This is a genomic window from Paenibacillus ginsengarvi (assembly GCF_003626695.1).
GTDB lineage: Bacteria > Bacillota > Bacilli > Paenibacillales > NBRC-103111 > Paenibacillus_AB > Paenibacillus_AB ginsengarvi.
On record NZ_RBAH01000027.1, the window covers coordinates 1 to 57,671 of the forward strand.

At 55.6% G+C, this 57,671-nt stretch carries 46 protein-coding genes (1 of these 46 running past the window's edge); 8 read left to right on the forward strand and 38 right to left on the reverse strand.

Going from position 1 to position 57,671, the window contains the following annotated elements; genetic code table 11:
* The coding region (locus tag D7M11_RS28200; RefSeq protein WP_120750615.1) for an IS30 family transposase at window positions 1-248 on the forward strand (248 nt) is incomplete at its 5' end.
* A 322-nt stretch (window positions 249-570) separates the two neighbouring features.
* Window positions 571-2,007 (forward strand): MocR-like pyridoxine biosynthesis transcription factor PdxR, encoded by a 1,437-nt coding sequence (gene pdxR, locus D7M11_RS28205; RefSeq protein ID WP_120750616.1) that lies wholly within the window; start codon window positions 571-573, stop codon window positions 2,005-2,007.
* A 27-nt stretch (window positions 2,008-2,034) separates the two neighbouring features.
* Here the strand turns inward: pdxR and D7M11_RS28210 are convergent, their stop codons facing one another.
* From D7M11_RS28210 to D7M11_RS28225, 4 genes are all read right to left on the reverse strand, one after another.
* Entirely contained in the window at window positions 2,035-2,997 is a 963-nt protein-coding gene (locus D7M11_RS28210) for a carbon-nitrogen hydrolase family protein (protein WP_120750617.1), read from the reverse strand.
* 156 nt (window positions 2,998-3,153) lie between these two features.
* Window positions 3,154-3,519 (reverse strand): hypothetical protein, encoded by a 366-nt coding sequence (locus D7M11_RS28215; RefSeq protein WP_120750618.1) that lies wholly within the window; start codon window positions 3,517-3,519, stop codon window positions 3,154-3,156.
* 10 nt (window positions 3,520-3,529) lie between these two features.
* A complete protein-coding gene (locus tag D7M11_RS28220) occupies window positions 3,530-3,871 on the reverse strand; it encodes a DUF3024 domain-containing protein (RefSeq protein WP_240041348.1) in 342 nt (113 codons plus the stop codon).
* A 113-nt stretch (window positions 3,872-3,984) separates the two neighbouring features.
* Window positions 3,985-5,289 (reverse strand): arsenic transporter, encoded by a 1,305-nt coding sequence (locus D7M11_RS28225; protein ID WP_120750620.1) that lies wholly within the window; start codon window positions 5,287-5,289, stop codon window positions 3,985-3,987.
* 197 nt (window positions 5,290-5,486) lie between these two features.
* Between D7M11_RS28225 and yqeK the strand changes: the two genes are divergently transcribed.
* Window positions 5,487-6,140 carry a bis(5'-nucleosyl)-tetraphosphatase (symmetrical) YqeK gene (yqeK, locus tag D7M11_RS28230; RefSeq protein WP_120750621.1) on the forward strand — a complete coding sequence of 218 codons (654 nt, stop codon included), beginning with the start codon at window positions 5,487-5,489 and terminating at the stop codon, window positions 6,138-6,140.
* Here yqeK and D7M11_RS28235 read toward each other — a convergent pair.
* The 5 genes from D7M11_RS28235 to D7M11_RS28255 all read right to left on the reverse strand — a co-directional run bounded on the left by D7M11_RS28235 (window position 6,137) and on the right by D7M11_RS28255 (window position 9,476).
* Window positions 6,137-7,108, reverse strand: a complete 972-nt coding sequence (locus tag D7M11_RS28235) for a stalk domain-containing protein (RefSeq protein WP_120750622.1) — start codon at window positions 7,106-7,108, stop codon at window positions 6,137-6,139. The two genes, yqeK and D7M11_RS28235, sit on opposite strands and share 4 nt — an antisense overlap.
* Before the next feature lie 28 nt (window positions 7,109-7,136).
* Complete coding sequence (gene rsiV / locus D7M11_RS28240) at window positions 7,137-8,021, reverse strand: anti-sigma-V factor RsiV (protein ID WP_120750623.1); 885 nt, start codon at window positions 8,019-8,021, stop codon at window positions 7,137-7,139.
* Window positions 8,022-8,525: an RNA polymerase sigma factor gene (locus D7M11_RS28245; RefSeq protein WP_120750624.1), complete on the reverse strand. Its 504-nt coding sequence runs from the start codon at window positions 8,523-8,525 to the stop codon at window positions 8,022-8,024. It lies immediately after the preceding gene.
* 203 nt (window positions 8,526-8,728) lie between these two features.
* Window positions 8,729-9,064 carry a YolD-like family protein gene (locus D7M11_RS28250; RefSeq protein ID WP_120750625.1) on the reverse strand — a complete coding sequence of 112 codons (336 nt, stop codon included), beginning with the start codon at window positions 9,062-9,064 and terminating at the stop codon, window positions 8,729-8,731.
* Between the two features lie 40 nt (window positions 9,065-9,104).
* A complete protein-coding gene (locus D7M11_RS28255; RefSeq protein WP_120750626.1) occupies window positions 9,105-9,476 on the reverse strand; it encodes a YhjD family protein in 372 nt (123 codons plus the stop codon).
* Window positions 9,477-9,688: 212 nt separating this feature from the next.
* Here D7M11_RS28255 and D7M11_RS28260 point away from each other — a divergent pair, with 212 nt between their 5' ends.
* A complete protein-coding gene (locus D7M11_RS28260; protein WP_120750627.1) occupies window positions 9,689-10,402 on the forward strand; it encodes an SOS response-associated peptidase in 714 nt (237 codons plus the stop codon).
* Window positions 10,403-10,547: 145 nt separating this feature from the next.
* Here D7M11_RS28260 and D7M11_RS28265 read toward each other — a convergent pair whose 3' ends face one another.
* The 5 genes from D7M11_RS28265 to D7M11_RS28285 all read right to left on the reverse strand — a co-directional run bounded on the left by D7M11_RS28265 (window position 10,548) and on the right by D7M11_RS28285 (window position 15,262).
* Complete coding sequence (locus tag D7M11_RS28265) at window positions 10,548-11,366, reverse strand: glycerophosphodiester phosphodiesterase (RefSeq protein WP_120750628.1); 819 nt, start codon at window positions 11,364-11,366, stop codon at window positions 10,548-10,550.
* Window positions 11,363-12,436 carry a zinc-binding dehydrogenase gene (locus tag D7M11_RS28270; protein WP_240041346.1) on the reverse strand — a complete coding sequence of 358 codons (1,074 nt, stop codon included), beginning with the start codon at window positions 12,434-12,436 and terminating at the stop codon, window positions 11,363-11,365. Before D7M11_RS28270 ends, D7M11_RS28265 begins: the two co-directional genes overlap by 4 nt.
* A gap of 405 nt (window positions 12,437-12,841) precedes the next feature.
* On the reverse strand, window positions 12,842-13,633 hold the full coding sequence (locus D7M11_RS28275) for a DUF4184 family protein (RefSeq protein WP_158606875.1): 792 nt from the start codon (window positions 13,631-13,633) through the stop codon (window positions 12,842-12,844).
* 156 nt (window positions 13,634-13,789) lie between these two features.
* On the reverse strand, window positions 13,790-14,542 hold the full coding sequence (map, locus tag D7M11_RS28280) for a type I methionyl aminopeptidase (protein WP_120750631.1): 753 nt from the start codon (window positions 14,540-14,542) through the stop codon (window positions 13,790-13,792).
* 27 nt (window positions 14,543-14,569) lie between these two features.
* A complete protein-coding gene (locus tag D7M11_RS28285; RefSeq protein WP_338042518.1) occupies window positions 14,570-15,262 on the reverse strand; it encodes a serine/threonine-protein kinase in 693 nt (230 codons plus the stop codon).
* A gap of 156 nt (window positions 15,263-15,418) precedes the next feature.
* Between D7M11_RS28285 and D7M11_RS28290 the strand changes: the two genes are divergently transcribed.
* Complete coding sequence (locus D7M11_RS28290) at window positions 15,419-15,937, forward strand: C40 family peptidase (RefSeq protein WP_240041347.1); 519 nt, start codon at window positions 15,419-15,421, stop codon at window positions 15,935-15,937.
* A gap of 129 nt (window positions 15,938-16,066) precedes the next feature.
* Here D7M11_RS28290 and D7M11_RS28295 read toward each other — a convergent pair whose 3' ends face one another.
* From D7M11_RS28295 to D7M11_RS28305, 3 genes are all read right to left on the reverse strand, one after another.
* Window positions 16,067-17,416, reverse strand: a complete 1,350-nt coding sequence (locus D7M11_RS28295) for a sensor histidine kinase (RefSeq protein ID WP_120750633.1) — start codon at window positions 17,414-17,416, stop codon at window positions 16,067-16,069.
* Entirely contained in the window at window positions 17,413-18,120 is a 708-nt protein-coding gene (locus D7M11_RS28300; protein ID WP_120750634.1) for a response regulator transcription factor, read from the reverse strand. The genes D7M11_RS28295 and D7M11_RS28300 overlap by 4 nt, the downstream gene beginning before the upstream one ends.
* Window positions 18,121-18,226: 106 nt before the next feature.
* The gene (locus D7M11_RS28305) at window positions 18,227-18,847 is read right to left on the reverse strand and encodes a phosphatase PAP2 family protein (RefSeq protein WP_158606876.1); all 621 of its coding nucleotides are present in this window, start codon (window positions 18,845-18,847) and stop codon (window positions 18,227-18,229) included.
* Window positions 18,848-18,995: 148 nt separating this feature from the next.
* Here D7M11_RS28305 and D7M11_RS28310 point away from each other — a divergent pair, with 148 nt between their 5' ends.
* The gene (locus D7M11_RS28310; protein ID WP_120750636.1) at window positions 18,996-19,862 is read left to right on the forward strand and encodes a class I SAM-dependent methyltransferase; all 867 of its coding nucleotides are present in this window, start codon (window positions 18,996-18,998) and stop codon (window positions 19,860-19,862) included.
* 86 nt (window positions 19,863-19,948) lie between these two features.
* Here the strand turns inward: D7M11_RS28310 and D7M11_RS28315 are convergent, their stop codons facing one another.
* The 21 genes from D7M11_RS28315 to D7M11_RS28415 all read right to left on the reverse strand — a co-directional run bounded on the left by D7M11_RS28315 (window position 19,949) and on the right by D7M11_RS28415 (window position 55,118).
* A complete protein-coding gene (locus D7M11_RS28315; RefSeq protein WP_120750637.1) occupies window positions 19,949-20,353 on the reverse strand; it encodes a MarR family winged helix-turn-helix transcriptional regulator in 405 nt (134 codons plus the stop codon).
* A 437-nt stretch (window positions 20,354-20,790) separates the two neighbouring features.
* On the reverse strand, window positions 20,791-23,235 hold the full coding sequence (gene gyrA / locus D7M11_RS28320; protein ID WP_120750638.1) for a DNA gyrase subunit A: 2,445 nt from the start codon (window positions 23,233-23,235) through the stop codon (window positions 20,791-20,793).
* A gap of 75 nt (window positions 23,236-23,310) precedes the next feature.
* A complete protein-coding gene (gene parE / locus D7M11_RS28325; RefSeq protein ID WP_120750716.1) occupies window positions 23,311-25,266 on the reverse strand; it encodes a DNA topoisomerase IV subunit B in 1,956 nt (651 codons plus the stop codon).
* 327 nt (window positions 25,267-25,593) lie between these two features.
* Complete coding sequence (locus D7M11_RS28330; RefSeq protein WP_120750639.1) at window positions 25,594-26,592, reverse strand: ABC transporter permease; 999 nt, start codon at window positions 26,590-26,592, stop codon at window positions 25,594-25,596.
* Window positions 26,585-27,550: an ABC transporter ATP-binding protein gene (locus tag D7M11_RS28335; protein ID WP_120750640.1), complete on the reverse strand. Its 966-nt coding sequence runs from the start codon at window positions 27,548-27,550 to the stop codon at window positions 26,585-26,587. The genes D7M11_RS28330 and D7M11_RS28335 overlap by 8 nt, the downstream gene beginning before the upstream one ends.
* A 13-nt stretch (window positions 27,551-27,563) precedes the next feature.
* The gene (locus D7M11_RS28340; RefSeq protein WP_120750717.1) at window positions 27,564-28,367 is read right to left on the reverse strand and encodes a GDSL-type esterase/lipase family protein; all 804 of its coding nucleotides are present in this window, start codon (window positions 28,365-28,367) and stop codon (window positions 27,564-27,566) included.
* A gap of 175 nt (window positions 28,368-28,542) precedes the next feature.
* Window positions 28,543-29,826, reverse strand: a complete 1,284-nt coding sequence (locus D7M11_RS28345; RefSeq protein ID WP_120750641.1) for a glycoside hydrolase family 18 protein — start codon at window positions 29,824-29,826, stop codon at window positions 28,543-28,545.
* Window positions 29,827-29,980: 154 nt separating this feature from the next.
* Window positions 29,981-31,840 (reverse strand): ABC transporter ATP-binding protein, encoded by a 1,860-nt coding sequence (locus tag D7M11_RS28350; RefSeq protein WP_120750642.1) that lies wholly within the window; start codon window positions 31,838-31,840, stop codon window positions 29,981-29,983.
* Window positions 31,837-33,603, reverse strand: coding sequence for an ABC transporter ATP-binding protein (locus D7M11_RS28355; protein ID WP_120750643.1), 1,767 nt, complete (start codon window positions 33,601-33,603; stop codon window positions 31,837-31,839). The genes D7M11_RS28350 and D7M11_RS28355 overlap by 4 nt, the downstream gene beginning before the upstream one ends.
* Before the next feature lie 302 nt (window positions 33,604-33,905).
* Window positions 33,906-34,961, reverse strand: coding sequence for a hypothetical protein (locus D7M11_RS28360; RefSeq protein WP_120750644.1), 1,056 nt, complete (start codon window positions 34,959-34,961; stop codon window positions 33,906-33,908).
* 147 nt (window positions 34,962-35,108) lie between these two features.
* Window positions 35,109-36,848 carry an NHL repeat-containing protein gene (locus D7M11_RS28365; RefSeq protein ID WP_120750645.1) on the reverse strand — a complete coding sequence of 580 codons (1,740 nt, stop codon included), beginning with the start codon at window positions 36,846-36,848 and terminating at the stop codon, window positions 35,109-35,111.
* 202 nt (window positions 36,849-37,050) lie between these two features.
* The gene (locus D7M11_RS28370; protein ID WP_120750646.1) at window positions 37,051-40,707 is read right to left on the reverse strand and encodes a dynamin family protein; all 3,657 of its coding nucleotides are present in this window, start codon (window positions 40,705-40,707) and stop codon (window positions 37,051-37,053) included.
* A 122-nt stretch (window positions 40,708-40,829) separates the two neighbouring features.
* Complete coding sequence (locus D7M11_RS28375; RefSeq protein WP_120750647.1) at window positions 40,830-41,102, reverse strand: NAD/NADP transhydrogenase alpha subunit; 273 nt, start codon at window positions 41,100-41,102, stop codon at window positions 40,830-40,832.
* Between the two features lie 52 nt (window positions 41,103-41,154).
* Window positions 41,155-41,817, reverse strand: a complete 663-nt coding sequence (gene nth, locus D7M11_RS28380) for an endonuclease III (protein WP_120750648.1) — start codon at window positions 41,815-41,817, stop codon at window positions 41,155-41,157.
* Window positions 41,818-41,933: 116 nt separating this feature from the next.
* A complete protein-coding gene (locus tag D7M11_RS28385) occupies window positions 41,934-44,687 on the reverse strand; it encodes an S-layer homology domain-containing protein (RefSeq protein WP_120750649.1) in 2,754 nt (917 codons plus the stop codon).
* 61 nt (window positions 44,688-44,748) lie between these two features.
* A complete protein-coding gene (locus D7M11_RS28390) occupies window positions 44,749-45,282 on the reverse strand; it encodes a GerMN domain-containing protein (protein ID WP_120750650.1) in 534 nt (177 codons plus the stop codon).
* A 100-nt stretch (window positions 45,283-45,382) separates the two neighbouring features.
* A complete protein-coding gene (locus D7M11_RS28395; protein WP_158606877.1) occupies window positions 45,383-47,296 on the reverse strand; it encodes an N-acetylmuramoyl-L-alanine amidase family protein in 1,914 nt (637 codons plus the stop codon).
* A gap of 428 nt (window positions 47,297-47,724) precedes the next feature.
* Window positions 47,725-48,318, reverse strand: a complete 594-nt coding sequence (gene leuD, locus D7M11_RS28400) for a 3-isopropylmalate dehydratase small subunit (protein WP_120750652.1) — start codon at window positions 48,316-48,318, stop codon at window positions 47,725-47,727.
* A 31-nt stretch (window positions 48,319-48,349) separates the two neighbouring features.
* Window positions 48,350-49,771: a 3-isopropylmalate dehydratase large subunit gene (leuC, locus tag D7M11_RS28405; RefSeq protein WP_120750653.1), complete on the reverse strand. Its 1,422-nt coding sequence runs from the start codon at window positions 49,769-49,771 to the stop codon at window positions 48,350-48,352.
* 158 nt (window positions 49,772-49,929) lie between these two features.
* Entirely contained in the window at window positions 49,930-53,727 is a 3,798-nt protein-coding gene (locus tag D7M11_RS28410; protein ID WP_120750654.1) for a heparinase II/III domain-containing protein, read from the reverse strand.
* Between the two features lie 44 nt (window positions 53,728-53,771).
* Window positions 53,772-55,118, reverse strand: coding sequence for an ABC transporter substrate-binding protein (locus tag D7M11_RS28415; protein ID WP_158606878.1), 1,347 nt, complete (start codon window positions 55,116-55,118; stop codon window positions 53,772-53,774).
* Between the two features lie 297 nt (window positions 55,119-55,415).
* Between D7M11_RS28415 and D7M11_RS28420 the strand changes: the two genes are divergently transcribed.
* The gene (locus D7M11_RS28420) at window positions 55,416-57,011 is read left to right on the forward strand and encodes an FAD-dependent oxidoreductase (RefSeq protein ID WP_120750656.1); all 1,596 of its coding nucleotides are present in this window, start codon (window positions 55,416-55,418) and stop codon (window positions 57,009-57,011) included.
* A 160-nt stretch (window positions 57,012-57,171) separates the two neighbouring features.
* Window positions 57,172-57,671: the 5' portion of a TIM-barrel domain-containing protein gene (locus tag D7M11_RS28425; protein ID WP_158606879.1), read on the forward strand. Its footprint extends 2,377 nt past the window's final position; the window shows 500 of its 2,877 coding nt (coding positions 1-500); the start codon lies at window positions 57,172-57,174; the stop codon falls past the right edge of the window.

Sequence of the window (57,671 nt, forward strand, 5' to 3'; positions counted from 1 at the left end):
CGGCATTAGAGAACATCCATGACATCCAGGTGTATTTCGCTGATCCGTATTCATCATGGCAGCGTGGCTCCAATGAGAACGCCAATGGTCTGCTGCGGGAGTTCTTCCCCAAGGGGCACGATTTCGCCATGGTGTCGGATGAGGAGTTGGCGACAGCTCTTCGTCTTATCAACCTTCGCCCTCGTAAATGTCTCGGCTGGAAATCAGCTCACGAAGCATTCATGGACGAATTGTCGCACTTAGCTTGACAATCCGTCTTATGAAAAAATGTCGTTCTATTATGTTTCAGCTGTAAAGGAGCGAATCGTACCCGGTGAAAAAAACAGCTTATCCTTTGCATGACGGGCGGAGTGCGTGCAGGAATATATGGGTCGATATCCAACGGAAAGCTTGTTCTTTGGACTGCCCTTGCGACAGTTCTTTTTTCTGTACTCAGACTCGGATGAAGGCTCAGAATCAAAAAAGCCCGCATTCTATTCGCAGCACAGTACAAATGGTATGATGGAAAATAATAATCGTGTCCTATTGCTTCATGTCCAAAAATCAGCCGTTGAAGAGGGAATCTATCTCATGTGGCAGCCTGATCGTTTAAGCAACCAGCCCTTATATCAGCAAATCGCAGACGATTTCGAAAGACGTATTTCGTACGGCGAATTTCCGCCCGGTACGCAGTTGCCCTCCGAGCGAAAGCTGGCCGAGCAGCTTGGGGTGAACCGAAGCACGGTCATACTCGCCTACGCGGAGCTTCGCGCGCTGGGCATTATCGAGAGCCGGACCGGAAGCGGTACCCGGGTCAGCCAGTATAAATGGGGCGTTACGCCGAAGCATACGCCCAATTGGCACCGATATGTGGAGGGCGGAACGTTTCTGCCTAATCTGCCTTTTCTGCGGCGTATCCGGGAAGCGCTCCAGCAAAACAGCGGCTTGATCGATTTTGCCAGCGGCGAGCTGGGCGCGGACCTGTCTCCGGCGAAGGAAATCGGCGCCCTGATCGCCGAAAACCCATATATAGAATACTTGGGGTACGACAATCCGCAAGGTTTCGTCCCGCTGCGGGAAACGCTTGTCTCCTATTTGAGCAAGTACCGGGACATTCAAACGACCGGGTCGTCGATCCTGATTACTTCCGGCTCCCAGCAGTCGCTTTATTTAATTACGCAGTGTCTGCTCACACCCGGGGATGCGGTTGCCATCGAGGACCCGTCCTACTGTTATTCGCTGCCGATGTTTCAATCCGCCGGGCTGCGGCTGTTCCGCCTCCCTGTCGACCGCAAAGGGGTCCACCCCGACGACGTCCGCGCGCTGTACAAAAAACACCGCATCAAGATGGTGTTCCTGAATCCGAATTATCAAAATCCTACAGGCGTCGTGCTCGACGAAAAACGCCGGGCGGAACTGCTGGACGTCGCCAGCGAGCTTGGTCTCCCGATCGTGGAGGACGATCCGTTCAGCCTGACGGCCTATGACGGCAATCCGCCGCCGCCGCTCAAGTCAATCGATTCGGTCGGCTCCGTCCTGTACATCGGCTCCTTCTCCAAGATGGCCGCATCCGGGCTGCGAGTCGGCTGGATGGTCGCTCCCCATTCCGTTGTCGAGCGGCTGGCCGACGCCAGGCAGCAGATGGATTTCGGGCTCAGCGTCGTACCGCAGAAGGTAGCCGCCGAGTTTTTGGGATCGGCTTATTTCCAGCCTCACCTGGAACGGCTGCGAATGCAGCTGCTATTTAAGCGGGACTTGCTTATCGAGGCGCTGGAGAAAGAACTGCCGAATCTGGTCAGCTTCGCGGTTCCTCAGGGCGGCCTGCATCTGTGGTGCAAAATTATACCGGAAGTAAACGATCATAAGCTGCTGGAAGAGGCGATCCGCCGCGGAGTCATTTTCGCGCCCGGCAGCGTGTACGGTTCGGATTCCGGTTATGTAAGATTTACGTTTGCCAGAGCCAAAGCGGAAGACATCGTTACCGGCATCGCCAAATTCGCCGCCGCGCTGCGGGCCGTTCTGGACTAACGCTAGCGGCCCCCCTCGTTTGCAGGATCAATTGCCGATTTTCGCAGTCGTTGTGATGATCTGCTGGCTCTTGTCATTGACAATCAGCTGAAACAGATCCGGCCTGCTGTAATGGCCCGTTACGTCAAAGTCGAATCGGCTGCGAACGACCTCGGACAAATCGAGCGTCGCTACCAGAATACCTTCCTTATGATAGAGCGGTTCGGCGATATAGTCGCCGAGCGGCCCTACGATGGCGCTCCCCCCGCGGCACAGCACATCCTCGTCCTCCCGGATGTCAGCATAACCGGCCAAATCGGCAGGATACGTTTCTTTGGTCGCGAATTGATTGCAGGAAATGACGAAGCAGCGCCCTTCGCAGGCGATATGGCGCAAAGTCGACTGCCACGTATCGCGCGCATCGGCGGTCGGCGCTATATAAATGTCGATCCCTTGCGCATACATGGCCATCCTTGCGAGCGGCATGTAGTTTTCCCAGCAGATGAGACCGCCGATTCTTCCGAACGGGGTGTCGACGACCGTCAGTGTACTGCCGTCTCCTTGGCCCCACAAGAGGCGTTCCGATCCGGTCGGCACAAGCTTGCGGTGCTTGCCGAGCAGCCGGCCGTCCGGTCCGATATAAACGACGGAGTTGTACAGCGTGCCGCCGCTGTATGCCTGATCGCGCTCCACAACCCCGATAACCAGATAAATGCCCAGTTCCTTCGCCAATTCGCCCCAAAGCTCCGTCTCCGCTCCGGGAATCTCGATGGCTCCCGCCCAGTAACGCTCCCAGTCCTGTCTGCCGCCGGCATTGCGGCTGCCGACCCGCGTGCCGAAGCTTAACCCCCGCGGATAACCCGGCACGAACACTTCGGGAAACACAATCAGCTCGGCCCCTTGCGCCGCCGCCTCTCTCGTCATGCTATCAATCTTGTCCATCGCGGATCGCTTATCGAACAAAAGGGGCGCCGATTGGACGGCGGCCACGGTCACGTATCGTTTTTGCATCCCATTACCACTCCCTGTCAGCGTTATATGTGCAAACGTCCAAACGACGTAGCCCTATGATAGAGGATAACGGATCAAAAAAAACCATCCAAACGGACAGGAAAATCCCCCTCCATTTGAACGGTTGCTACGATCTTGCCCTCTCCGGTCGGCTTTTTAACGGAAAACGCCAACAAAAAGCGAAGCCAGCAGGATAACCGCCAGCACCAGCACAAACGACAGGACCCAGCCTCGTATAAACTGGACGAACCCGGTTTTCCCGTTCGTGAGGACGAATCGCTCTTTCAACCAACCCCCCGCTATGGCGAACAGGGACAGCAGGGCCGAAAACCGGATCAGCTTCATCAGGTAAACCCGCATCGGCTCGTATGTAATTTCCTTAACGCCCGAAGCGAATTTAATCGTTTCTTTATCGGGAAACAGCACGACGCCGATTAACAGACCGATAATGAAACTGTATACGCCGGCTTTAATCAGCTTCCGCTCCACGAGATCACCCTTTCTTTGCAACAATGCGTTCATTCCTTACCGCTTAGCTCCAGAATAAGCCTCTCTGATCTTCATCGACGATCTTCAGCTGCTTCTCGAAATTTTCGTCCGGAACGATATCTTCGACGAAATGCCACTTCCCTTTACTGTCTTTCCAATGAACGCTCCACCTGTTTTGCTCCATCCGAAACTGGGCAACTTCCAATTGCACCCACTGGTCGCTCTTGAAGGCAGGTCTCTCCTGGAACAGCGTTACATGATCGCCGCGAAATTTATAGTTTAATTTCACTTGGTCTCTTACCTGTTTAGGCACTTTTTGTTCTACGTACTCGCTCATGATTTTCTCGACTCTTTTTTTGGTAAACGGATCCAGCAATGGGGTCACCTCCCGAGTATATACCATATACTTCTACTCCCTCCCGCCTATTGCCTGCCTGGGACGAAAAAAAGGCGGCCATCCCCGGGATAACCGCCTGCCTAGCTTCTACTATCTGCCGTTTATTGTCCGTACAGCAGCCTGAGCCAAACGTACAGGCCGCCCAAAGTGACGAGAAGCGTCGGTATCGTCAGCAGCACGCCGATTTTGAAATAGTAGCCCCATGTAATGCGCACGCCTTTGCGGGACAAAATATGCAGCCAAAGCAGCGTCGCGAGCGAGCCGATCGGCGTCATTTTCGGGCCCAGGTCGGTGCCGACGATGTTCGCATAGATGAGCGCTTCGCGCAAGATACCCTCGGTCGTCGTTTCGTCGATCGCCAGCGCCCCGATCATGACCGTCGGCAGATTGTTCATGACGGACGAGAGAACGGCCGCGATCGCCCCCATGCCCATCGTTGCCGCGAATAGCCCGGAGGCGGCGAGATGCTCCAGAGCGGCTCCGAGCAAATCCGTCAGTCCCGCGTTGCGGAGGCCGTACACAACGACATACATGCCGATCGAAAAAATGACGATCGACCATGGGGCCTCCACAATCACTTTTTTCGCCTGGACGACCGGGCTGCCGCGGGCCGCGAGCAAAAACAGGATCGCCACCGCTCCGGCGATGAACGATACCGGCACGACAAGCCATTCGCTCAGCAAGTAGGCCGTAAGCAGGATACCGAGTATGATCCACGAGAGGCGGAACAGCCTCTTGTCGCGGACCGCTTCGTCCGGCCGCTTGAGGCCCGACATGTCGTATCGTTCGGGAACGCTTTTGCGAAACACGAGGTACAGCACCCCGACGCTTGCACCCAGCGAGAACAGGTTGACGACGAGCATCCGCGACGCATACTCCACAAAGCCGATGCCGAAGTAGTCCGCCGAGACGATGTTCGTCAAGTTGCTGATAATGAAAGGCAGCGACGTCGTGTCGGCAATAAAGCCGCTCGCCATGACGAACGGCAGCAGCTTCGCTTCGCCGAGCTTCAGCGCCCTCACTTTGGCCAGCACGATCGGCGTCAGGATGAGCGCCGCCCCGTCGTTGGCGAAGAAGGCCGATACGACCGCCCCGAGCAAAATGATGTACACGAACATCGTCCGGCCGTTGCCGCCGGCGAGCCGGACCATATGCAGCGCGGCCCATTCGAAAAAGCCGATCTCGTCCAAAATGACGGAGATGACGATCAGGGCGACGAACGTCAGCGTCGCATTCCATACGATACCCGCTACCGTTGCCACGTCGTGCCAGCCGACAACGCCGAGCATTAAAGCAAGCAGCGCTCCGCCCGACGCGGACCAGCCGATACCTAGTTTCTTCGGCTGCCAGATGATAAACGTCATCGTAATAAGAAACAAAATAATGGCTAGAACAGTCGTAACCACTCAGCGATTCCCCAACCTTCGGCAGCAAATCTTACGCAGTTTGGCGTGCCGTCCTATCGGCGCGCATCTTCTACTATAGGAGCAAAGGCTGCCGGAGTAAAGAGATTTTCGCCGCTCCCCGCCGCTCTTTAGAAAGCCCGCAATCTGTGCTAGGATAGCCTTACCAGATATGGTTTCGAAAAGGAGATGACGAGATTATGCATCCATTCTTTGCTAGCGAAGCTTCGTTCCGGCCGAGCGGGGACCTGGCGCTGGACGTTCGGCACTTTCTCGAACAGCGCGGATGTCCGAAAACGGCGGAGCACAGCATCGCGGTTGGCGCCGAGGCTCGCTCCCTGGCGATCCGTTTCGGCGCCGATCCGGCGAAAGCCGAGGCGGCCGGCTGGCTGCACGACATCAGCGCAATATACCCGTCACAGGACCGGATTCGCGTAGCCCGGGAGCTTGGCGTCGATGTGCTGCCGGAGGAAGAGACGTTTCCGATGATCGTTCACCAGAAGCTGTCGGTCGAAGTGGCCCGGCATCTGTTCGGTGTCGACGATCAGGACGTGCTGGATGCCATCGGCTGCCATACGACGCTAAAGGCCCCTTCCACGCTGCTCGACCGGGTCGTCTTCGTCGCCGATAAAATCGCGTGGGACCAGGCCGGAACGCCGCCGTACTTGTCCGAATTAAACGCGCGGCTCGAGCTTTCGCTGGAGCACGGCGCAATGGCCTACATCGGCTATTTGTGGGAGCGGAAAGAGACGCTTAAAGTGGTTCATCCCTGGCTTGCGGACGCCTATGCGGATTTGCGCGATGCGATCGCGCGATCGGACGTCACTTTACCGCTTCGATTAGAACCGCACTAATTCATTTTCTTGAACGATTGCTCGGCCATGGTCAGCGAGTCGCCATCCACTTGATAGGTGACCGTATTGATTTGTCCGTCGGATACGATCTTGATATGCGAGGAGTCCAGGATCAAGTAGTTTCCAACTGCAACGCCGGCACGATACAGCACGCCATCGGCGGTCAGCTCCATCAGTGTACCTTTCCTGGATTCCGTCCATTTTCCGATCAGTTGGGAGACGACCGCTTCATCCGCATGAATGGCCGGGAGCAGGGTCAAGCCATATTGGCTTTGCTCCAGCTGATCGGCAATTTGCTGATAGATCGGGAAATCGCCGCTCGAAGCGTCAAATGGATTTTGGCTTACGCCGTGCAAAATATACACGTAATCCCCCTTCGAACCCAGCACCTGATCCTTGTCATCATGCTGATCTTTGGCCCAATCCGTTTGGCGGATCACCTCAATAGTAGCCATTAAGCTCGCTGGCGACGTTGGATTCTGCGGGAGATACAGCACATCGGCGGCGCTGACTGTATGCTGGGACAGCTTGCCCGATCGAATGCCGTTCTCGACAGCCTCCGCAGGCCAAACGGTCGGACGCACTTTTCCTCCCAGCGAGGAAGGAAGCCGCAGCGTGTAGCCGTATTTGTCCAAGATCAATTTCTCATTCTCCCGGAACGTCAGGTAGTCGCTCTTCTGTTCGCCGATTAGCACCGAATGACTTTTATCATCCCAGTACACCTCGTACCCCAGACTTTGAGCAACACCGCGTATCGGGAAATAGAGGGAATTGTCGTATTTCAGAGGCGTAACTTCGTTGCCTTGCTCATCCTTCAGGGCAACTGCTTTGCCTTGTACGTTCACGCGCGCCGCCGGATCCAGATAGGCTCTGATTTCGGTAAGCGAGCTGTCGGCAAATACGCCGGCCCCCACTCCTAGTACAAACGTAGTCAGAACTCCGGCAGCAATCATCGTTTTCTTGTTCATATCCGTTACCTCCAAATTTATTTGTGTTTTATTTCAGGTAAGCATGGCTGACCAGCACATCCGCAAGCGCCTCGGTCGGGATCACAAACTCGACAACACCCATATAACCGGGGGCTACGTCGTACTTGTTGAAGGAGATCACCAGTTTACCGTCGTCACCAATATAAAAGTTTTGATCCTGTGCTATCGCTTTAAAATAGGTATTGACTTGATTCGGCACCCCTTCAACCCAGTAGGACTTCTTGGGATCATCCTTCATCTGCTGCTTCATCTGCATCTTAATATTGTCGCTGATAATACTGATGTATCGATCGTCTTTAAAGAGGCTTGGCAGGGTGATCAGCAGTTGATTGTTCTTATCGATGGTATCGTATTGAAACGTAGTAGAAGACGAATTCACCGTATTGACCACATATCTGCCGATGGCAAGAACTTGATCATTATCCGTTTTTACTACATACCCGCTGTTAACTCCCAACTGCCCTCCGCCGTTTTGCTTTAACCGCTCCATCTCTGCGGTGAAGTCCTCGTACAGCTTCTTGGCTTCCTCCATGTATTTGTCGTTTAATGCAGCTTCCAGCGATTTATTGTCCATATTCGTGATGGAGGGAACTTGCAGCGTGGCTTTGGCAGTCGGTTGTTCAACCTTCCATTCTTTAATCGTGAGCACTTTGACTAGCTGGCCGATAACCGGCACCTCCGACATGGCTTGGGCAAAATTCGGGCTCGTATTAATCCCAGCGATGAATATAACGACGGCAGCGGCAGTTCCTGCAAACCATCTCATGCCAGCCACTTTTCTTCTTCTCGGCTTGATCGCTTGCCTGATCGACTGATTCACTAGGAAATCCAATTGATCTGGAATCGGGATATCCTTGTATTGCCGCTTTAATCGCTCGAATTGGTTATCCATCTACCTCACCTCCTGCGGGGAGTCATCTTTCATTTTGACGCGCAGCTTGTTCAGCGCTTGATATAATCGCGTTTTAACGGTGTTCACATTTTCATTCAGAACTTCTGCCATTTCTTCAATTTTGAGGTCTTCAAAATATCGAAGTACGATGACCGTCCGGTATGCCGTTGGCAGCTCCTCCATCGCCTGCTCCAAATCCACATTTTGATAAACATCTTCTACAATCGGACCATGTAATTCCAGCGTTACATCATCGACTGGCCGGACCCGCTTATGCTTTCGGAGAAAATCGAGTGAAGTGTTGATGACAATCCGGTAAAACCAACTCTTCATCGTACTCTCCGATTTCAAGCCGCTTGCAGAGGTAAAGGCTTTTTGAATGGCGTCCTGTACTATATCAAGCGCATCCTCAGCATTCTTCACATAGCTGTAGGCAAGTCGGTATACGTTCTCTTTATGTTCGGTAATACACTGAATCAGCAACTTTTCCATGTTTTTATTCATGTGGAAAATCCCCTTTGATACGCGCGTATCAATCACTTCGTTCGCTTTACACAGCTAAGACGCACGAGCGGCCAAAATAGTTTGGTGCCTCCAAAAAAATGCAAAAACCATCAAGCTGAGCTTGATGGTCAACGTGTCGGCAAAACCGGCGATGCATGCACCGGAAGGCTTACCAAGTAATGCCGATGCGAACTCGAAGCGCTTCACACCCGCATCACGTTCACGATATCGGCAAACCGGACCGATACCGTCTCTGTCTCGCTCGACAGTTTGATCCGCCGGAGCGTAAAATCGATGTTGACGACTCTCCCCCGGATGGTATCGTCCCGATCCGGGTCAAACACGCTCACGGTCACCTCGCTCCGCTCTTCCATCGATTCCAGCAGCAGCAGCGCAAACTGCTCCAGCGTCTGATCGTCAAGCGCCGGCCGCTTTCTGCGCCCGGCATCTTTGGGCCTGTTCACGAATTGCTTCCTATGCTCCGGCAGCATCATCCGCGACGATTCAAACAGACCGTTTTCTTCCAGCTTTTTGCCCATGCTTGTCTCCTCCGATCTTGTTCCCCCGTACCCTACGACGTTATTCGGCCAAATTCAGCTCCAAATACGAAACAAGCTTCCGCTCCACTTCCGATTTCACCAGCCCCCACAGCATCGAGCATTTGCGATGGTAGCTGCGGCACAGGAAATCCGCTTCGAGACGCTCCTCCGTCCGGCGCTGCTCGTATACCCGGATGCCACGGCTTTTCAGCTTGCCGCGCAGCACCGCCATGTCCGAGGTGGCCCGATCCTGCAGCCGCCGCAAGCTTCTGATGTAGATGAGGGGCATCTTCAGCTTCATCGTATCCATCGCGCGTATATCCCGCTCCAGCACGTCCAGCACAACCGGCAGCAGCATATAGTCCATCACCCACTGCAATTCCTCTTCCGTTTCCACAGGCGTTTGCCTCATCCCGTTCGCCTTCCCGAGACCATTAACATCCTCTCCCGAATAAGAACATTCGTTCCCTTTAGTATATACAATAAGCGAACATACATTCCTATTTCAAGAGGAAAAATTTTGCTGTCCGGTTTTATTACAAAGGATGAGCTGCGGGAGACGCGACCTGTGGAAGTGCGCGCGGGAAAAGCGTACAATGAAGCTGATACAGGAGGGACCTATCCATGTGCGGCAGATATACGATTACGATTTCACTGGAGGAGCTTCTGCTCCGCTTCCATATCGACGGCGAATTTACACTGTATCATCGTCCCCGGTACAACATCGCGCCGGGGCAGCTCGTCCCCGCCATTATTAACGACGGCCGGCACAACCGGATTGGCGACTTGAAATGGGGACTCGTTCCTTCGTGGGCGAAGGATGAATCCGGGGCTTCCAGGATGATCAATGCGCGGGCCGAGACCATTGCGGAGAAGCCCGCCTACCGGCAGCCGCTCGAGCGGAAACGCTGCCTCATTCCTGCGGACGGATTTTACGAGTGGAAAAAGAAAGAAGGCGGCACGGGCAAGCAGCCGATGCGGATTACGCTCCGGGACGAAGCGCCGTTCGCGCTTGCCGGCCTGTACGACATCTGGCTGGCGCCGGACGGCCGCAAAGTCAGCACGTGCACGATCGTTACGACGTCCCCGAACGAGCTGATGACGGACATTCACGACCGGATGCCGGTCATTTTGCGGCCGGAGCACGAGTCCGTTTGGCTCGATCGCGGCGTACGCGACGTTCGTCTGCTCCAGGACATGCTGAAGCCGTATCCGGCCGAAGCGATGCAGGCGTATCCAGTGTCCGCAATCGTAGGCAATGTGAATAACGAAGGACCCGAATGCGCACGCAGGATCGATATCGGCACAGACGCTATGAACGCGAAGCGCAAGGCTTAATATTTCGAGCAAATATGCGCAAACAAGCGCAAAACTCTCGGAAAGAACAAGATGGCCCCGGTCGGAAGCAGACATTCTGCTCCGGCCCGGGGCCAAGGATGCAACAACTATGTACCAGCCGGCTTGGCTGTGCAAACAGCGCCGGTTATTTCAAGGACTGCCATGACCGGACGCAGCTTAGAAAACGCGCAGGCTCATCGGTGGCGAACCAGCGAATGCCGAGATCGAGCAGCAGATGAATGGCATGCTCGTCGACGCGAAACGGCAGCACCTCCAGATCGACGCCGGCGGCGCGCGTCTCGGCAAGCGCCTGCTCCAGAAATTCCCGGTCGACCGCGTACGGCCAATCTCCGTCCGAGTTGTCATGAAGATGAAACTGCACCTGATCGAGCCCGTCAAATCCGAGGTCCCGCGCCTGCTCCGCATACGTCCGCTTGATGCGCTCCGGATTGCCGCCGATCCACAGCATGCTCTTTACGCCAGCGGCAATCTGTTTCATTTGCCGGCAATTCGCCTGCACGTTGTGGGTGAATATACACTGCTCGTTTACGCCGTATCGGTCGATCAGCGCCCCGAGATCGGCCAAGTCGACCTGCTTCAGATCGAGATAAGCGAGCCGCTCCGGTTTCCCCTGCATCTCCGCAAACAACTGCTCCAGCGAAGGGATTCGCTCTCCCGCAAACCTCACGTCAAACTTCACGCCCGCATCCCATTCGGCCGTTTCCGCATAGTCGAATTCGGATATCGCTCGGCCGCTTACGGCTTCGGGAGCGGTCGTCGTTCGCGCAGGCGTGCTGTCGTGCAGACAGACGATAACGCCGTCGCGGGTCGTGCGAATATCGGCTTCGGGAATGCCTCCGAGCTCCCAGGCGTACCGGTTCGCGGCCATCGTGTTATCGGGCGCTTCATAAGCGCCGCCGCCGCGGTGCGCCTGCCAATATACGGTATCGGTTTGCTTGGTCATCTGTGCTCCTCCTCCAATTCCCACTCGAACTCCAGAACCGTCTTCTTCCATCCCCGGTGCTCAGCCGTTTCCTCAAGCGCGGCTTTGTAGTCGCGGGCCGTCCGCACCGGCGTGATGCGCTCCGGCAGCAGACGCCGCAGCGTTTCCTGGCAATCGGGCGACTTCATCGCCTGCAGCACTTCGGCGAAATCGGACCGGGAGCTGCGGCTGCTGCCGAGCATCGCAATGCCTTTTTCCAGCACATCCCTCGTATTGATCGGAACCCGCTCCTCGGTGACGCCCATCAACACCAAGGTGCCTCCCGGCTTCAGCAGATCGATCGCCTGATTCACCGCGCTTTCGCTGAACCGCCCGCCCGTGCATTCGATCGCGATGTCCACTTGATCGGCATGCGCAAAATCGAACTCCTGAACCAAAGCCTGGCTCGCAAAATCGAATTGGCTGATCTTATCCGGAATCGCCCCGAACACGAGCAAACGGTCGCGCCCTACCCCGAATACATGATGCAGCATGGCGGCCGTCAAATACCCGACCGGACCGTCGCCGAATACGGCAACGCTCGCTCCGGAGCCCAGTTTGTCGCGGACGAGGGAAGCGGCGCGGTGAGAAACCGAACACAGCTCCGCCAGCACGGCGATCTCATCCGGCACCTCGTCCGGGATCGGAAGCGCGCATTCCGCGGGAAGAACGAGCCGCTGCTGGGCAATGCCGTCCATGCTGCTGCCGAGAAAACGGCCCTGGTGGCAATAATGCTCCCCGAGCCCGCCGCCACATGCCGGACAACACTGTTCGGGCGATGTCCGGTCGCGCAAAAAACCGGGAATGTTCGGGACGATGACGACCCGCTCTCCTGCGGCGGTTCCCGGCGCCCGACTCGATACGACGCGGCCGATCCCTTCGTGAAGGAGCGTGAGCGGCAGCTTGCGCGCCAGCGCCTCCGGGCGCCGCTGTCCCGTATAATATCTTAAATCCGCATGGCAGATGCTCGCAAGCGTCGGCTCCACCACAACGTCCCCGACGCCGACCGTCCGCTCAAGCGTCACCTCGGTTAATTCGTGCGGCCGTAGCAATCTGAAATTTCTGGAGTCAATCGAATATGTCGTCGTTTCCGCTTCCAATGTAGGAGGCACACCCTTCCCATCGAGTTTCGCAACCTTTGCAGCGAACAACCGTTTGATCGGTTGAATAAATTGCTCACTTTCGCTCATTTGCGTTCATTTAGATTATTAATCACGAAAATAATCTTGTCAATACAAACATTTTATTGATTTATTGCGTCGGTTTGTCCAAATTCAACAACTTCCGCGTGCTCGTTTCTCCGCAGACTGCGGCTGCCTAATCAAATGGAAGGTAAAGCCCGTCAAGCGCCCTTAAAACGCAAAAAAAGGAGCCTGCCGCAGCAGCTCCTCTGTGTTCACCGATATATGTAAGAAAAAAACCAAAGCTTGCGCCTGAGAGGAAGTCGCCGGCCCTCCTCACAGATGCATGCGCTTATTCCATTTTTCAAAAAACAACGCATGAAGCGCCGATGCCGCAATGATTCCAAGCACGGCCCCGGTCAGCGGGGCGATAGGAAGAATATAAAACATATAGCGAAAATGGTGAAAATGGTGCGGCCGGTACATCAACATACCGATCAGCGTAACCAGAACGATAGCACTGGCGACCAAAAGCCAGAACAGCGCTTTCGTGCGAAAGCGGACGTCCGGCAAAACAGCCGCCTCTTCTCTGCGGCGATAGACGAACACTCGCAGCAGAAGCAGCTCGATTCCAATCCCGACGATGGACAGGACGAACTGTACGACTCCACCCGGCGACTTGACGCCCGGCATCATCCATTCGACCGTTGCCGTTGCAAACGGGTACATCAGCCCACCCTTGTGGGAGAATCCGTCCAGAAACAGATGGCTGTACATGCCGAGCGCAATCGACAGCAGAAAAACCGCCCATGACCGAACTCCCGTCACGGACCACCCCTGCTTCCAGTATTTAGCCGCAATCCGGTTCAGCGGCTTCGGCAAGTAAACCGCCGCCGCCGGCATGACAAGGCGGTGAAAAGCAAAAGCGAGCACAATCGAAGCCGGCAGCCCGTACGTCAGCATGCCCAGAGCCGAATGACCGAACCCGGTATCCGCAGGGCGGAGCTCGATAAAGTTTTGCAAATCGGGCGCCATCGTGCCGATGACGAGGCCGGTTTTGTTAAAGCGGTTCGGGAACATCCAGATGAGCGCAATGGCCGTTATCGGATGCGCCGGCGTATAGGGCATAAGTGTACAGTCCTCCCACTGAAGTTCAGACGATAAAGCCGTCTTAGGAGCCTTATTGTTCCAGCGGCCGACATCAAACTTCGTTTCTCTCCAGTTATGCCGTCGCAGAAAAAAATGCCCTCTGATACATATTGTATCCGCGGGCATTCCCCTTTGTCAAACGGTCAATATGACCGGCCCTTCCTTCGTAACGACGACCGTGTGTTCAAACTGTGCAACCAGACTGCGGTCCGGCGTTCGAATCGTCCATCCGTCTTCTTCCTCGACAACATATTCCGCCCCCGTCGACAGAAACGTTTCGATTGCAAGCACGGAGCCGTTTCGGAGCAGCCGTCCGTCCCGTTTGTTCTCGAAATTCGTAATGTCGCCAGGCTCCTCATGGAGCTTTCGGCCGATGCCGTGACCGGCCAAATTGCGGATCACCCGGAAGCCGCTTGCGCGGGCTTCCCGCTCGATCGCCCTGCCGATCCGATTCAGTTTCGCCCCGCTTTTCGCCTCGGCCATACCCGCCTCCAGCGCCTTGCTGGAGCTGGCCACAAGCCTCAGCTTCAGCTCCCTGTCTGCCGCTTCGCCCGCGACGACGATCGTTGCGCCGGTATCGGCATAGTAGCCGTCCAGCTCGGCGGATACATCCACATTCACTATATCTCCCGGGCGAAGCTTTTTGCTTCCGGGTATGCCGTGCGCGGCGACATCGCCGACGCTAATACAGGTCGTTCCGGGGAAACCGTACTCCTTCCGGGGAGCAGGATTCGCGCCGTACTGCCGCAGCAGCGCCTCCCCAATCTCATCGAGCTGTTTCGTCGTCATTCCCGCTTCGATCCGCCGCAGCATCGTATCCCGCACTTGCGCCACAATGCGCCCGATCCGGCGCAAACCTTCCCAATCCTGTTCGTTTTCAATAGTCATCCGCGTTCCTCCTTCTTTCGTAACCGCTCAAGACTCGCGCCGCCGTATCAGACGATATCCTTTGCGCAGCATATTCAGCCAGCCGTCCGGTATCGGAAAAGTCAATCCAAGCAGCAGCAGCGGCTTGTAAAGCGCATAATACGACTTTTTAAAATCGCTCCACATGATGCAGGGCTCTTCCTTCAAAAAATCGGACACATCCACAACGGCGCCGCGGCCATCCATCATCATAATATTTTTCCCGTGAACGTCATGCGGCCGAAGCCCCCGTCTGCGAGCATAAGCCAAGGCGTCGTCGATATCGCGAATCACCGTCTCGGGTATGCGTATCCCTTTCCGCAAACATTCATAGATCGTTACCCCGGCCAGCCGGCGAAGCACCAGAAACGATTCTCCTGCGCCGTAACATTCGGAAAAAGCCGGATGCCGGCCAAGCCTGCGGTACACCTCAATCTCCTCTTGCAAGCCCGGACGCCCTTCGGCATACACCTTGACGACCTTGCCCGGCTCCTCCGGATGCAAAACGACCGCCGCGTAATTGCCGGCCCCGACGAGCCGCCACGGCTTCGGTACGAACAACACTTCGACCGGCTCCCGCGGATTCACGCTTCGAATGGCAAGCTGCGGCAGCAGCTCGCCGCGCACCTTGCCCATTAACGATTGCACCGCTTTTTCCCTCTCCCCAAGCGCTCCGGCACCTTGCCCGCCGGTTTTATTCAAAATTAGCGTTTTTTTAATGTTATTTTAATAAAAGTGCTGAAACCGTTGCGGCTCTAAGCGTCAAGCAACGACTCCCAGATACATCCATATTTTACTCTGCTATACTTGTTTTGTAGGCGGCCGCCAAATCGAGAACATCATCATCAGGAGGTTCTAATGTTTACTACTACACAGAAAACCAAATGGTACAAGCCTGTTATCGGCGGAGTAATCGCTTTGACGATCGCATTGTCCGGCAACCTAGGGTTGATGTCGACGCCAGCTCACGCCGAAACCGTTTCCACATCGGCAACCCGTGCCGGTTCCATTATATCGACAGGACTTAAATATAAAGGAACGCCTTATGTGTTCGGAGCGAAATCCGGCCGCACAAGCGCATTCGACTGTTCTTCTTTTACCCAATATTTGTTTAAAAAGCAAGGCATTTCGCTGCCGCGCAGTTCGAAGCAGCAATCCAAAGTCGGCAGCTACGTGTCGAGAAGCAACTTGAAAAAAGGCGATCTCGTCTTTTTCTGGACAAGCCGGACGGGCAAAGGCAACGTGGGTCATGTAGCCATTTATATGGGCAACGGCAAAATTTTGCACACTTATAAAAAGGGAGTCGGCGTGACGACGTCCAGTCTGAATTCGTCCTACTGGAGCTCCCACTATATGACGGCTCGCCGGGTTTTGTAATCGAGGGCGACTACCAGACGATGCTGCGCCCTTCCGCCGGAAGGGCTGTTTGCCTATTTAGCCGCCAGACAGGGCGGTAATTCCGTTATAGCTATTAAGACGTAAAAGAGGAGCCAAATGTTTCACGCCTCAGCGAGGAAGTTCCACGATAACCGTCGTTCCCTTTCCCGGACGGCTCTCGATCCGAATCGCCCCCTCGTGCCGTTCGACGATGCTTTTGGCGATGGAAAGTCCGAGCCCGAAGCCACCGGTTTGCCGTGTCCGGGCCAGATCGGTGCGAAAAAAACGGTCGAATAAAAACGGCAGCGTCTTGTCCTCCATGCCGATCCCTTCGTCCACCACCATCACCTGCACGGCCTGCTGAAGCGCAACGACGCGAATGCGGACCGGCTCTGCACTGTACTTAATTGCATTGTCGAGCAGGATAATCAGCAGTTGCTTCAGCTTCTCCGAATCGCCTGTTATCGGTACCGAATCCGAGCGGCTCTCGATTCGGATGTCTCTGCTAAAAGCAACCTCCATCGCCGAAGCGGCCGAGCGCACGATAGCCATCAGATCGATTTGCTCCATACGGAGCCAGTCTTCCTGCTCGGATTCGGCGAGCTGCATGAGCGAACCTACCAGACTTTTGAGCCGATGCGATTCGCCCAATATGGCGTCGATCGCTTCTTTGCGCAGCTCCGGGTCTTCGCTGCCCCACCGGTTCAGCATCCCCGCATAACTCTCGATAATCGTCAAAGGCGTCCTCAGCTCGTGGGACGCATCGGCTACGAAGCGTTTCTGTTTCTGCACCAGCTCCTCGAGCCTGGAAATCATTTCGTTAAACGTAATGCCCAGCTTCCCCAGTTCGTCCGTTCGGGCCATAAACTCGTCATCCAGCTTGCGGAACGTGCCGCTAAGCTGAATCATCTGCATCGTCGAATTAAGCTGACGAAGCGGCTGAAACAGGAAGCTCGAATAAAAAAAGCTGCCGATAGCGGAAACGACAACGGCCCCGATCGACATCAGGATGAGCGCGGTTGTCAACACATTGATGTAGAGGCTCCATTTCGTCAGCTTGCGGGCGATCTCCAGCACGCCGATCTGTTCGCTGCCGGACATAATCGGAACTTCCACGTACAAGTAGCGGGTTTTGTCGATCCGTTTGATGGAGAAGCTGTCACGGGTCGTCACATGCGGGGGCTCGACCACGAGTATTTCATTGCTCTGCAGCTCGAGCTTCACCAAGCCGTCCATGCCGATAATTCGGATCATCTCGTCGCTGACGAGAAATTCATCGAGCAGGTCCGCGTCGCTCCAATAACGCTCGTCGTGAACTTTCCGGTTTTCGAGAATCGACTGTGCCTTGCCGAACAGCAGCTCCTTTTCGCTTTTGGCCGTTATCCCGACAAAAAACGAATACAGCAGCGTGCTGAACAAAACGAGAATGAATACGAGCCAGGCCGAGGTCAGTACCATGAGACGCGTACGGAGGCTCATGTCGGCTTATCTCCGGACGGAGGCCCTTTCAAATAATAACCGACGCCCCGGCTCGTTTGGATCAGCTTCGTTTTGAAGCCTTCGTCGATTTTTTGACGCAAATACCGAACGTACACGTCGACCAAGTTCGTATCTCCGGCAAAGTCGTACCCCCACACATCCGCGAGTATTTGCTCTCTCGACAGGACGGCGCCGGGATTTTTCATAAAATAAAGCAGCAGCTCGAATTCGCGTGGAGTGAGATCAATCGTTTCTTGTTCGCGCGTCACCTTGCGCGACTTGGCTTCCAGCGTCAGGTCATCGACCCGGTATACGCTTTCGTCGGCGCCGGGCTGAAGGCGAGTCGTGCGAATATGTCTGCGGATCCGGGCCATCAGCTCCTCGATCGCAAACGGCTTCGTAACATAATCGTTGGCGCCGAGATCGAGTCCGTTTACTTTGTCGGGGACCGAATCGCGGGCGGTCAGCAAAATGATCGGAACGGTTTTGTTCTTCTCGCGAATGCGCTCCAGCACTTCCAGCCCGGTCATGCCCGGCAGCATAATATCCAACAGAATGACGTCCCAATCGTTTTGCAGCGCCTGCTCGAGTCCGTCAGGCCCCGTTTCGGCCAGCGTCATCCGGTAGCCTTCATGACGCAGCTCCAGCTCCAGCACACGGGCAATTTTGCGCTCGTCCTCCACCAGCAACACTTTACCGCTCATGAGATCCTCCACGACTCCAAAGCTTTGCTTCACTTTTTGGGGCTAAGCATAGTATAGCCCGTCGGTTAGGATACTCATTCGCCGCTGCGGTGGTACCGCCTTACCTTCAAGAACGCTTGTTGACGATAGCGGCGCAGATCAGCATCCACGCACCTCCGAGCGCATAACCCGCCAAAATATCAGTCGCATAATGGACGCCCAAATAGACGCGGCTCACGCCGATCAACAGCACAAGCGCAAAGCCGAGCACGAGCATCGTCCAAGAGAGACCAGGCCTGCTCTTCTTCCAGAGCCTGTACAGCAAATAGGCGATCAGCCCATAAAAGGACGCAGCCATAAGCGCATTACCGCTCGGAAAGCTGAAACCCGAGGCATGAATCAGCGCATCGGCAGAAGGACGCGGCCGTGCAAACACGCCTTTAAGCCCGCGATACAGACCGAAAGCGACGGCCAGATTCACAATAAGCAGCAGCGGCTCCAGCCGTTTTTTGAAGACAAAAGCGAACAGAAGCGCGAAAACGACGAGAAGAATGGCAAAAACCGTCGTCGAAACAAGCGGAGACAGCGCCTTGAAAAAGGCCGTAAGCCCGTCCGAGCGCAGTCCGGTCAGCCAACCGCCGACGGCTTCGTCAAACGCGGTAGGACCGGTTTTGCGGATCGTCCCGGCCAATACGGCGAATCCAACAAGCAGCGCGGCCGCCCCCGCACCGTATTTCCATCTGTTCATAACCATCTTCGTTCCTTTCCTGTGAAAATAATGCCAAATTTATGCTACCACAAACCGACACGAATGCAAACGTGCAATAAAAGTGGAACTATACGCCCCCGATCATGTAGAATAGAGTGAATACCGACACGAAGGAAGGATTATACGCATGTTTTACGCCAGCGATTGGAAAGACTACGAATTGATCGATACGGGAGACGGCGATAAGCTGGAGCGTTGGGGCGACGTCGTGCTGCGGCGACCGGACCCGCAAATCATATGGCCGATCCGCAAGGAAACGGCGGCTTGGAAGCAAGCGGCCGCGCATTATCACCGCAGCTCCTCGGGCGGCGGCCAATGGGAGATGAAGCGAGAGCTGCCGGAGCGGTGGGTCATCGGCTATGACAAGCTTTCGTTCTACATAAAGCCGACCGGCTTTAAACATACCGGGCTCTTCCCCGAGCAGGCGGTCAACTGGCGGTGGATGATGGACAAAATCGCCGCAGCCGGACGCCCGATCAAGGTGCTGAACTTGTTCGCCTATACGGGAGGCGCATCGGTCGCCTGCGCAAGCGCCGGAGCGGAAGTATGCCACGTCGACGCCTCGAAGGGCGTGGTCCAGTGGGCCAAAGAAAATTTGCAGTTATCCGGGCTCGGGGAACGTCCCGTCCGGTTTATTACCGACGATGTGTTCAAATTCGTGCATCGCGAGCAGCGGCGCGGCAGCAAATATGACGCGATTATCATGGACCCGCCGTCATACGGCCGCGGACCTGGCGGAGAAACGTGGAAGCTGGAAACGAATTTGTATCCGTTCGTCGAGTTTTGCGCCGGCATTTTGTCGGACAACCCTCTCTTTTTCCTGATCAATTCGTATACGACCGGATTATCCCCTACCGTAATGCATAATATTTTGGCGATGACGGTCGCCCGCAAATACGGCGGAACGATTACGTGCGGCGAGATCGGACTGCCGATTACGTCCTCGGGCTTGTTTTTGCCCGCCGGGATACTCAGCCGCTGGGAAAGTAAGTAACAAAATAACCCCATAAAGAAAAGCGCAGGGAGCCTGTCTCTGCGCTTTTTGGTATGTATAAGCGGGTCCGCCGAAGCGAGCCAAGCTCAGCCCGCCACCTTGCCGAGCAAATAAAGAAGCAGCTGCTGGTTATGCGCCGAAATACGGTCGAGCTGCGAATGAATAAAGTCATTGCGAATGTCTACCCCGCGCGCGCACTCCGTCTTCCCCTTCTCCGTCGGAATAATCCAGACGATACGCCGGTCCTGGTCGTCGCGCTGACGCATAATCAGCCCGTTCTTCTCCATGCGGTCCAGCAGCGTCGTAACGGCCGCCGGAGTCGTGTTCAAATGCTCGAGCAAGTCCGAGGGCTTCATCTGATCCTGGGTAAGCAGCACCTCGAGCACGTTCAGCTGCCCTTCCGTCAAGGCCGGGGCGAGCTCCGTCTCCATATGGGTCTTCAAATCCTTGCTAATTTTGCTCCACAGTTTCGCGAATTGATTGGTTTGCAACCTTTTCACCTCCTGAAAGCTTTTGAAAAGCTGGCTTAAAATCGACCGAGCTTTGCTCTTACTCCTATTATAGCAACCGCAAATGTCGTATGAAAGATTAATAGGATTAATATTTTGCAACACAATATGCGATGCCGGCTGACATTTTGATACGATTCAACATCGGAAACCGATAGGCCGGTGCGGAACTTGGCGAGACGACTCGACCCGAGGGAAGAATCGGGTACGGAAATGGCAGCGGACGCCGGGAATCGGCCATAAACTTCCGAAAACGTCCGATAAGGTCGAAAAAAACGACCCACAAGGGTCCCATAGACTGGATAGTCCATGCCAAGTGGGCCGTTCGTCGGCTTTTTTGTCTTCCCCGCAAAGCTTGGTCCGCGTACGAACCAAACGGTGACAGGGAATGCTAGCCGTGTAGCGAAAAGTCGCAGGTCTTACACCGGCGCAGGCCGTTTGATGACAGAGACGACGATATCTCCTTTGACCACTGGAACGACCGACTTGCCGTGCGATTTGCGGTCCTCGATCGGCGCTTCTTCCGTCGTAAACGTATGCTGCGCGCCGCTTTTCATAATCGCAGTAAGCCGCAGCGCGTGCTTGACGAAAAACGCTTCCTGGAGCGTCGTCCCGTTCGGCTTGACGCGTTTGCCTTCCTTGAACTCGAACGTAATGATCCCTTTGCCGCCACGTCCTTGGATCGGATAATCGAGCAGAAGCGAGCTTTTGGCATAACCGTGATCCGACACGACCCAAATTTCGCCTTCTTCGCCTTCCACCCATTCGGCCGCAACAACCTCGTCCTCATCGCGAAGCTGAATGCCTTTGACGCCAGCAGCGGCTCTACCCATCGCATTCACTTCCATTTCCTTGAAGCGGATGCTCATCCCCAGGCGGGTGACGAGCAGTATTTCTTTGGCATTGTCGCTTAGACGGACCGTAATAACCTCGTCGGAATCGGCGACCTTCACCGCGACGAGCCCCGAAGAACGGTTCGTCTGGTATTCCTTCAGCTCGGTTCGCTTCACCTGTCCGCGCTTCGTAACGAATACGAGCGTTTTCCCCGGCTCCTCGAACGATTTGACCGGAATGACGGAGACGATCCGGTCCTCCTTGGCAATCGGAATGACGTTGACGATCGGCGTTCCGTTTTCCTTCCACTTGTACTCCGGTATTTGGTGAACCGGCAGCAAATAAAACAAACCTTTCTGCGTAAACAGCAGCAGATTGTCGATCGTGTTCACTTCGAGCAGATGACGAATGTAGTCGTTTTCCTTCACCCCGGAGCTTTCGATCTCGCCCCCCGAACGGGTAAACGACAGCATGCTCGTACGCTTTAAGTAACCGTCGCTCGAAAGCGTGACAAGTACATCCTCCGGCGTGACCATAACTTCCAGATTGACTTTCAGCTCTTCGACCTCTTCTTGAATGGCCGATCTCCGGTCGATGCCGTAGCGCTGGCGAATGTCGCCCATCTCCTGCTTGATGACGCCCATCAGCTTTGTATGGCTGGACAAAATGCCGCGCAAATAAGCGATCGTCTTCTGAATATCTTTGAGCTCTTTTTCGATCGACGTAATTTCAAGATTCGTAAGCCGGTACAATTGGAGTGTCAAAATCGCATCGGCCTGGCGCTCCGTAAAGCCGAACTGGTCGACCAAGTTTTTTTGCGCGTCCTGCCGGTTTTTCGAAGCTTTGATCGTTGCGATCACTTCGTCGAGGATGTTCAGCGCCTTGGCGAGGCCTTCCAAAATGTGGGCGCGATCCTCCGCCTTCTCCAGCTCATATTGCGAGCGGCGCGTCACGACATCCTTCTGATGCTCGACATACGCTTCGAGCAGCCCTTTGATACCGAACTGCTTCGGCGTTTTGTTGACGATAGCGACCATGTTGAAGCTGTAAGCGACCTGCAGATCGGTTTTTTTCAGCAAATAGGTCAAGATGCCTTGCGCGTCGGCTTCCTTCTTCAGCTCGATAACGATGCGAAGGCCGTTCCGGCCACTTTCGTCGCGAACTTCCGCGATGCCTTCGACCTTCTTCTCGATGCGGATCATCTCGATCGCCGTCACCAGCTTCGACTTGACCACCTGATACGGAATTTCCGTGACGACAATCTGCTGCCGTCCGCCCTTCATGTCCTCGATCGCCGTCTTGGCGCGCAAATAAATGCGGCCCTTGCCGGTCTCGTAAGCTTCGCGGATGCCTTCCTCTCCCATGATGATGCCGCCCGTAGGGAAGTCCGGACCTTTGACAACCTTCATCAGCTGCTCGACCGTAATATCGCTATTATCGATCAGCGCGATGCACGCGTCGATGACTTCGCGCAGATTGTGCGGGGGAATTTCCGTAGCGAAGCCGGCGCTGATCCCGCTGACGCCGTTTACGAGCAAGTTCGGATAACGTGACGGGAGCACCACCGGTTCTTTCGCCGTATTGTCGAAGTTGTCCTTGAACAGAACGGTGCGTTTGTCGATATCCCGCAATAGCTCCATCGCAATGTTCGACAGCCGTGCTTCGGTGTAACGCATTGCCGCGGGCGGGTCGTCGTCCATCGAGCCCCAGTTGCCGTGCCCGTCGACGAGCACATGCGCCATCTTCCACGGCTGCGCCATCCGCACCATGCCGTCATAAATCGAGGCGTCGCCGTGGGGATGATAGTTGCCCATCACGTCCCCGACCGTCTTCGCCGACTTGCGGTACGGCTTGTCCGGCGTATTGCCCGATTCGTACATGGCATACAAAATGCGGCGCTGCACCGGCTTCAAGCCGTCGCGGACGTCGGGAATCGCCCGGTCCTGAATAATATATTTGGAGTAGCGTCCGAACCGGTCCCCTACCACTTCTTCCAAAAACGCAGGCAAATGCTGCTCCGATACGCTCAAGCTGATGTCACCTCAAATTATAGGGGGTGAACTTCTTACTATTCGTAACCGTTCCCCCCTTGGTTTAAACTTCCGTTATTCCACAAGCTCCGTAAAATCGACATTCTCGATAATCCACCGCTTGCGGGGATCGACCTTGTCGCCCATCAGGGTGGAAACGCGCCGTTCCGCTTTGGCCGCATCCTCGATCTGCACCTGCAGCAGCACCCGCGAATCAGGGTCCATCGTCGTTTCCCACAGCTGATCGGGATTCATCTCACCGAGCCCTTTATAACGCTGCAGCTCGACCGACTTACCCAGCTCCTTCATGAACTGCCCGAGCTGCTCGTCCGAGAACGCGTACTTCGTTACCGTGTTTTTGCCGGCTTTTTTCGTCACTTTGTAAAGCGGCGGCTGGGCGATATAAACCCGCCCCGCATCGATCAGCGGCTTCATGTACCGATAGAAAAACGTCAGCAGCAGCACCTGAATATGCGCCCCGTCCGTATCGGCATCGGTCATGATAATGACTTTGCCGTAGTTAATCTCCTCGATCTCGAAGTCGGAGCCGACCCCCGCGCCGATCGAAGCGATGATCGCCTTGTACTCGTCGTTTTTCAATATATCCGCCAGCTTCGCCTTCTCCGGATTCATCGGCTTGCCCTTCAGCGGCAAAATCGCCTGATGCCGCGAATCGCGCCCCTGCTTGGCCGAGCCGCCCGCCGAATCGCCCTCGACGATAAACAGCTCGTTGCGCATATAGTCCTTCGACTGCGCCGGTGTCAGCTTGCCTCCCAGGTTGGAGCTTTCGCTTTTGCCCTTTTTGCCGTTGCGCACTTCTTCGCGCGCTTTGCGGGCCGCTTCCCGGGCTTTCGCCGACTGCACCGCTTTTTTGAGCAGCAGCTGCGCCACCTGCGGATTTTCTTCCAGAAACACCGCCAGCTTCTCGGAGACGACGGAATCGACCGCACTGCGCGCCGAGGCGCTGCCGAGCTGGTCTTTCGTTTGTCCGACGAACTCCACCTCGCCCATCTTGATGTTGATGACCGTCATCATGCCTTCGCGCAGATCGACGCCTTCGAGGTTTTTGTCCTTCTCCTTCAAGATGCCGGCTTTGCGGGCGTATTCGTTCATCACCCGGGTATAGGCCGTTTTGTAGCCCGTTTCGTGCGTGCCGCCGCCGCGGGTCGGGATCGAGTTGACGAAGGATGCGATCGTTTCGGTATAACCGTCGTTGTACTGGAACGCCACTTCCACTTCGATATCGTCTTTTTCCGCGTAAAAATGAATGACGTCGTGCAGCACCGTCTTGTCCTCGTTCAAAAACTGGACGAACTGCTTCGCGCCGCCTTCGTATTCGAACATTTCCTCGTTGCCGGAACGCTCGTCCTTGAGCGTAATTTTAAGCCCCGAGTTCAGAAAAGCCAGCTCCTGCAGCCGTTCGGACAGCGTATCGTAATTGATCGCTATACCGCCCTGGAACACCCGCTTGTCCGGCTTAAACGTAATCTGCGAGCCGGTGCGGTTCGTGTTGCCGATAATGTCTAGACCGGTCACCGGCTCGCCGACATGCTCTTTGCCGCTCGGGTCGACCCAGTATTCGAACCGCTGCCGGTGCGTTTTGCCGTCGCGCCATATTTCCACCTCGAGCCATTCCGACAGCGCATTCGTCACCGAAGCGCCGACGCCGTGCAAGCCGCCCGACTTCTTGTAGCCGCCGCCGCCGAATTTGCCACCGGCGTGCAGTACCGTAAAGACGACCTGGGGCGTCGGAATGCCCGTTTTGTGCATGCCTGTCGGGATGCCCCGGCCGTTGTCGCGTACGGTGATCGATTGATCTTTATGTATAAGAATATCGATTTTCGTGCAATATTTGGCAAGATGTTCATCGACGGCGTTATCGACGATTTCCCATACGAGATGATGGAGACCCGATGTGCTCGTGCTGCCGATATACATCCCCGGCCGTTTGCGCACGGCTGTCAAACCTTCGAGAACTTGAATATCGTCCGCATCGTAACCGGTGGACGGACCGTCGTCCGAAGGCCGCACGCCTGCCGGCTGCTTGTCGGCGGGAGCTTTGCTTCCCGGTGCCGCCTTGCCGCCGTTAGACGGGCCCGCTGTTTTTTTGCCGACCGATGATGCCGACTCCGCAAACAAGTCCAACTGCTCTGTCAATCCGCGCGCCCCCTGTTAAGTATCGAATGAATTCCATGCTGCCTTAGCAGCTAAGTTGCGATCCAAAAATAAGAAACCGCTCATTTTCGGATCGCGCATAATATGCATTATACTCAAAGCGATTTATTTTTACCATGCCCCATTTCGGGCAGAAACCGCCGGAGATGTTCCACACCGGTTACAGCATGCCGCAAACAGGGCCTAGTTCAACACATCTTTTCTCGTGAAAACCGCGAAGGAGACGACAAGCGAAGCGATCCCCCACACCGCAAGCACAGTCATGGAGAAGCCGAGATCCATCCCTTCGATCGGCGGCAGCCGACCCGCCAAATAGTCGGTCAGCGTCAGATTAACCATAAATAAATATTTGGCCGTTTCCCACGACGATACCATATTCGTCAAAATGCTGCCGGATATAACAACCGCAAGCATGATGCCCATGCCGGCCGCCGTGCTGCGCACGAGCACCGACACCATCAGCGACATGAACCCGACGATCAGCGCGGCGAACCAGACGAGGCCTAGCTCCATAAGTACGTACAACCAGCCGGGAACCGGGTGAACATTGCTCATGTCGATCTCCGAGCCGACGATCTGGTACCCGGTGAACGTTGGAAGCGTCCACCCTCCGTAACCGAACACAAGCCCCGATATCAAATAAGCGAGCGCCATTGTAGCGAGAACGGTAAGTGATATGTAGAGCAAAAGCGCAATATATTTGCTCGCGAGCACCTTCCAGCGCTGAACGGGCCTTGTAAGCAGCAGCTTGATCGTACCGGTGGAATGCTCGGACGACACGAGGTCGGAAGCGAGAACCATAACCATAAGCGGAATGAACAGACTGATGGCGTTCGCCATGAACGTTTTCGTGAACGTAACGCCGTTAGGCGCCTTCGGGTCCACGTTTTTGTCCAAGTAATATTGCAGCACCTTGACCTGCACCCGCATCACTTTTTTCCACTCTTCCGGCACGCGGTTGCTGGCCAGACGGTTCGTGTAATCGTTGATCTGCTGCTGCGTCTCCAGCCTCCAGTCCTGCGTGCCGAACTGCTTCTTGCTATTTTGCGCCACCTTCATCTGCGCGTACGTGAACATCGGGATAAGGGCAGCCAAAATGAGGAGGATGACGAGAAACCGTTTTTTCTTCCAAATTTTGATCGTTTCGTTCTGAACCAATGGGTAGAGGCCGACGCTATTCAATTTTCTCCCCCTCCGTCACGCGCAAAAACAGCTCCTCCAGCGTAGGATTCGCGATCCGTATTCCGTGTACACGGATGCCGGATGCGACCATCGCCTCGTTCAGCGCCGGAATCGTCTCTTGCTCCATCTGAACGACGATCGGCCGGACGCCATCTCGACCAGCCTGTTCGGCAGCGGATTGGCGTTCGTCCGGACTGAGCAACTGGACGCCCTCCGCTCCGGCGAGCAGCTCCCGGGCGCGCTCGTAAGGCTCGGCATTCCAGACAACGGTGCTTCCCGCCTGTCTAAGCAGCTCGTCCACCTCGCCTACGGCAATGACGTTTCCGTGGCTGATGATGGCCACCCGGTCGCACATTTGCTGGATTTCGCTGAGCAGATGACTGGAGACGAACAGGCTGAGCCCCTTCGCCGCCAGCTCCCGGATAAAATCGCGCATTTCCTTGATCCCTTGCGGATCGAGCCCGTTCGTAGGCTCGTCGAGAATGAGCAGGCTCGGGCTCCCGAGCAGCGCCTGGGCGATGCCGAGCCGCTGGCGCATGCCGAGCGAATACGTCTTGACTTTGTCGAATATACGCTGGCCGAGTCCGACGATCTCGGTCACTTCGCGAATACGCGATTCGCCGACGCCGGGAATCATCCGCGCGAAATGCTCGAGATTTTCCCACCCGGTCATATACGAGTAGAGCTCGGGGTTTTCGACGATACAGCCGACGTGACGTAGCGCTTCGGTCGGCTGCTTGACGATATCGTAGCCGCTCAGCTTGATCGTACCGTCCGTCGGCTTGATCAGTCCGACGAGCATGCGGATCGTCGTTGTTTTGCCGGAGCCGTTCGGCCCGAGAAAGCCGAATATTTCGCCGCGCCGCACATCGAACGAAATGCCTTTAATAATAAGCCGGTTTTTGATTTTTTTCTTCAATTGATGGACGGACAGTACAACGGACGTTTCCCCGGTCATTCGCTCCCCTCCTCTATTCAAGCGCCTGCACGACGCGGTCGGCGATCCGCACGTACCCGGCTTGATTCGGGTGGAAGTGATCGCTGTACAGGTAGTTGTCGATCCCGAACTGGAACAGATCGATCGTCGGCACGACGACCATATTCGGGAAACGGCTCGCAATCTTGAACGCCTGATCGTTCCATTCCTGCACATGAACCGTAGCGGGACGCATGTCCGGAATATTGTAAAACGGATTGTACACGCCCACATAAACGATTTTCGCTTTCGGATTCAGCTCCGCCAGCTTCGTCAGGATCTGCTCCAGCCGTTTCAGCGGCTCCGGCAGCCGGTCCCGCACCTTTGCCGGATCGAGCTGGTCGCTCCCCGCATTCAGCACATCTTGTCCGATCGCAAACAAGTCGTTTCCGCCCATCGTGAGCAGAACGACATCCGCCTTTTCGATCCCGTACGGAATGCCTTTCGCATTTTGCAAAGCGGCGAGCAGTTGATCGGTCCGATACCCGTTAACCGCATAGTTGCCGATAACGTTAACCTGTTTTTTCGTAGCGCTTGCCAGCTTCTCCTTAACGTTCTGCACGTATCCTTTGCCGGAGACGTCACCCGTTCCGACCGTAAGCGAATCGCCGAGCGCCACGATATCGATCGACGTCTTCTGCTCCGCCGGCACCGGCGGCGGCTCCTCCGCTTGCGCAAACGGAGCAGGTTTCGGATTGATAACATCGTTCAAGGCGTACACGAGTCCGCCAACTAATAGAAGCGTCGCCATAAGCGCCGCCGTTCCGATCGTTCTCCATAGCGTTCGCGTCGACCTCATCGGAAGCCCTCCTGAATCGAGCAAGTTCTGCATATCAGTTACTAGATTAAAGGTTCGGGGAGCAATTTGCAAATACGCCAGGCATACATAGCCGGAGTTCTCCGCTCTCCCCAAAAAAAGATCTGCCCGATTCCCCTCGGACAGATCTTCTTCGACACCGAACATACGATCTCCTTCAAGTTACCTTCTTAACATGAAAATTTGCCTCGAGCAGCGGCCAGTTTTGCGGAAAGCTTTGCCCGAGCAGCCAATAGCTGATGCCGCGAAGCCCGTATTCCTTGATCAAATCGAACTTGGCCTGCATGCTACGCGCATCTTCGAACCAGACGATATGCTCCTTGCCCTCGTGATCGTAATAAGTAAAGTTAGGCGCTTGCGATGCCGGATCGAAGCGGATATACGCCCCCACATCGCGGGCCAGTACAACGGCCGCCTTCGGAGAGAGCGTCGGCGCGAATTTGCCGCCTTTTATGTAAGGCAGCGTCCAGTTGTAACCGTACAGCGGGGCTCCCATCATAATTTTGTCCGGCGGAATGACCGACACCGCATAATCCAGCACTTGTCTGACTTGCGGGATCGGCGCCACCGCCATAGGCGGGCCGCCCGACCAGCCCCACTCGTACGTCATAATGATGACGAAGTCGACGATTTCGCCGTGAGCCTTGTAGTCATGCGCTTCGTACCATCTGCCCGCCTGCGTGCCGCTCGTTTTCGGGGCGAGAGCGGTCGATACCGCTTTGCCGATCGCGTGCACGCGTGCCGTTATGTCGCGGAGAAAGGCGTTGTACTTTTCCCGGTCCTCGGGAAAAATATGCTCGAAATCGATGTTGAGCGCGTAAAAATGTTTGTTTTGCATAGTGGCGATTACGTTGTCCATAAATTTGCTTCTCGCTTCGGCATTGTCGAACAGCGACCGCGCCACTTCCGACGAAAACGTGCCGTTCTCGAAGTTCGTCACGACCATCATCGGCGCCGCATCCGTATTTCGTATCGCCGCGAGCGCCGCCTCGTCCTGCGGGGGAGTGAGCGAGCCGTCCGGGTGGGCGATATACTGAAACAGACTGAAATACGTCATATACGGCGCCGTTTCCTTCACGATAGCGCGATCCTGTTCAGCCGTCTTCGGCTGTAAATAACCGTTCACCTCGATCGTCCGTTTCTCGCCCTGCCGGGGAATGAGCAGCCGCTGTCCAACGTAGAGCCGGGAAGGGTCCGTAATCCCGTTCGCTTGTGCAATCGCTTCGACCGATACGCCGTAGCGGTGTGCAATCGTCCAGAGCGATTCACTGGGACGGACGATATGGTACGTATCGCTGGTCGGGATGACGAGCGCTTGCCCGACCGCGAGCCGTGTCGGCTCGTCGATCTCGTTGATGCGGACGATGTCGTCAACCGGCACGCCATATCGTTTCGCGATCGCCCACAGCGAATCGCCGGGCTGCACGACTTCGATTTGCATAGCGTTCCTCCTTTCAGTTTTTATCTCCTTGTAGCAAGCCTATTCGGCCGCCGCTTTTTCCTTGCCAGTCCTTCGTAAAAAAACCGAAACTATAAATTCAAAAAAAACGAAGCCTTCGGGACGCTTATTGCGCCTCCAAAGGCTTCCTCTGCGATTAAACCGCTTCGCTAAGAAATTTGTACTGGGCTTCCACCAGCCCGTGATAAATACCGCCGTGGCGCATCAATTCGTCGTGAGTGCCTTCTTCCATAATATTGCCGTGGTCGAGCACGACAATTTTGTCGGCGCCCCGAATCGTCGAAAGCCTGTGAGCGATCATGAACGAGGTACGCCCAATCAGCAGCGTCTTGAGCGCCTGCTGAATTTTTTGCTCCGTCTCCGTATCGATGCTGGCCGTCGCTTCGTCGAGAATGAGCACACGCGGATTCGCGAGCAGCGCCCGGGCAAACGACAGCAGTTGCCTTTGCCCCATCGAGAGCATATTGCCCCGTTCCTCGACTTGCGTATCGTATCCGTCCGGCAGCTTCACGATGAAGTCGTGCGCATGCACCGCCTTGGCAGCCGCCTCGATCTCTTCGTTCGTCGCTTCGAGCCGCCCGAAACGAATGTTGTCGCGGATCGAGCCCGAGAAGATGAATGTATCCTGAAGCACGATGCCGACCTGCGAGCGCAAGCTTTGCAGTGTAACGTCGCGGATATCGTAGCCGTCCACGAGCACCCGGCCTTCGACCGGATCGTAAAATCGGCACAGCAGATTGATGATCGTACTTTTGCCCGAGCCCGTATGACCGACGAGCGCGATCGATTCGCCCGCCTTCGCCTCCAGACTGATGCCCTTGAGGGCGGGGCGGCCCTTCTCGTATTCGAAGACGATATTGTCGAAGCGGACATCGCCTTTGATATCCGGCAGCGTTTCCGGCTTGTCTTTCTCCGCAACCGTCGCCTTCTCGTCAAGAAACTCGAAGATGCGCTCCGACGAAGCCATCGCCACCAGCATCTGATTGTACATTTGACCAAGCCGGTTGATCGGCTCCCAGAAGTTGCCGATATAGTTCGCGAAGGCGACGAGCATCCCGATCGTCAGCTCTTTGTGTTCGATCAAGTTGGCGCCGTACCAGAACAAGATACACGTTCCGATGGCACCGGTCAGCTCGATAATCGGCCCGAACGCCTGGTTGAGCGCCGACGCCCGATCCCACGAGTTTTTGTTGATCGTGTTCATGTCGTCGAAGTATTTGATATTTTCTTTCTCTTGAGTGAATGCCTGCGTGACGCGGATGCCCTGAATGCATTCGGCCACATGCGCGTTGATTCGCGACTGCTTCATGCGGACGTCCTGCCAGGCGTGCCGGATCCGCTTGCGCAGCGAGCCGGACACGATGAACATCAGCGGAACCGTAACGATGATGGCTAGTCCGAGCTTAGGACTGAGCGACAGCAAAATAATGACGATCCCGATCAGCTGCATGCAGTCGATAAGCAGGTTGACGACGCCGTTCGTAAACAAATCCTGCAGCGAGTTGACGTCGTTCGTAATACGCACAAGCACCGAACCGGCCGGACGTTTGTCGAAAAAGCGGAACGACAGCTGCTGGATGTGACTGAACAGCGAGTAGCGTAAGTCGAAAAGCACCTTTTGGCCGATGACGTTAATGTAACGAATACGGTATCGGTTTACAAAATATTGCAGCAGATACAGCGCCAGCATCGTACTGGCAAGAATCATCAGCAGATTGCCGTCGCCGTTAAAGAGCGCTTTGTCGATCGCGAGACTGATCAAGTAAGGGATGGCCAGCTTCGAGAACGTGCCGAGTATCATCGTAGCGAGAATGATCGGCAGCAATTGCCGGCGGTAAGGCTTCAGATAAGCCCCCATCCGCTTCAACTGCCCCCAGTCGAACGACTTCTCCATTTTGTCGTCGTCCTGATAAACGAAGCGTTCGCTCGTTTTCCCCGATTGGCCCGCACGTGCGGCGTGCCCCTGTTCTTCCGGATGCTCCTTCGGCCGGCTCATCCTACCACCCTCCGTTCTTCCTGTTGCTGCGCAAAATCCGGATGATCCGAATATTGGATTTTATACGTCTCGTAATAATGGCCCGGCTGGCTGAGCAGCTCCTCGTGCGTGCCGCGCTGGATGATGCGTCCGCTGTCCAGCACGAGTATTTCGTCGGCATGTTTCAGCGACGAGATCCGGTGAGCGATAATAAACGTCGTCCGGCCCTTCATCAGCTCCTGGAAGCCGGCCTGAATTTCATGCTCGGTTTCCATATCGACGGCGCTGGTGGCATCGTCCAGAATCAATATTTTCGGATCTTTGATCAGCGCTCGCGCGATTGCGATACGCTGCTTCTGACCGCCCGACAGCCCCATTCCGCGTTCGCCGACGACCGTGTCGTACCCGAGCGGCAGTTCCATAATGAAGTCATGCGCCTTCGCGAGCTTCGCGGCCCGCACGATCTCTTCGTCGGTTACGTCCTTGCGCCCGTACGAAATGTTGTTGCGAATCGTCGACGAGAACAGGAACGTCTCCTGGAACACGAGGGCGATCTGCTGGCGCAGCGCCTCGAGCTTGATGTCGCGAATGTCTTTTCCGTCGAGCGTGATGCGCCCTTCCTTGATGTTGTAGGCGCGAAGCATCAGCTGAATGACGGTTGATTTGCCTGAGCCGGTTCCGCCAAGTAGACCAATAACGGAGCCAGCAGGCGCTTCCAGATTGAACTCCCGCAGCGCGGGCTGTTTTTCGGGATACGAGAACGTAACGTTTTCGAAGCGCACCGTACCTTGCACATGCTCCGGCGTTATCGCTCCATCCTTGTCTTTTACGTGTACGTATTGATTCAGAATCTCCAGCACGCGCTCGCCGGATGCCTTCGATTGCGTATAGTTGTTAATATGAAACCCGATATCCCGCATCGGTGCTATAATGTACCAGATGAAGCTGAAAAAAGCGACCAGCTCGCCAAGCGTCATCGAGCCTTTGATAACGAACATGCCGCCTACCGTAAGCAATACCGCTACGCAAACCGAGGACAACAGCTCAAGCGTCGGGAAAAATCGGGACCACGTATACGACAGGTTAATGTTGCTTTCTCTGAATTCGCCGTTTCGCGACGCAAATTTCTCAATCTCGAACGGTTCGCGCGCAAATGCTTTTACGGTGCGCACGCCGTTAATATTTTCCTGAACGGCCGTCGTCAGGTTGCTGTTCGCTTGACGGATCGAACGGAATTCCGGGTGAATCTGGCGCTCCAGCCGCATGGCCGTAACGACCAGAAACGGCATCGTAATGAAGGTGACCAGCGTCAGCTTCCAATTCATCGTAAACATCATAATCGACCCGAAGATGAACATGAGGAACACGTTGAGCAGCTGCGCAAAGCCGAATCCGATAAACTGGCGGATTCCTTCGAGGTCCGCGGTCAGTCGGGACATCAGATCGCCCGTCTTGGCCCGGTCGTAATACTGAAACGATAAATATTGCAACTTCTCGTACAGCGCGTTACGCAGGCTGAAGGCGACCCGGTTGCCGAGGCGGCCTCCCGTAAAACCGTGCATGTACGCAAATGTTGCTTTGACCGCGACGACAGCTACGACAAGCAGCGCTAGATAGGGTACCCATTCGAACTGTTCCTTCTTGATGACGTCATCGATGAGGAATCGAAGCAAGTGCGGATACACGAGCCCGAGTGCGGTGGAACACATCAAACAGACAATCGAGATGAACAGCAAGTACCGGTCTTTCCAGTAAAATTGCTTTAATTGCTTCAAAACGTTCATTTTCGCCCTCCTAGCCGGCTGCTTTCCAATTTCTTAATGAATCTTATCACCATCCCAAAGCGCGAGCAATCGACTTAATCGGTAGAAACGTTCAATATTCCCCTAATACTCACAAAAAGACACGAAAACGGGAAGGAATCCATGAGATTCTCCCAATTCATCGGAATTCGCGTCTATGGATGCGTTTTCACGAAAGTTATGAAAATTAGGTGACAACCCTTGACGGAAGCGGGATTGCGAGCTGCGAACATCCTCCTGAAAATGGAAAATAAGACGTAAAAACCGGACGTTCGCCGTCCGGTTCAAATCAGCTCGTATTCGTAGCTTGCGATTTTCCACCCGTTTGCTCCATATTTCAAATAACAGACCATTCTGGCATCCTGAGTGCCGGATACGATCCAGGTGACGGTGAACGCGTACAGCCCGTCGGATGCGGCGACAAGCTTCGGCCCTACAACGTCCTTGATAACAAGCGGCGGAAACAGGCCGGAAGACCCGCCGCCGATCAAATAGCCGCCTTCCGATTCGGGAACGTGCTGCTCGAGCAGTCGATCCACCCGTTCTTCCGTAAAAGCGCCTTGCAGCCAAAGCTTTACTTTGTCGCGCTGGGCGGCACTTATTTTTTTACCATTGTATTCAAGGCCGTAGAACGCCTTGTCGACAGCTTCGAGCCAAGCGTACACGGCAGCCGGTTTTGCCGCCGCTTCGGCTGGCTTCAGCTTCAGCGCAGGAAAAGGCTTCATGTTTTTGTCGAAGTCCGGATTATTCACTTCCGGGCTTAACGGCGCAATGACGTGAAGCGTCTTGATCTCGGCCAGCGTGGCGCGATCCGACGTTCCTTCGAGTATAGGCGCATAAACGGCCATATAGCCGGAAATCGCGATCGTGCCAGTGCCGCTTGAGCCGGCCGGACCGAATCTCCGTTTATCGTCCGGATTTGCAAACGTCAGCGCAAACCGGTTCGGCACCTCGTGAAACGACATCGCCTTCGGCAAGCTTCCCTCCGATTTGCCGTCCACCGTAAAGATGACGTCTCCGGGATTGTACGGCTCCGTTACCCTGTCCCGCACCTCGAACCTGCCGCTGATCTGTTTGTCGCCGGCGAACAGCACGGATACCGAGTTTACGCCGTGCGTTCCCGGGCTCACGGCCACTGCCGACATGCCTGCCACCGAGTCGCCGGGGCGAACGCTTGCGGGTTCGAATAACGCCTCCCTCACGGGCGTCGCTGCGGACGGCTGCACGGGCGATGCGGCGAACGCATGCGGATTTAACGTGTAATAGCCCAGAAAACCGGTAAGCAGGACAAACGCAAATGTAAGCACGGTCCCGATCCGGACATACCATTCTCGAATCATCCTCTTCTCCCCCTCCTCTTCCATTAGACGGTAAATATCGGCAATTGTTGCGGAATTTCGGCGAAATCGGGCGAAAAAAAGACGTGCTCCGTGGGGAACGCGTCTTGGCTTACAATCCGGATGAGGACGTGGTCGTTCTGTTCAAAGTTAAGATCGGATACCGGCTATGTAAACGGATGGAAGCATGTATACGGCCTCTCCGACGGCAAAAATGAGATCGCCGGTCGGCGTCGCATCCGCGGCGGCCCCTACCTTCCCTGGAAGCTCGAGCTCCTGCAGCACGGTATCGCTTACCGTGTCGATCAGCAGTAGTTTATTGCCGCAAAAGGCGGCCAGCGTGCGGCTGTCGACCACAACGAGCCAGCTGCAAGCCGTACCGGTCGCTAGATCGCCTGCGAATGTTTTCGTCTGCGGATCGAATATGCGTATGCACGTTCCCGCTCTGACGTAAACCTTCGAACGGGCCGCCGCGATCGCATTGCCCGTCCCTTCTCCCGGCTCGAACTCGTGCTCGAAAACGAGGCCGGTTCCGGGCTCCCAAACGCCAAAGTGGCAACGAACGTCCTTGTAGGGCAGTCCGCTCGCTCCGCCGTTCGTCGCAAAGTACAAATAGCGGTCGTCCGCCGTCAGCCCGGAAACCTGCTGCTCGTTCGGAATCGGGTCCCTCCAGCTCTCGACTTGCAAAGTGAGCGGATCGATGCGCGACAGCGCCCCTCCGTACGTTCCGTATCGGGCCGACCAGCCCGTCCAGACGCCACCGCCCGGTCCGCGCACGCTTCTGCCTTCCGGCCGGACGAAGTCGGGAGATACCGACATCAGCGTCCTTGGGTTCACATTATTCAGTTGATCCCAGGGCAACGCTGGATCGTAGACGACATGATCGCCCCCAACATACGCGGACATGAACAGCTTCCCATCTACGAAGACGATGCCGTATACTTCGCCGCCCGCATCGCATACGGACGATGAATTCCATTCCGATCCGCTTTCCGGGTCTAGACGAAAGATCGTCTGGCCGAACTCGCACGAACCCCAAATGCGCCCCTCCTCGTCGCAGGCAATCGTATGGATGCGGGTGGCCGGAGCTTCGACCGGAATACGGAATAGCTCCGGCGTCTCGGCCAAGCTGCCGACGAGGAATACGTCTTGCCCGCGTACGCCGGCAAACCGGCCGTTTGCAAGCGGCACCGCATTCGCGCGCTTCCCGCCGGGCAGCGTCACGGCGTTAACCGTCAGCTTCTCCTTTAGACCGTCATCCGGCAAACGCTCGAACGTACGCGGATCATAAAACTCGAGCTCGCCCTCCTTGGCAGTACAAATGAAGGAATCTGTAACTTCGCGGACGACAAAACCCGGCGTGCCGAAATCGCGGAACGTCCCGCTTTCGATATGAAACGCCTTCAGGAAAGGTTCGTCATAACCGCCTGCGAGCAGGATATATCCGGGCAAGCTGCCGTCTACCGGGCGGCTGTACTGATTTTTCGGATTATCCGAGGCGCGGCCCATATTTTGCAGCTTATGATGAATCGGGTCGTAACGCAGCAACGAGCAGCCGGGCCACGTTCCCCCGTAAACGTTGCCGTCGGAGCCAAGCGTCATTTTCCAAAAATATTTCTCTCCCGGATCTTGCAAAGGCTCGGCCCACGTTCGGGTTTTCAAATCGAGAACATGCAAATAGGCGTGCTGCGGACAAGTCCCGACGACTAGCTTCTCGTTGCGCCAGTTCACGAGTCCCCAAGCTCCTCCGTCGCCGGGAAGCATAATGGATTCCCCTTCGCCCGTCACCGTATCGATGAAGATGAGATTCCCGGTTTGTCCGGCCGCATAGTTGGACAGCACCAGCTTCTCGCGTCCGTCAAGAGGGTCCAGCATAACGGTATGGGCCAAAATATTGAAATTGCGGCATGGACGGCCTAGCGGCTTGAATATCGACGTCTCCAGTTAGCCCAGCTCCTTCTTTTGACAAGTATAGTACCTGTACATAAGTATAGCGGGACAACGTCCCCCGTCAATACTTTTGAATGGGGCAAAATAGAAAGGCGCTCTCCGCAAAGATGCAGAGAACGCCTTCCGGTTATTCAAGCTTATTTCAAGCATCCATCAGCACTTGCAGCCGCTGGCGCGTCGCTGTCAGTTGACCTAGATCGACCTTCATCTCGAGGGCGGCCAACATGCCGTCCGCATGTTCGGCTACGCGCCGTCCCAGTCTTACCTGCACGTCAACAATGCGCTCTTTATACTGCGCCGTATACTCCTGAACGAACAGGACGCAGTGCTGCTCGACAAACTCGGCGATCGGCGGGGTCAGCGCCTTCTCAATCGCGTCCTTGAGCTGGTTTCGTCCCGGACCTTCAAAAAACTGCTTGCCGTTCTTGTAGAAGCCGGCAAGCCATTTGTCGTCGGCCGGCTGCTCCAGCGTTTCGGTAACCGCCGGCGTGCGGAACGATTCGCTTTCGTAGCTTCCCGCTTGGAAGCCGTCCAGCAGCTCGCCGATTCGGCCTTGCAAGCCGTCATAGCGAGCAGAAGCAAAACGGTTGAGCGTGTTCTCGATCCGCAGTGTTGTCGCGTACAGCTCCTGCGACAAGTCGTACGAGATGAGCCGCAGCAAATCGAGCCAAGCGGCGCGCATCAAGCTGCGAATCGAACCGAGGTCCTCGCGCAGCGCGGCCGGGTTGAACGCGTATTGGAACAGCTCCCCGAACCGGTACGTAAGCCGCTGCTTGACATAATACAGCAGCTCGCGAATTTCTTTGTCCGCTTCCCGCTCATCGGCCGCCGTATCCTTATTCTCCAGCAGCCGCTGCGCCTGCTCCAGTGCATCCCGCACCGCCGAAACGCTGCGCTTGCGCTGCTCTTCGCTCTCCTGCGAGCCCTTGATCCAGCTGTTCAGCAGCGCCGCAGAACGTTCCAGCTCCTGACCGGCGGATCGGACGGCGATTCCGGCAAGCTCGCCTACAGCGAACTGGACGAAGTCGCGCTCGAAGCGGGCAATGCCGCTGGCTTCCGTAAGCGCTTCGTCACGCGCCGCTTTCCCGTCCAGCGCCATCAGGCTCGAAACCGGGTAAATACGCGGCTTGCGGATACTAAAGCGCAGCAAATTGTCGACGACATGACCGACAACGCCATCCAGCTCCTCGCGGCTGGCAGCCAGGTCGGCCGCATTGACGAGGAAAAACATTTTGTCCAGCTCGAAACTGTCCTTCACGCGGCCGAGCTGCAGCAGAAACTCTCGGTCCGCCTGGGAGAAGGCGTGATTGTAATAGGTGACGAACAGAACAGCGTCCGCATTTTTGATATAGTTGAAGGCAACCCCGGTATGCCGGGCATTGATCGAATCCGCTCCCGGCGTGTCGACCAGAATCATGCCTTGCTCGGTTAACGGGCAAAGGTAATACAGCTCGATAAACTCGACGAAGCACGATTTGCTCTCCTCCGCAACATAATCGCGGAACATCTCGAGATCGACGCGCAGCTCGCGGCCGAGCGCTTCCTTCGCTTCCCCCCAGCCCTTGAGAACGGCTTTCAGAAACGTATAGTGCGGCTTGCCGCTTGGCCCGACGCGATCCGGCGAAAGCTTCTCGATTAGACCGAGCGCGGAGCCGATATCGGGCGCACGGTCGCCGAGCACATTCAGTGAATACAGCACATCGCTCTCGATCGCTTCAGCCGATTTCATCTTTACCTTGACCGAGCCGTGAGGCCACTCGGCCGATGGAGGCATAATTTTGTTGATCGCGGCCGTCGTCGGATTCGGGGACACCGGCAGCACCGATTGCCCCATCAGCGCATTGGCCAGCGACGATTTACCGGCACTGAACGCGCCGAACAGCGCGATCGTAAAATGGCTGTTAGTCAAGCGATCCGCCTTATCCTTCATCGAGTGGACGATCGACTGCATCGCCGGAATTGGCGACAGCAGCTCGCAGGCGTCGCTCAGCTTCGCGGCGGTGCGGGCCATTGTCGCGCGGAAGCTTCCCGCATTGGCAGCAGCGCCACCTCCCGCTTCATCGGACGGACGCTCCATGGCGAGCGACCAGCGCTTCTCGGCTTCGGACTTGGCGCCCCCCTCGGCCGGTGCGGCTGTTTGCCCCTTCTCGATAGAAAACCGGTCCGGGTCGGGCAGCTTGCCGGTCAAGTCCGGGCCGCGATACGGATACAGCGCAAGCAGCTCCTGCTCATGCCGCTTCTCCCCCTGCTCGATCGCTTGCAGCTCGTGGTAGGCGGTCAGCCTCTCCTCAAGCCGCTCCTTCTCCCGGATCAGCTCCGCCACTTCCCGGTCGGCTAAAGCGTAAACGCCGCGGGCGATCGTATCGATCAGATCGAAGGCGGCGCGGCGAAACAAACTTTTCGTCTCGGCCGATATCTGCTTCGAATAGTTGAGCGTGTATTCATTCGAAATGACCGCTCCGGCCAACACCTGGCCTTCCAGCCATTCCTCGCTGACTTCGCGCAGTGTTGAAGTCAGCGCCTCGTCAACGGCGCCGGTCTCCACGCTTCCCGCTTCCGCCGCTTTCAAGAGCATGGCGCGAAGATGCCAGACGATATTCGCTTCCACCTTCTCCGTGTAGTCGGCGGCAAATACGCCGAGTCTGTTAGCCACCTCTTTGGCTGTTGCCGACGCGCGGGAAAACAGCCCGACCTTGAAGCCGGGCTTCCGGCTTTGCAAATAGTGGTCGGCCAAATCCCTCGTAGTGGCCGGCGTAATGTTCGCATTGTCCAGCAGCTTGGCTGCTTCGGCTCTCCATTCGTCCCGCAAGCGATCGCCGTCGCGCTTCCGCTGCTCGATAAGGGCCGCGAGCGCTTCGTACCGCTCCGGCAGATCGGCCCCCTCCTGCTCGATGCGCAGGCGCAAACGAGCCTTTTCCTCCTCGTTTCTGTCGGACAGCCACGCCGCATGCTCGCCGATCAGGTGAACGACCGACTTGTCCAGACTGCTTTCCCCGAGCGGTCCAGCCATTTCCGCCAGCTTGCCGATGAGCAGCAGCAGCTTCTCCCATTCATTGTTCGGGTGCTCCGGCTGCTTGACCGACGTAAACAAAATACCGTCCGGTTCGATATGCCAGCTCTCAAAAGAACGGTGCACGCTTTCCCGGTATTCCGCAAAGGGCAGCTCCCGCTCCCGGTGTTTATCGATCATATTCACGATCAAATAGAGCGGCTTGCCCCACTCCTTCAGCCGCTTCGTAAAGGCGAAGTTGATCTCGGACTGCACATGATTGTAATCCATGACGTAAAAGACGACGTCGGCCATGTGCAGCGCCGATTCGGTCGCCATCATATGCGCGTTGTCGGTCGAGTCGATGCCAGGCGTATCGAGCAGCGCGACGCCGCTGTCCAGCAGTGGTATCGGATAACGAATGCTGACCGATTCGATCTCTTCGCCATTTTTGCAATATTCGGCTAAACGGTCAAGCGGAACCTCAGCGGATACCGGTTGTCCGGCTCCAGCTTGCATCTTTTTGACGGTAGCGCCGGCGGAGCCGCTGCGAATCGTCACTACGTTGGCGCTCGTCGGAATCGGGCTCGACGGCAACAGCGGATAACCGCAGAGCGCATTGATCAAACTTGATTTCCCCGCGGAGAAATGTCCGCATAAAGCGATATTCAATACCCGATCGGCAGCCTTCTCGGCCAGTTGCGCCAATTTGGACGCATGACTCTGATCCCCGGTCTCGGCCATCAGTCGGCCCGCCGAGACGATCGCCGTCTCCGCATTTGCCGGCCCCCGGGTTTGTGTCGTATGCATGGTCAAGCTCTCCCCAACTCCCAAGTTGTACAGATGAGTATAATCCACAGTATATTCCGGGAACCGCGAATCGGAAGCCGACTCCTCCCCGGACAAAAGAAAAAACCGAATTTCTCCGGTTTCTAGTGTAACACATTTTCATTTTCAGGTATAAATATTTCGAATACTTCTCCGTGCTGCAAAATCGTAATATTTTGTTCTCTCACCTTCATGACAACCACATCCGGCTTCGTCCGCATCCGTTCGATGTAATGATCCGGCACGTCTCCCGATTCGCTGATCGTGACGCCTTCCACTTCGGTTTCTTCATTCTCGGCCAGCGGCGTGCTGAGCACTTTCTCGTAAATATCGGAAAACACTTCGAAGTCGTTCGTATATACAGCTATGCATTTCATGCTGATTCCCACCTTTGATTATTGGCTGTTTGGCCCGAGGTTCCTTATTCCATTATACAGATTTCCTCTTTTTGGGCGTTTTCATACGTTGTTTGCCTTCCTTGCAGTTGTCAAGCAGCGGACAAACGGGGCATTGCGGGTTTTGTGCCTTGCAGTGGTACCTGCCGAAAAAGATAAGCCGGTGATGGGTTTGCGTCCATTCGTCCTTCGGTACCTGCTTCATCAGCTTCTGCTCCACCTGAAGCACCGAATCGTCTTCGGCGGCCATGCCAAGCCGTTTGGAAACCCGCTCCACATGCGTATCGACAGCAATCGCCGGTACGCCGAACGCGTTCGAGACGACTACATTGGCCGTTTTGCGGCCGACACCGGGCAGCTCCACGAGCTGCTCATGCTTCTCGGGCACCTGCCCGTCATATTTGTCAAGGAGCATCCGGGCCAGACTTTGGATGTTTTTCGCTTTATTGCGGAACAGCCCGATCCGGCGAATGTCCTGCTCCAGTTCCTCGAGCGGAACGGCCAAATAATCGTCCGGCGTCTTGTACTTGCGGAATAAGTCGGCAGTCACCTTGTTGACGGTTTCGTCGGTGCACTGCGCCGATAACAAAACGGCGATCGTCAGCTCGAAGGGATTCGCATGATTCAGCTCGCAATGCGCGTCCGGGAACATCCCGGCAATCGTGTCCAGTATATGTCTTGTCCTCTTCGTCGTCATGCTCTCCCACCACCCGCGTCAACATATCGGTATAATAACAGGGCCCGCAGCAAAAACGTCGCCGGGGCAGGCTACGCCTGCTCCGGCGACAATAAGCTGACTATGGAATCAACACACTACGGCTTCACAATCTCCAGAACTTTGCCATTCAAGAAATATACCGTCAACTCTTCGCCCGAAACGAACGAGTTCGGGGCTATCGTCTGCGTGCCTTGATGCACATAAGCTTTATTGTGCAGGAAGTAGTTCGGCTTGTCGGCGATCGTCCGGCGCATGAACGTAATTTCCTTGGTTGTCGAATCAAACGACAAGTACGACCATTTTTCAGGAGCAATCACGAGAACGGTAACGTTGCCGCTCGAATCCTTCACGATCTCGACCCGGTCTTCCGGATTCAGAACGGCGATGGAGGCAAGCACGGTCGCTCCACTTTTGACTGTAACGTTTTTGCCGACTTCGACCAGCTGACTGTTGTTCGAGTAGTCGACCAATGCGATTTTGCCGGCGGCGGCATCCACGGAAGACACCTTGCCGCGGACCGCGTCTACCACTTGAACGCTTTCGACCGAACCGCCGATCGACGTAAGCAGCACAGGCTCATCAAGCTGGATGCTGCCGATTCCGACCGCTGTACCGTTCTTATGAACCGGCAACGCAAATAGCGAAAACGTTTTAACCCCGCCCGTCAAATCCTGGACCGTAATCGAATTGCCCGTCGAATCTATCGAAGTCGTATGCGCAAGGTGAGTTTCCCTGACTGAGATAGAAATGACATTTTCCTGCGAACTATCGAAAAATCCGCGGATATAATCGCCTGCTCTCAGATCGGACAGCTTGGCCAGCGACTGACTGTACTTGTTCACAAATACGCTGCTTGTCGTTTTGTACGTCTGATTGACGCCGTTTGCCGTTTTGATCGTAATCTCGCCGGTTGTCGCACTGACGGATACAACCGTTCCTTCCATTTTAGTTGCAAATTGCACTGAAATCAACTTATCTTGCGAGGCAACGACGTTAACTCGCTTGCCTTTGACCAAATACGTTTTGAATGTGTCCAGCGGCAGTGCGTTTTCGTCGAACTTGAGCACCGTCGTATCGCTGATCGTATAAATTTTCAGCTTGCCCAGATCATCCTTCAAAATCAAATATTTTTTCTCCAAATTGAAATCTTCGATCGTAGCCAAAGTCAAATTTTCAATCGTTCGGCTCGTCACCGTAATTTTATCGACCTTGTTCTGATTGATTTCCAGCTTCATCTCGTCGCCCGGCATCAGATCGCGCACCGAGCCGAATTGATTGTCCCCAAGCACGACGAGCGCCTTCTCCGACACCCGGTACGAGGCCAGCTCATCGCCTGCCTTCTGCACCGTAATGATCGTTTTGTCTTCGCTGATGCTGATCAGCTTGCCGGCGTCGCGTTTCTCGACCACCTGCTGAACGACTTCGATACCGGTAATTTTATCGTTTTTGACGACAACGCGCACGATGTCCCCTTCAAACAGATTGGCCGGATCAAAAAACTTGCCGCCCTGCGAAAAGATCGCTTTGTCGATATTCGTATACGTCTCCAGCGCTCCGGTATCGCGATCCTTGACAATCGCCGTCATCGTGGCAGGATCGAACGATTGGAACACACCGTTTACCGTTTTGTTGACCGGCGCCTTTTTCACGATAATTTGCGACACCTTGGCGTCTTCAATCATGGCATGCTTTTTCAGCTCCACGACCGAATTTTCGACTAGCGAGCCAAGGCTGAGGCCGGCCCCGTTCAAGTCGCGGACCGATACGTTCGAGGCAAGCTCATAGGTATAATATTTGCCGGCAACCTGAATGGAAGCGGTCAAGTCGTTCACGTTTACGCTCACGAGCGTGCCTTCGATGCTTTTCATCGGAATTTCGTCATTGGTTACTTCCACGAAATAAGCAGTGCCTTGATTTTGCAGCACATACACTTCGTTGTACAGCTTGATATCGCTGGCGGATAATCTTGTTGTATCATCCTTGTATGTAAAGTAGACAGCATTGCTGCTAAGCTGTACATCCCGGTTCGTCCCGTTTTTGTCCCGAATGGACAGCTTGCTGCCATTAATCGCCATGACCGTGCCCGTCAAAATCCGGTTCGACGGATTAACCAAATATTTTTCGCCCCGGCTCCAGAACGTGGCCATCTGTGCCCGCGTGACGCTGCCGTCCGGACGGAACGTATTGTCTTCAAAACCGTTTACGAGCCCCAGTTCAACAGCGGCATTCACATATCCGACAAGCGACGAGGATATTTTGTTATTGTCCGCGAACGCCGTCGCGGTTCCCGCTTTGGCCAGCGCCTCCTGCTTTTTGCCGATCGCGCGGATGACAACTTTCGCCACCCATTCCCGCGGCGCTTCCTTCGTCCCCCATTTTTTCCCGGCCGTATATTCTTCCTGCAAATCAATCAAACCTTGGTCGATTGCATAAGCGACGTAAGGGCGCGCATCCTTGCGCACGTCATCCTCGCCAAATGGCAGCGCGACGTTCGATTTGCTTTGCAGCGCCGCGCTCTCGAGACCCATCATCCGGATCGCCATAATAATAACGTCCTGCTGGCTTACTGCCTGCTCCGGGCTGTACCTCCCAAGTTCGTTCCCTTCTACGACTCCTTCGACAGCCAGCCGCGTAATATGCTTGCTCGCCCAGTGCGATGACGGAACGTCCGGGAAGCTTACGCGAATGTTCGATGCAGATTGGGATGAACTGGAACTGGATGTATTGCCGGAGGTACTGCTTGTTCCTCCGGTCGTTTCCGCCGCGTAAGCAGGAGCAGCCAGCACCATCGTTGAGACTATAGAGTAAGCTGCGGCCAGCTTTAATGTTTTTTTCATTTTGCTCTTCATACCGTTTCTCCTCCGCTGATTCCTGTCTGTTGTCGCTTAAGTGTCCACACGTCTCCGAGCGTCAATTCCGTTTGATCGGATGCGGGAGGCTCACATGTCCCATCAAGCTTTCAATCTTCTTGCCGTCTACGAGCACTTCGATCGATTGAACCTCGCTGAACTGAAACAAAACTTTACGGATCGATTGCAGGAGCAAATCTTCCCCGGGTGCTCCCAATCGGCCGGTATCAGCGATCGTAAGATCAATCGTCACATTGCCTTTGTCAAATTTGACCGAACGGTATGTGATTCCTTTGCTGAGCGACGACAGCGCCGTCTCCGGCGGTGTTTTGAGCGCATTTAGCGCAGCCGCGTATTTATCCGAGTCGTTCTGGACTGTAACCGACGTTTGCCGCTCGATGAGCTTGTCCAGATTGTCATCGGCATAATAGGTTTTGAGCGTCAGCGGCTTAGCGGACGGGGTTTCCACATTCGTTCCGGTACCCGTGCCGGTTGTTGCCGGGGGCGGAGTAGTTTTGGCGTTTGCGCAGCCGGTCACCGCAAGGGCGAGCGTCACACCGAGAAGTATATGCTTGTAACCGAACTCTCGCTTCATCGAAATCACTCCTATCTTGGTTCAAAACAAAAAGCGGCGCGTATCCTAATGCGGCCAAACGAACGGCTGCCCCGGCTGTTGACGCGGCTAGCAAAACCAATTATTTGGCTGGCTGCAACGTCTTGTCCGCTGCCGTCTCCTCTTTCGGCTTACTTGCCGTTTGCTGCTCTACCGATTTGTCGCCTGATTCGGAAGCGGTTTTGACGGCGCCCGCACCGGCAGCTTTCGCCTGCTGCGAAGACTTGTCCTCGGAGCCCGCTGCTGCGTTTTTGACCGAAGCCGGACTATCCGCAATCTGCAATTGCTCCTTGATTCCGTTTACGATTGCAACCGCCAATTTATCCTGGAATGAATCGGAATACATGCGCGCTTCGTCGCCTGCGTTGCTTAAATAGCCGATCTCCAGCAAAATCGCCGGCATCGTTGTTTCCCTAGTCACTTTTAAGTCCGCCTGGCGTACGCTCCGATCCGGGAAAGCTGTCGCCTCGAGAATCCATTTGTGCATCGTGTTCGCAAAGGAAAGACTGTCGGCCCGGTTGTAGTACGTTTCCGTACCGCTGACCGTTGGTTTCTCTTTAAACGAGTTGCCGTGTATCGAAACGAATAAGTCCGCATTTTGCCCGTTAGCCAGCTCGACGCGTTCGTCAAGGGTCGGATAAGTATCGTCCGTTCGGGTCATCAGCGTGCGGATGGACGTTTCCTGCTGCAGCAACTTGTACACTTTATTCGCCACCGGAAGCGTAAAATCCTTCTCTTTGCGCGACGATAAAGAAGAAGCCCCTGGGTCCGAGCCGCCGTGTCCGGCATCGATGACGACCGTAAACTGCTTGTCTACAAGGGAAATCGTCCATTGCTTGGAGACCTTTGTTTCCGTTAATTGGTAACCGGATTTTTGTTTCATATCGAGCACAATACGTACCGTGGACGGATTATCGTTAAAAAGCGCGTAGCGGATTTTGTCCACCTTCGGATGCTGAACCGCGATTTCGGAGCCTTGCCCGGGATTGCCGGGTTTGGCAAAAGAACCAAGTGCCATACCGGGCAAGTCGATCACGATCCGGTAAGGATTGTTCAGCACCGATGTTTTCGGAACGACATCTCCCGTTGTCTGAAAAACGATCGATTCGCCGGACAACTCCAGCTTCAAGAGCGTCGGCAGCAATTTGTCGCCAGAAGTGCTCCCGTTACCGTTTGGCTGCGCCGAACCTCCCGGTTGCACTGGGTTTCCGCCCGGATCTTTGGTGCCGCTGTCGGGCTTTCCGCTGCCGGAAGACGCTCCGTTTGATGCACTTCCGCTGCTTGTACCGCTATTCGTATTTCCGTTATTCGCTGTACCGTTGCCAGTAGTTCCATTGTTATTCGTTGTTCCATTGTTATTCGTTGTTCCGTTACTAGACGTTCCGTTATTCGTACTTCCATTATTCGTACTGCCGGTATTCGTCGTACCTTTGTCAGTCGTTCCGTTATTGACGGTTCCGCTGTTCGAAGTGCCGTTGTTCGAATTTCCGGTCGAGGACGATCCGTCTTTTCCATTCTGGGCTTGTCCGCCGTTATCGTCCGAAGTTGCCGATTCTTGAGCCATTTTGTAGAGCAGCACCGATTGCGTCGACCCGTCCCAGCCTACCTTAAGGCCGAACTGCTCCGCTATAAAACGGATCGGAACGAGCGTGTTGTCCTCGATGATCGTAGGAGCTGCGTCCAGCTTCGGCAAGCTTTTGCCGTTTACATAGGCGATCGGATCGTCGATTTTCATCTCGATCGTCGTCTTTTCCCGCTCGATCTTCACCTTCCGTTCCTTGTCGAACCAGGTTACTTTCGCTTCCAACTCTTCGGAAATGATCCGCAGCGGGACGATGGTCGTTCCCTCGTTTACGATCCGGGGAGCCACTTCCGGCTTCAGCTTTTTGTCGTTCAAATAAAGCTGAATTTCGCCTTCCGCAGCAAAGGCTTGGCCAGGCACCAGCAGCATCAAGGCGACCAATAGGACAGGGAGCAAAAATTTTACGTACTTCATCGCACACCTCATATGCTTCGTTTCGTATTGGAGAGCCGTTTTGGCAAAAATCCCCACTTCTCCTCCCAATCTATCAACTTTCGCGAGATTGGGACAGAGATTTGCATACTTTTGCCAACATCAGACATACGATTAGACGCCGGTTATCCACCAAAAGTTGCGGAAAATTTACGAAAAAGCTGATCCAATTGACAAAAAGTCGAACATTGGCGCAATAACAGCATGTCCGTGTCGGATATGTCGTTCAAGCTCCGTTTCTCTCGGCAAACTATCATTTCCTGCTATTATGGAAGCTTTATGTATTTATGTAGCTCAGGAAACTCTTGGAACGCAAATAACCCCGGGCTGGGGCGGCAGGCTCTAGGCTTACCGTTCGCGTTGCCCGGGGTTTTCTAAACCGATAACGATTCGGAAGGCGGCGTCTGCTCTTAGTGAGCGGCCCGCTTGGCCTCATAAGCGGAGATCAAATCTTCATGCTGAAGCGTAAGTCCGATGTCGTCAAGACCGAGCAGCAAAAACTGGCGGCGGTGCTCATCCAGATCGAAAGCGATGGAGAGACCTTTGTCGTCGGTAATCGTTTTGCTTTCCAGATCGACGGTCAGCTTGTAGCCTTCGTTCGCAGCCGTGCGCTGGAACAGATCTTCCACCTGCTCCTCGCTCAGCTTGATCGGCAGGATGCCGTTTTTAAAGCAGTTGTTATAAAAAATGTCGGCGAACGAAGGTGCGATTACGACATTGAAGCCGTAATCCATAATCGCCCAAGGCGCGTGCTCGCGGGACGAGCCGCAGCCGAAGTTGGCGCGCGAAATCAGGACGGAAGCGCCTTGATAGCGCTGCTTGTTCAGATCGAAGTTAGGATTGACGTTGCCCTGCTCGTCGAATCTCCATTCGAAGAACAAAAATTGCCCGAAGCCCGTACGTTCGATCCGCTTCAAAAACTGTTTCGGAATAATCGCGTCCGTATCTACGTTAACCCGGTCCACAGGTCCGACAAGACCGGTATGTTTTTTAAATGCTTCCACTTGTTACCCTCTCCTTTTCCTCTATTCCGGTTTAAACGCCTGCTTCGACCTTGAACGTCCAGTCGCGCACATCGACGAAACGTCCTGCAATCGCCGCTGCGGCAGCCATCGCCGGAGAAACGAGGTGAGTCCGTCCGCCGCGTCCTTGACGACCTTCGAAGTTACGGTTCGACGTAGAGGCGCAGCGCTCGCCCGGGCTAAGCACGTCCGGGTTCATGGCCAGACACATGCTGCAGCCGGCATCACGCCATTCGAAGCCCGCTTCGCTGAAAATTTTGTCGAGTCCTTCCTTCTCCGCCTGCAGCTTGACGCGTCCGGAGCCCGGAACGACGATCGCGTTCACGTTGGAAGCAACCTTGTAGCCTTTGGCCACCTGGGCGGCAGCGCGCAAATCCTCGATGCGGCCGTTCGTGCAGGAACCGATAAAGACGCGGTCGACTTGCAGTTCGGTCATCGGCGTTCCCGGAGTAAGTCCCATATATTCAATCGCCTTTTCGGCGGCCTTGCGTTCGTTCTCGGTCGTAAAGTCTGCCGGATTCGGCACCTTTGCCGTAACGTCGGTGCCCATGCCCGGGCTCGTGCCCCACGTTACTTGCGGAATGAGCGATTCGGCGTCAAACTCGACGACGGTATCGTACTCGGCGCCTTCGTCCGTTACAAGCTTCTTCCACTCTTCAACAGCGCGATCATACGCTTCGCCTTGCGGCACGTAATCGCGGCCGCGCAAATAGTCGAACGTCGTTTCGTCGGGAGCGATCATCCCCGCTCTTGCGCCGGCTTCAATGGACATGTTGCAGACGGTCATCCGCTCTTCCATCGTCAGGCTGCGGATCGCTTCGCCCGTATACTCGATAACGTAGCCGGTTGCAAAGTCGGTGCCGTATTTGGCGATAATGCCGAGAATAAGGTCTTTCGCCGTAATGCCGGTTTTCAGGTTGCCGACGACGCGCACTTCCATCGTTTTCGGCTTCGACTGCTGCAAGCATTGGGTGGCGAGCACGTGCTCGACTTCGCTCGTGCCGATACCGAAGGCCAGCGCGCCGAAAGCGCCGTGCGTCGACGTATGGCTGTCGCCGCAAACGATCGTTTTGCCCGGATGAGTCAGACCGACTTCCGGCCCCATAACGTGTACGACGCCTTGATCGACGTGGTTCAGGTCAAACAGCATAACGCCGAAATCGGCGCAGTTTTGCGACAGCGTATCGATCTGCTGCTTGGAAATCGGGTCCTTGATATTAAACCGGTCCTTCGTCGGCACGTTATGGTCCATCGTAGCGAACGTAAGGTCCGGACGGCGTACTTTGCGGTTCGACAAGCGCAAACCTTCGAACGCCTGCGGCGAGGTTACCTCGTGCACCAGGTGAAGGTCGATATAAATAATGCTCGGCTTGCCCGACTCTTGATAAATGACGTGGTTGTCCCAAATTTTTTCGAACATCGTTTTGTTTGCCATAGGATTCACCTCTCCGATCTTTGTAATGATCATACCACGGCTTTATTCATTGCTCCAAGATATAATTTCTATAAGAGAGATAGGTAATGACTATAAGCGATAAAAAAAACACCGGAAGCTCCCCGACTACGGAGAGCTCCCGGCCCAGCATAAGCCACTTACAATTGTGCGATAAGATCGATCCGGAACGTATGCGTTCCTTTCCATTTTGTCGCCGGATAGTAGAGCATCTGCGATGGCCGAGCGGGTCCGGTCTCGTCGCTCATATAGGCAAAGCCGGGGTCCGAATCGATCGCGATCGTCGTGACGCCTTGCGCTTCATCGCGAGTAATGCCTGTTATGCGATAAGCGTGAGCGGTCTGATCGGGATGAGTGACGAACACATAACGTCCGACAGCAGATGCCGGGACAATCGCAGTTGTGACGAACGCATCCGTTTCGCCGGGTACTTGCCCGCGCGTTACTTTCGAAATATCGCCGGAAACCGTTCCGGCGCCGGTCAATTGCACGATTCCCTTTTGCAGTAAAGAGCCTCCCGCAGCGTACATTTTGGTCACCGCGCCATTTTCTGTACGGATGAACCCCATTTTGCCGATCAGGGTCATGTCTCCCACCGTAAGCGGCAGTCCGCCGTTATTCGGAGAGCTGAGGATAAAGTCCGTCGTATTGCCGTAAGAGACGGCAATGACCGCATCCCCCGTCGTTTCGTCCGAGAGGAGCACCTCCACGCTGTCGATCCGCACGTTCGCACCGGCTGCGTACGGTTCCATCACGTGGATGAACTGGCTGCGCAGATCGGTTCCTTCCTTGCGCAGAACGAACTTGGGCAGGTCGTATTTGACGGCCTCCGTATTCGTATCGGAGTTCAATCCGTTTACGCGCGTCGACCTCAGCGACGGCGATTTGCCGATGAACAGCCGGTTGTTGCCGCTGCCGGCAAAACCGTAAATGTGCAGGTTCGACTTATCGGCGGCGCCGCTTTTTGTCGTCATCGTCAGTTCGTAAGTACCATCCGGCACTTGCGCCTCGCGAACGTCCTTCACGTAAATGTAGCCGTAGTATTGATTGTCGCTCGTTCCGCCCGTATCGGTTTCCTGCGCCGGCTGTATGATCGCGGGACTGCCGGTAACCAGATAAGGCCCGTAATCCGCGAGCGGCACATTCGCCGTCAAAACCGCATCGCGATTCGCGTCGCCGTTCAGCGTATATTCGTGCTTGCCCCCTCCGGCCACGCGGAACAGGTCGACGACATAACCCGCTCCGCCGGACGCGCCGTTAAAGCCGATAAACCACGGCTCCCGGCTGTATTCCGTTACGCCCGGGTAGGCGTTCTCCTGATGCGCCTGCATCGCCTGCACGTCCCCCGCCCCCGAGAACAGATTTAACGCCGTCAGCTTGCCGCCCGGTTTGGCGGAGGCCCCTTGGATCGTGGCGTCCTTGCCGTCCACGACGACCGTGTTATGGCCTAATGTGGAAAGCGTCCATTGCCGGTAAAACGTATGCGTATATCCGATATCGGGCAAAAGCTCCTGACCTTCTCCATACAGCGACAGGTTGAGCGGATCTTTATGATCGTGCCCGTATTTCGGCGAGAACGTCATATACAGCTGCGATTGACCGGCCCCCTGACCGCGCACGAGCTTGGCGATACCCGCCGCCGGCATGAGCAGCGACGCATCGTTCTGCGGCGCCGCGGCCTTCTGAAACGCCCACGTATCGTTGATCGGGTAATAGCTGCCGTCCGGATAAGCAAGCAAATTCGGCACGTTCAGCAAGGAACCGATCTGCGGCAGCTTGACCGCAGGATCGAACGAATCGAAGCGCTGCCCCGTAATGGAAGATACGTAGTCCGCCGGATCCGTCCATCCGGCCGCATAACTCGCCGTACCTCGAACCCCGTTGCTCGTCTGGGAATGGTACGAAAGCGTAATTTCTTTCCAGAATCCGTCGAACAAAAAGCCGCTTTTGGCAAACTCGTCCATCCGTTTGACCGCTTCATGAACGTAACGCGGTTCCTTGAGCGCTTTGCCAAGCTGAATGAGGCCGATCCAGTTGGAATATTCGACGTTATGGTTCAGCACCGGGTAGGTGCCGATAGCTTCTATGGACGGGACGAGCATTCGGTCGACGATTCGGTTCCGAACGTCTTCTCCCGCTTCGGCGCTGAGCAGCTCGAAGGCGTCGGTTTTATCGACTTCGGCGAAAGCGTCGGCCAGCGGGCGCAGCGCCACAAGCTCCTGCGAAGTCCAACGCTCCCATACGCCGCCATAGTAGTTGTACGGAGGCGCCGCCGAACCGTCCATCGGGTATTGGATCCATACCGAATCGTTGATTCTTACCCAGCCTTCGTACGCCTGGCTGAACCGGTATAAGAGGCGCGCAGCTCCGAGCGGATCGGTCGCCGCCAGCTCCTTCGTCCGCTTCACCGCATACTGCCGCTGCTGATGCCACAGATGGGCCGACAAGAAGTAGCGCTTGCCCGAGCTGTCCTCGTAATAAGGATAGTCGACCTGCTCGCCTTTTTGGTTCATAACGGTCAGCTTATGCGTTTCCGGATATGTGTTGTTCGGATAATCGAGCTTCAGCGTATCCGCAGACGTAATGCTCCACGGCTTGGCTATGCTCCAGGTATAGTTGGCGGACCGGAATCCGAGCTGCGTGTTGTGCGGAACGCCTGTCGCGAAAAATCCGACCCGGTCGGGGATAAGCTGCATCAGCAGCTGCACCTCTGCGCTGGGCGGCGTATACGTGACGGCGGTTACCGCCGTTTGGGAAGGCGGAACACGGTATAGCTTCTCGCCCGCCTCGATCAGGCTATACCGATCGAAGGTAAACACCGCCAGCTTCCCCGGCTCATTCCCGTAGCTCCCCGCGAACAGCTCCAGCCGGTACAGTCCGTCTTCCAGCGGCGCCGGATGCGAGAAGCTGAGCAGGTAATCGCTGCCATGCTTGGTCAGAGCGGCATCGTTTACAATCGTCCGCTCGCCGGACGGCGAGTTCCAGATAAGCCGCATATCGGCATGCTTCAACTGCGGATAGCTCGATTTTTTGAATGCTAACACTTTCTCGCCGAAGCTTTTGAACAGCAGTCGCGCATTTTGCGGCCGCCATGTTTCGGCTGGGCCGCCTGCGGAAATGGACGGCGGGTTGGCGATATACAGCGTGCCGAGGCGGTTTTCGTTCGTAACCCCAGCGTGCAGCGTAAACGCTCTTTGGTCGAACGCCCGGTTCCGGTCATCGTCGATCACAGTCGAAGTCCGAACCGGAACCCAGGAGCTGGCCGGATAAGGGGAATCCGGGCCATAGTAGCGAACGACGTTAAGCTTCAGTTCCGAGGCCGGTGTTAGCCGAGCTCCTCCGATCGCACTCCACGGTATGGCGACTTCTGCCGTCCAGCTCCCGTCCGGCCGCTTGTTAACGACAGGCGTAACCTGTTTGTTCAGCACCAGATTGACGAACTTCTGCTCGCTGTCTTCGGGGTCCTGCCCCGTCCAGTTGTTGAAGCTGATCGACACCGGGTGCGAGTCCGTCGTAACATTGACCGGAATCGTATAGAAAGTGAGATCGTCTGTGCCGTTGCCAAGAACGATAAACAATCGCTCCGCCGGCGGCGGCACGTCGTACCCCGTAGAGCTTTCCAGCGAAACGTACAGCCGGTTCGGGTCGTAAACGACTTTGACAACCGTATCGTGTTCAGTCTCGAGATGATTGAAAAACGTTCGAAATCCTAGCAAGGGCAACGCTTGTCCCCAAACAGGCTCGTTCAGAATGCCATCCGTCGCAATCGGGCCGTAAGCGTTGTACGTAACGACTCCATAGCGATCATCCTGCATATCGACGCGCGGGTACTCATCGTCTCCCCCCTCCAAGGCGTACAGCCCCTGGAAAGTGACGGCTTGCAAGAGCAGCATCAGAAAGAGCAGCCAAACGAGGCTGCGGACACGACCCGGCTTCATTTCGTTCACCCCTCCGGTTCATAATAGCTTCGCTTGTGCTTGCCTTATTTGCTTTTCAATTGGGCAATTTGCTTGTTGGCGGCTTCCTCCGCTTCCCGCAGCGCCGTATTGACGTCCGTTTGACCGGCCACCGTTTTATCGAACGCGCTAATTAGCGCCGCCCTTGTCGCGATATAATATTGATCCTTCAAATTCATCTCGCCGTAGTGAGGCGGCACAAGAGCCTTCACGTTTTTGCCCTTCAACTCCGGGATCGCGCTGCCAAGCTGGCTGATGTAATCCACATTTTGCAGCGGCGGAGTTACACCCGTCGTCACCAGCTCGCGCTGAATGTCGTCGGAGACAAATTGCGTGATCGCCGCGAACGCTTCGTCCCTGTTTTTGCTTGTCGAGGAAATCAAGTAATACCTTACGCTCGGCTGCGGCCCTTCCTTCGGATTGCTTTGGAAGGCGGGAAACGGCGATAAATCCCAATTCATGTCCCATTTCTCGCTGACCGCCCTGATTCCGGCATCGTTCACGCCGATTGCGATCGCCACCGTCTTATCCTTCGAGAACATCGTGCGCGATTGCGTCAGATTCGTCAGCTTCGCAGACTCGGCGTTATTCGGGACCAACGTATACAGCGGAAGGAGCCGGTCGAATACCCGCTTCCAGTAATCGTTCGACAGCGTCGCCTGCACCGTTTTCGGATCGACATATTGCGGCGCTTTCTCGTTCATATCCAGCATGGCGATAATGTCGCCGGCGAAGCCGTAATACTGGACGCCGCCTTCGACCCGGGTCAGCTTTCGCGCCGTGTCGTAAATTTGTTCCCAAGTCATCTTGTCGTTCAAGTAAGGGACGCCGAACTTGTCGAACAAATCTTTGTTGTAATAGAGCGTATAGGAGCTTACTCTTCCCGGCAGTCCGAACAGCTTGCCTCCGGTAATCCGTTTCATGGAGTCGATCGTCTCCGGAATAAACCGGTTCAGGTTGTAGTTGTACTTTTTCACCAAATCCATAATGTCCGAATCCAGCCCTACGTCGATAATCGGCTGTACATCCGGTGTCGAAATAATAATATCGATGGGCGTCTTCGCCGTTACGACGTCCTTCAGGGACGTCCCCGTTCCAGGAGCGATAAACTTGAACTTGAAGTTCGGATATTTCCGCTGGATATACTGCCCCTCCGAAGTCATAAACCCTTCGTAATTGCCGCTCAGCATCGAGTACACCGTAAGCTCCACCTGCTTGTTCGGATCAACCGGCTCCGCGGCTTTGCCTTCCGCCGGCGTTTGCGGCTTGCCGTCCGGCTTGGCCGCGGCGCCACCGTCTTCCTTGCCGCAGGCCGCCAGCAGTACCACCGCCATCATAGATGCCGCCCCCAGCCATCTCTTGTTCCATTTCATTTTCGATTTGCCCCTCCCTGAGTAGATCGTAGACCGGTTCTTCGCTCGAGTATGACAGCGTTTTCTTCCGTTCGTGCTTTGATTATAGCGGACCGTATTTTTCATCAACAAGGAATCCTTATGACCTCGCATAGTATTTTCGTTACCCATTATCGCCGTTTTGGCCGGATCGTGAAACCGGACCGACACGAGGTCATTAAAATACTACTAAAGGTCATCAGCCTAATCTTCTGCCCGCTTACGTTCCAAGCTACGATGTAAAAGGCAACGACTTCACACCTACACGGAGGAATGAATATGGTACGCGAAAAAAAGGCCGACGTCGTCATCATCGGAGGAAGCCTCGGAGGCTGCGCCGCTGCGCTGGCCGCCGCACGTCTCGGCAAAACGGTCATTTTGACGGAAGAAACGGAATGGATCGGAGGCCAGCTCACAAGTCAGGCGGTACCGCCGGACGAGCACTGGAAGATCGAACAATACGGCTGCACCGGCAGCTATCGCCAGTTCCGGGACGGAGTGAGAGCGTATTACCGCCGCAACCTGCCGCTAACACCGGAGGCCGCCGCAACCTCCAACCTGAATCCGGGAAACGCCAAAGTCAGCCGCGTCAGCCACGACCCGCGAGTCGCGCTGGCGGTTCTGCAGGAAATGCTCGCTCCTTACACGCTAAGCGGTAAACTTGTAATCCTGACCAGATGCGTGCCCGAATCCGCCGAGATGGATGGGGATCGTATCCGCTCGATTACGGTTAGGAATGTCGTGACGGGAACGGTTACGGTCGCCTCCGCCCCTTATTTTCTGGACGCCACCGACTGCGGCGAGCTGCTGCCGCTGACCGGCACCGAATATGTGACGGGAGCGGAATCCCGGAATGAAACCGGCGAGCGTCATGCGCTCGAAGGACCTGCCGATCCGCAGGACATGCAGGCGATCACGCATTGTCTGGTCGTCGATCATATCGAAGGCGGCGACTTCACGATCGACAAGCCGAACGATTACGAGTTTTGGCGTTCGTTCCGGCCCGACTTTTGGCCCGATTTCTTTTTAAGCTTCTCCGGCGTCCGCCCTTCGACCCTTGAGCATGTACGCTACGATCTGTTTCCCGGAGGGCAAGGACTAACGTTCTGGGAAGGCTTCTCGCTCGTGTCCTATCGGCGTCTGGCGGATAAGACCCTTTTTGCCCCCGGCACGTTTGACGGCGACATGACCGTCGTCAATTGGCCGCAGAACGATTATTTCCTTGGGTCGATCATCGACGTGGACGAAGCGGAGAAATCCCGCAATCTCCGACGGGCCAAAGAGCTGAGCCTCTCGCTGCTGTACTGGCTGCAAACGGATGCTCCGCGGCCGGACGGCAAGACCGGCTATCCCGGCTTTCGCCTGCGTCGGGACGTTTTCGGCACGGACGACGGCCTGGCGCTTTATCCCTATATCCGCGAGTCGAGAAGAATCAAGGCGGAGTTTACGATTTTGGAGCAGCACGTGAACCCGCAGGACCGACCGGACGGGCGAGCCGCCGCGTTCGAAGACTCCGTCGGCATCGGGCATTACGGGCTCGATCTGCATCCGAGCACCGGAAACCGCCATTATATCCATTTGGCCGCACTGCCGTTCCAAATTCCGCTGGGCAGCCTGATTCCCATCCGGGTCGACAACCTGCTTCCCGCCTGCAAAAATATCGGCACGACCCATATTACGAACGGCTGCTACCGGCTCCATCCGGTGGAGTGGAACATCGGCGAGGCATCCGGCGCCTTGGCAGCCTTTTGTCTGGAACGCGGCCACTCGCCGCGCGCCGTCAAAAACGATCCGGCGCTGCTGGCCGACTTCCAAAGCGCGCTCGCGAAGCTCGGCGTCGAGCTTGCCTGGCCGTCTTCCGTCTCCGTCCGGTAACCGTAGGGCGATTGCGGAACGTCCCTCGCCGACCATATCGTTATTCAGGCCGATCTGCTGGCAGGTCGGCCTTTCCCTGTCCGCGGCGATGACAAAATGTGCTAAACTGGACAATAGATCGTCTTTCATCCGGGAGCCAAGCGGCAGAGGAGGTAAACGCATGTGCAGCAATTTCGCATCCATCACGCTTCAAACCGCATCCGGCTCGTTCATATGCGTCGTACCGGTCGCCCCCCATACGTTTCATATCCGCGTTAACCGGACAGGCCAGTTTGCGGAGCCGTCTCCTTTAACAAGGCTCGGAGTTGCGCTCCCGCCTGCCTGTCCGGTCAACTGGCATAAAGAACAAGACGGAGACAACTTATGTGTTCTTACAGGCGAAGCCGAACTGCGGCTGAATCGCCAAACCGGCAGCGTCTTGTTGCAGGACGCTTCAGGCCATGTGCTGACCCGGCAAACGCGCCCTTCATACGGCGGCGGGGACGAAGGCTTCGGGGCGCAGTTTGCGCTGGCGGACGACGAGCGGATATACGGGCTAGGCGATCAGTATGACGCTCCGCTTATGAAAAGAGGCTGCACCCTGTCCATGAGCTTACACGGCAACCGGGTTCACGCCCCCGTTCCTTTGCTGCTGTCGAGCGGCGGCTGGGCGCTGCTTGT

Coding starts and splice junctions, on each gene's coding strand:
- D7M11_RS28355 (WP_120750643.1), bottom strand. CDS start 33,603: ATGAACGTTTTGAAGCAATTAAAGCAATTTTACTGGAAAGACCGGTAC.
- D7M11_RS28395 (WP_158606877.1), bottom strand. CDS start 47,296: ATGAAGTACGTAAAATTTTTGCTCCCTGTCCTATTGGTCGCCTTGATG.
- leuC (WP_120750653.1), bottom strand. CDS start 49,771: ATGGCAAACAAAACGATGTTCGAAAAAATTTGGGACAACCACGTCATT.
- D7M11_RS28260 (WP_120750627.1), top strand. CDS start 9,689: ATGTGCGGCAGATATACGATTACGATTTCACTGGAGGAGCTTCTGCTC.
- map (WP_120750631.1), bottom strand. CDS start 14,542: ATGACTATTGAAAACGAACAGGATTGGGAAGGTTTGCGCCGGATCGGG.
- D7M11_RS28235 (WP_120750622.1), bottom strand. CDS start 7,108: ATGAACAAGAAAACGATGATTGCTGCCGGAGTTCTGACTACGTTTGTA.
- D7M11_RS28415 (WP_158606878.1), bottom strand. CDS start 55,118: ATGAAATGGAACAAGAGATGGCTGGGGGCGGCATCTATGATGGCGGTG.
- D7M11_RS28350 (WP_120750642.1), bottom strand. CDS start 31,840: ATGAGCCGGCCGAAGGAGCATCCGGAAGAACAGGGGCACGCCGCACGT.
- D7M11_RS28410 (WP_120750654.1), bottom strand. CDS start 53,727: ATGAAGCCGGGTCGTGTCCGCAGCCTCGTTTGGCTGCTCTTTCTGATG.
- D7M11_RS28215 (WP_120750618.1), bottom strand. CDS start 3,519: ATGAACGCATTGTTGCAAAGAAAGGGTGATCTCGTGGAGCGGAAGCTG.
- D7M11_RS28360 (WP_120750644.1), bottom strand. CDS start 34,961: ATGATTCGAGAATGGTATGTCCGGATCGGGACCGTGCTTACATTTGCG.
- rsiV (WP_120750623.1), bottom strand. CDS start 8,021: ATGGATAACCAATTCGAGCGATTAAAGCGGCAATACAAGGATATCCCG.
- D7M11_RS28305 (WP_158606876.1), bottom strand. CDS start 18,847: ATGAACAGATGGAAATACGGTGCGGGGGCGGCCGCGCTGCTTGTTGGA.
- D7M11_RS28250 (WP_120750625.1), bottom strand. CDS start 9,064: ATGGGCAAAAAGCTGGAAGAAAACGGTCTGTTTGAATCGTCGCGGATG.
- D7M11_RS28300 (WP_120750634.1), bottom strand. CDS start 18,120: ATGAGCGGTAAAGTGTTGCTGGTGGAGGACGAGCGCAAAATTGCCCGT.
- D7M11_RS28335 (WP_120750640.1), bottom strand. CDS start 27,550: ATGACCGGGGAAACGTCCGTTGTACTGTCCGTCCATCAATTGAAGAAA.
- D7M11_RS28265 (WP_120750628.1), bottom strand. CDS start 11,366: ATGACCAAGCAAACCGATACCGTATATTGGCAGGCGCACCGCGGCGGC.
- D7M11_RS28390 (WP_120750650.1), bottom strand. CDS start 45,282: ATGAAGCGAGAGTTCGGTTACAAGCATATACTTCTCGGTGTGACGCTC.
- D7M11_RS28420 (WP_120750656.1), top strand. CDS start 55,416: ATGGTACGCGAAAAAAAGGCCGACGTCGTCATCATCGGAGGAAGCCTC.
- D7M11_RS28245 (WP_120750624.1), bottom strand. CDS start 8,525: ATGAATAAAAACATGGAAAAGTTGCTGATTCAGTGTATTACCGAACAT.
- D7M11_RS28370 (WP_120750646.1), bottom strand. CDS start 40,707: ATGCATACGACACAAACCCGGGGGCCGGCAAATGCGGAGACGGCGATC.
- nth (WP_120750648.1), bottom strand. CDS start 41,817: ATGACGACGAAGAGGACAAGACATATACTGGACACGATTGCCGGGATG.
- D7M11_RS28375 (WP_120750647.1), bottom strand. CDS start 41,102: ATGAAATGCATAGCTGTATATACGAACGACTTCGAAGTGTTTTCCGAT.
- D7M11_RS28290 (WP_240041347.1), top strand. CDS start 15,419: ATGTTTACTACTACACAGAAAACCAAATGGTACAAGCCTGTTATCGGC.
- yqeK (WP_120750621.1), top strand. CDS start 5,487: ATGCATCCATTCTTTGCTAGCGAAGCTTCGTTCCGGCCGAGCGGGGAC.
- D7M11_RS28310 (WP_120750636.1), top strand. CDS start 18,996: ATGTTTTACGCCAGCGATTGGAAAGACTACGAATTGATCGATACGGGA.
- D7M11_RS28255 (WP_120750626.1), bottom strand. CDS start 9,476: ATGAGGCAAACGCCTGTGGAAACGGAAGAGGAATTGCAGTGGGTGATG.
- D7M11_RS28210 (WP_120750617.1), bottom strand. CDS start 2,997: ATGCAAAAACGATACGTGACCGTGGCCGCCGTCCAATCGGCGCCCCTT.
- D7M11_RS28345 (WP_120750641.1), bottom strand. CDS start 29,826: ATGCAAATCGAAGTCGTGCAGCCCGGCGATTCGCTGTGGGCGATCGCG.
- D7M11_RS28295 (WP_120750633.1), bottom strand. CDS start 17,416: ATGAGCCTCCGTACGCGTCTCATGGTACTGACCTCGGCCTGGCTCGTA.
- D7M11_RS28340 (WP_120750717.1), bottom strand. CDS start 28,367: ATGAGGTCGACGCGAACGCTATGGAGAACGATCGGAACGGCGGCGCTT.
- pdxR (WP_120750616.1), top strand. CDS start 571: ATGTGGCAGCCTGATCGTTTAAGCAACCAGCCCTTATATCAGCAAATC.
- D7M11_RS28275 (WP_158606875.1), bottom strand. CDS start 13,633: ATGCCCTATACGCCGGCGCATCCGATAACGGCCATTGCGCTCATCTGG.
- D7M11_RS28385 (WP_120750649.1), bottom strand. CDS start 44,687: ATGAAGAGCAAAATGAAAAAAACATTAAAGCTGGCCGCAGCTTACTCT.